Raw genomic sequence first — 57,671 nt, 5'->3', positions numbered from 1 at the left:
AAAACGTCCATGCCTCGCGACCGGCGACAGCTTGGAGCGCCAACAAGATATTCTCGACCACCGGAAGGTCGCGGAAGATATTAGTGAGCTGGAACGATCTCGAAAGCCCCAAATGGACGCGACGATGGGCGGGGACGTTCGTTATCGGACGGTCCCGAAATGTTATCTCGCCCTGTGTGGGAGCGCGTGTTCCGCTCAAGGCATTGAATAACGTGGTTTTGCCTGCTCCGTTGGGCCCGATGACGGAATGGAGGGAGCCGTGATCGATCGACAAGTCGAGATCGGCAACTGCTTGAAACGAGCCGAACCGTACTCCCAGGCCTTTGGCCGTCAATAGAGGATCAGCCATTGGGAGCCTCCTTCCGGTGGCTTCTCAGCACGTTACCCAACCCTAGAAGCCCGTCGCGCAGGAACAGCACAATCACAATCAGAAGCAATGCAACGATCATGGACCAACGCGGCCACACCGGTGAGATAAAGTCGGACATTGCGCTGAGGACCGACGCCCCGACGAGCGCGCCCAGAGGGGATCCAACTCCTCCTATCAGGGAAGCGATCAGCAACCGTTCGCTTGTTTCGACGTCGACGGCACTCAAGGGCACGAAACTGAGCATGAGCGTGTTCATTGCGCCTGCCAGCGCTGCGATCCCGCCGGCGATGGTAACCGCCGCGAACTTGAAGCGGCGCACGTCGTAACCCAATGCTTCTGAACGGCTCTCGTTGTGGCGGATCGAGTTGAGGACGCTACCGAATGGCGACGCGATTATTCTTTGCACGACGGCAAATGCTGTGAAGCAAAGCAGCGCCAGAAACGCATAGAGCAACCTGGGATTCGACAGCGCGAACTGTCCGAACGCGATGGTCGTTCGCGGCACGTTTCCGAGGCCGTTCTCACCCCCGGTCAGCTTCGGAAAGGCGAGTGCGAGAAAAAAGCCCATCTGCGCGAATGCCAATGTCAACATCACGAAATAAACGCCTTGACGCCGCACGATCAGCAGCCCGGCAGCAGCCGCTAGAAGGCATCCCGCGACAGATGCTGCCAAGGCGGCAACCGACGCATTCATGCCGAAGTCACGAATGAGAATGGCGGATACGTAGGCCCCCAAGCCGAAATAAAGCCCTTGACCAAATGAAAGCAGACCGACCGATCCGAGAAGCAACGTGCAACTTAAGGCGCCCGTCGCGACCACCAGGATCTCGCTCGCCAGTGTCAGCGACGGCAAAACCCAAGGCAACGCGACGAGAATTGCCCCGATTGCGACAGTCGTTCCATTCGGAAAGCGCGGGCTTGCATTGGTCATCACGACCGCCCCATGAGCCCGGTCGGGCGGAACGCCAGAATCATCGTCATGACGCCATAGATCATGAGATGAGCTCCTCCTGGCCAGATCATGCTCATGAGCGATTGGGTGATCCCGATGAGCAGTGCCGCCAAAAGCGCTCCGCTGAAGCTTCCAAGCCCGCCGAGGATCACGACGACGAAAGCGATCGCGAGGGCCTCACGACCCATGAGCGGCTCGACGCCGCGTAACGGCGCAGCCAGAGCGCCGGCGAGGCCTGCGAGCGCCCCTCCGAAGGCGAATGCGCCCATGAAGATCTTGCGGGAGTCGAATCCGAGCAGCCCGACCATTTCGGCATTTTCCGCTGCGGCGCGCAGCATGGCGCCGAGACGGGTGCGCTCGATTGCCAACCACATCACTACAGCCACCACCACGGCCACTGCCACGACGAACAGCCGATATGACGGATATACGAAACCTCCGAGGATCACGACGCCGTTGAACATCTCCGGCACCGGCACATTCTTTCCCAAGGTGCCGAAGATCATGGTCACCGTCTCCTGCGCCAGGATCGCGAGCGCGAAGGTCATCAGTATCTGCGCCTCGTGAGGCAAATTGTACGTCCGCTGCAACAGCACTCGCTCGGAGACAAGTGCGAAAATCGCGGCCAGAAGCGGACTAATCAGCAGGGCCGGAAGAACGCTTCCGGTCCATTGAGCTATCGCGAATGCGGCGTAGGCGGAGACCATGTAAAACGCCCCGTGCGCGAAGTTCACAAACTGCATCAGGCCGAAAATCATGGTCAGACCGATCGACAGGATGAAGTAGATCATTCCAATGCCGACGCCGTTTAGCGCTCCGAAAATGAATACCTGAGTGGACATCGAGGCGGCTATAGCTTGCAGCCCGTCTTGTCGGGCGAGAGGAACGCCTTCTCGGCAGATAAGACCTCAACGTAGTCATCTTTGTCACGCATCTTGGCCTTCGGCTTGCCCAACAGGAGATAATAGTCCTTCAAGACTTGATGATCTTCCGCACGAACCGTCTCGAGTCCCGTCGGGCCTTCGTAGCTGAGCGTCTCGAAGGCTTTGATCACCGCCGGCACGTCCGTGCTACCTGCCTTATTCAGAGCTTCTACCGTCGCCTGCGTACAGGCCCAGCCGGCGGTCAGAAGATAGCTGGGCGTCACTTTGAGCTTCTCCTTGATCACTCCCGAGAGCAGCCGATTGCCGGGGGTATCCACGCCATGCCAGTAGTTTGCACCGAAATAGACGCCCTCGCAGATATCCGGGCCCAGAGACTGGAATTGATCGAGGCCCGTAGACCAAACGACGACAATTTTCGTGTTGCGCTTCATCCCGAAGCTGACGGCCTGCCGCAGCACGTCGATCGTCTGGCTGCCGAAATTGCAGATGCAAAGCACGTCGGGCTGCGCCGCGATTGCAGCGGTGATGAAGCCGCTATACTCGCGATCGCTCAGAGAATGATAGCTGTTGCCAATGTGCTGGCCACCGAGCTCGCCTAATACATTCTTCAGGTTCTTCAAGAGACTGTCGCCGAAGACGTATTGACCTGTGATCGTGTACCACTTCTTCGCGTCGGGGAACTGCTTCATGAAGGGGCGCACGGTGGTGTTCACCGCGCTGTAGGTCGCGACCGGCCATCGAAAGGTATTCTTGTTGCAGAGCGAACCGGTCATCTCGTCGGCGCCGGCCTGATTGATGTAGACGCCACCGCTGTTTGCGACTTCCTTCGCGACCGCCAAAGCGATGGCGCTGTTGGTGCAATTCATGAAGAAGCGGATGCCGCGATCACGGATGGCATCCTGCGTCAGCCGCACGGCCCGACCCGGATCGCCCTGGTCGTCCATTTGCACGTACCGAAGAGGCTTGCCCGCAGCGGTCTTGTAGTACTCGAAGGCGACCTTGCTACCGATATCGACTTGTTCGCCGATATTGGCGAATGTACCGGAAAGAGACACGAGACTACCGATTTCGATCGCATCTTGCTGCGCCCAAGCTCGGCGCAGCAACGCCGGTGCCGCAATTCCAACCGCTGCAGCAGCCAAGATCTCCCTACGATTGCGCATTGAACCCTCCAGTAGAAGACAGTCGATGGAACAGCGCACTCGTAGCGCGCACTGAATTACAATGCGATACGGCCGCATCTATTTATATTAGATCGCAGTGGGCGCTCGCATGCAACACAAAAGCTTCACTTAACGTCGTGGAATGCGCGCTTTCGTCGTTTTGCCGCAGGTGCACGCGATCTGGGCGGGCAGCTCAAGTAGTGGACAACGAACCGTGGTTTGCGGAGCAAACGCGCTCCGCAATAGTAAATCTTGTGAACGACTTGCCGACAGCGAATAGAAGCGAGAGAGGACGCGCGCCGAGCGCGCGCCCCCTGACTCAAACGGAGCGCGGCGGAATGGTCTCCGCGATCCAGCGCGCAATACCGGCGAGACGGTCATCCGTGTGCTGCTGGCCGATCACCTGGACGCCGACGGGAAGCCCTTTCACCGCGAGCATCGGTATCGTGATCGTCGGTGCTCCAAGCAGCGACGTAACGGCATTGTAGTTGGGAAGCCCGGTGGTGTGGACCACGCCCGAGTCGACCCCCTTGTTGTCGAGTCGCGGCGCTGGACCGATCGAAGACGGGGAGATGACTGCGTCGGCGATATGTGCAATCGATGCATGCGCGGCTCTTGCGATTTCCCGTCTTGAAATCAGGAGCCGATAGTCATCCTGCGTCATTTGCCGCGCGATATCGAGGCGAGACGTGAGGCTATCGCTGAGGCCTCCGCCGAATTGCTGCACGAGATTCTCGAGCGACCAACGCATTTCATACGCGCAGACGTCCCGTGTTATTTCCAGGCTCTCCCCGATCGCTCGTTCGAATGCCTCAACGAGAGAATGTTCGCTGCGACGAGTGATCTCGACACCGGCGCGACCGAGATCGGATAGCAGGTCCTCGAAGGCGCCTCTCGTATCGTGGTCGAGTTCGGACCACCCCTGCGCCTCCATGACGATAAGTCGCGTGGGTCGCTCAGCCGCGCGGAGTTCCGAGCCGCCGAAGAGACCCGGATATCCCGGATCTCCGCCGGAGCGCTTTGCAATCTCGATCGAGACATGCCACATGTCCGCCAGACTTCCGGCATGGACACCGAGATGGCTTTGACTAAAGCCTTGGCGCTCGCCCCGGTTCAGGGCGCCCATCGTCGGCTTAATGGCGTAATTCGCACAGAAGCTTGCCGGCCGGATGACGGAGCCGACAACTTGGGTTCCGATCGCAGCCGGCACCATACCCGCTCCGATCACCGCCGCGGAGCCGCTCGAGGATCCTCCCGGGGTGTGGATCGGGCTAAAGGGATTCGTCGTGGGCCCAGGATGAGACATCCCCAGCTCAGTGGTCACCGTCTTTCCAAGAACGATCGCACCGGCCGCTCTGAGCGCTTGAATGCAAGCGGAATCTTGCTTCGGAAAGTTGTTCTCGTACAACGGCGAGCCCATGCGGGTGGGCATATCCCTGGTCATCAGGAGATCTTTGATGCCAACGGGCATGCCGTCGATCGACGATAGCGGACGTCCCGATTGATACCTCTTGGTCGACGCATCCGCAGCGGATCTCGCTCCGGGGATGTTCATCTCGACCCAAGCACGTAGGACGGGCTCGCGGGCCTCGATGACCTCCAGACATTTCTCCAGATATTTTCGTGGGTTGCTCCCTCCCTCCTTGAATGCGGGCACCGCATCGTGGAAGGTGAGCGGCCGAAATTCGGCCGGGTTATATTGCTTTGACAATGGATGACCCCTTCAGTTTGTTTCGAACGTATTGCAATACAATACAGTCGGATCGTTATATAATGTCTACTCTGGCGCATGACGTCAACGTCCCGACGTTGCGTTGGAGTTCAAGAAATGAGCAGGGAGACTGTGATAATGGCCAAGCGTGCGACCGGACGGAAGCAGACGGCCCGATCGGATGATCGCGAGGACAAGCTCTACGTAAAATCGGTCGGCAAGGCCTTCAGGATATTGGAGGGGTTTGCGGACTCCACAAACGCTTTATCCTTATCCGAACTGGCGGAAGCGGCCGATCTGGACAAGAGCGCAACTCAGCGGCTCGTCCACACCATGGTCAAATTGGGATATCTTGAGCGGACGAGTCTCGGTCACCGGCCGGGTCGACGCCTCCTGCAGAGATCGTTCGACTATCTGCGCGGACATCCGCTGATCACGCACTCCCTGCCGATCCTGGCCGAACTCCGGCGCGACGCCCAGGAAAGGATCGATCTCAGCTTGTTTGACGATGTCGCGATGTTGTATCTCGTCCGCCTCCAAAGCAAACGCGACAGTCTTTACGGATATCTCAGCGGAAGAAGCGTTCCGACCTTCTGCACGTCGGGAGGGCGCGCCGTATTATCCCAGCTTCCCCTCGAGCAAGTAAAGGACATCCTCAATCGGTCAGAGCTCGTCAAAGTGACGCCCAAGACGGCGATTGCCAAGGAGCATATCCTTGCCCGCGTCCAAGAGGCGCGGGACGCGGGCTACGCGGTGGTCGTCGAGGAAATGATGGTCGGGGAAATCGCGTGCGGCGTCGCCATTCTCGATGATACCGGAAAGCCGATCGGTGCGGTTCACGTCGCTGGCTCCTTGGCCGAATGGTCCCCACCCGACTTCGAGAAACGGTTCGCCCCGCTTGCTGTGCATGCGGCACGCGCCATTTCCGCTGTCTGAATTGCAATGCAATACTCACGCATCACAATTTGACCTATCCTTCGATCCATGGAAAGGTCTTCTCTCGCAAACCCGTTGTGAGAGAGGAAACATGAAGCGTTCTGCGATCGTTACAGGCGCCGCCGGAGCAATTGGCCGCGCCACTGTCGCAAGACTTGCTGCGTCCGGCTTCGGCATCATGCTCGTAGACCGCGATGAGGAGGCTTTGAAGGAAGTCGTCGGTAGCACCGCAGGAACGTCGGTCTATTCGCACGTTGCGGACGTAACCAATCCCGAAGATGTAAGAAGCGCGACAGAACATGCCATCGCGTCCTTCGGGACGGTCGACACGCTCATCAACATCGCAGGTGGCGGCGGCCCCAAAAAGACTCTCGGTATAGAAGACATCGATTTGGATCTCTGGAATCACGTGATGGCTCTAAACGTGACCAGTACGTTCCTGTTCTCCCAGGCCGTGATGGCCGGCATGGGCAAGAAAGGCTTTGGGCGTATCGTCAACTTTTCTTCCATTTTGGCGTTCGGCGAGAAGGGACCACCCACGACGGTGCCTGGCCGCTTGGCTTATGCGACCGCTAAGGCCGCGCTGATCGGACTAACGGCCCAGCTCGCAAAGGATGTCGGCAAGAACGGCATCACGGTCAACTGCATCGTGCCTGGCCTTATTCTCGGTCAGCCGGGGACCCGAGTGAGGGGCCGATTCGATGCGTTGCCGGATAGCGAGCAGGCGCGAATGCTGGAAGGCTATCCATCGGGTCGTGCCGGGACGTCCGAGGACGTGGCCGCTGCCGTCGAGTTCCTCGTGTCCGAGGGAGCCGGCTATATATCGGGCGTCGCCCTTCCCGTCGATGGAGCCTACCTCTGATTTCGCGGTGCGGCCAAAGAGAGATCGCCGACGCGAACGCGAGCGATGGTTCAAGGCGCTGCTTCGGCCCGAAAGGAAGAGGCGGCGCGATGAGCGCCATTTTCGGCCTGCCGATCCGCTGTATGGTCGGCAGGGCGATTTTCGCTTCCCTTTATGCCGCGACTTCGCGATCGAGCTTCGGCTTGAATGGATCCCGCAAACCACGTTGTTCAAGTAGCGGAAGCGCCTGAGAGATGAAGCGGTGAAGTCCGTCGTCGAAGTCGACGAACGAGCAAAGCACTCCGTCCAGGCCCGCATCACACAAGCCCTCCATCTTCTCAGTGATTATGTCCGCGGTTCCGACGAGGATGTTGCCTCCGGCTCCGGCAGCGATTCGCTTTCGGAGCTCCTTCATCTTTTCCGGTGAAGCTATCTGCGACTGCGCACCCACTCCAGCGGACCAGGCATCGACGCTTTCGACATCCTCCATCTCCACCGCGTAATGGTGGAGATACTTCTCGGCGTCCTCCTTGGTGTCCCGCTGGACGACTGGACAATAGGTCCAGACCTGAACTTCGCGTCCGAAGGAACGCGCCGTATTCTTGTACATGTCGATCTGCCGCTTCCATTCGGAAGGATCATCGGATTGCAGGATGACGAAGCACAAATCGGCGTGTTGACAGGCGAACCTCATGCCCCGTGGCGACCCACCGGCGTTCATGATGGGCGGGTGCGGCTGCTGCACCGGCTTCGGCATCGACGCTCCGCCGGATACGCGGTAGAATTTTCCCTCGTAGTCGAACTCCTCCTTCTCCGTCCACATCTTCTTGATGACGGTAAGCCATTCCTCGAGCTGTTCGTATCTCTCGTCATGTTCGCGCATCGGCGCGCCGAACATCTCCAATTCGTGCTTGTTCCAGCCGCCGACAATGTTCAAGCCCAGGCGACCGTTCGAAATGATATCGATGGTCGCACATTGCTTAGCGCAAGTTATCGGGTGGATAGTCGGCGCATGCGAGGTCGGCATGACGGCCGAATAATTGGTGGCCTGCGCGATTCCTGCGGACCAGGTAAACGGGTCCAGAACAATGCCGCTCGTATGATCTGGCTTGCCCGGCATGTAGGCCTTCCATCGCGCGTACGCCACGATCGCCTCGAAACCCGCGGCATCGGCCGTTTGGGCAGTTCGAACGGAGTTCGGCCAAGTCGGCTGATACAGTTCGGGAACCTTGGTTTGCGCACCGCCCTTCCCGTTCGTCCCGAATATGCCGAGCTTGAGTTTGTTGTTGTTTCTGAGAGGATTTGTCATCTGCTTCGACTCCGCTGACCGCGTTGCATTTTATTCCGGCTCTCGATAGGCCGGAATATTGTCCAGCCGACCACCAAACGCTTCAATGATCTCCCGCGTCTTACTGATCTGCGCTGCAGAGAAGCGCATCAGCTTGTTCGCCTCGGCCGCGTGCGCGAGGCGGCCAAGCTTCGCATTTTGCTCTAGACCGAGCACGGTGAGCTGCAACGACCCGTCGGAGCCACGACCGATCCACTCCTTGCGCTCCAGCGACGCGATCCCATCCGTTGCCGTATCCAGATCCAGGAGGGAGACGCGTGCGAGCCCCTCGAGACTGAGCCCCGGACTGAGCTCGAGGTGGTACATCAAGCGGCTCTCGTTCATCGTGAAGCCGACCGAGTGGGCCTCTTCGCGAAATTCCGAAGCCCTCTGCAGAAACGCTCTCCTAAACATGGTAAGGAACGTCGGATACTGATCGCCCCGCTGGTCGGCATTGGTTGGGGCCGCATCCACATTGTCGATCGCCAAGCTGAACCTTCCTTGACTGAACACGAGCGGCCGGCGCTCGTAGCGAGCAAAATAGCTTACCTCGCCGACCACGATGAGGTGATCGCCACCCTCGTATTCCGCTCTTCGGGCGCATTCGAACTGGGCCGTCACTCCAGCCAACAACGGAGCGCCAGTCGCTCCCGGCTCCCAGTCCACGTCTTTGAACTTGTCCGTCCCCGACTTGGCGAATTGGGAAGCCAACTGGGCCTGGTCGGACGCAAGGACGTTGATCGCGAACGACTTCGCCGCCGCAAAGATGGGCCAACTGGTAGACGTTTTCTTGACGGACCAGAGCACCAAGGGTGGATCGAGGGAGACGGAATTGAACGAGTTGGCTGTGATGCCCGCACGCACCCCATCGGATTCGGCGGTGATGATCGTCACGCCGGTTGAGAAGTGGCCTAATGCGCGACGAAAAGCGTCCGAGTTGCCTTGCGGCGCACCGCTCTCCAGAGCGCCAGGCCGATTTGAGTTTGTCACTCCGCCCTCCTTGAGGTTTCGATGAGCCAAGATCTCGTTCTCAGCTCATAAGTTTCGCCAGGCCCACGGATCGCTCGATGGCGAGGACCGCCAGAGCCGATAGAAGAATAAGGATGGTCGATACCGCGCAGATCGTCGGATCAGCGTAGAACTCCGTGTAGTTGAAAAGTTCGATCGGAAGCGTGGTCATGCCCGGGCCGACCACGAAGAACGACACGGCGAATTCATCAAAGGACATGATGAGGCTGAAGATCGCGGCCGCGAGAAGCCCCGGCCGCAGCAACGGAACGAGCACCTCACGCCAAACGAATGCTCGGCGAGCTCCCAGCACGGCAGCCGCTTCCTCAAGGTGCGGGTCGATGCTGTGGAAGGTGCCGATCATCGCCCGTACGGCATATGGGAGCGTCACGATGGTATGCGCAACGATCAATCCGGGAACGGTACGAAGAAGGCCAAGCGAGCCTAGGACCATCGTCAACGCGATAGCCAGGACGATAGAAGGGAAGATCAGCGGCGACAGCAACACCAACTCCAATAGCCCTTTGCCAGGGAACGCGCGTCGCACGATCGCGTAGGCGGCCAGCCCGCCAGCTACGAGTGAGATGAGAGTTGCGAATACGGAAACTGCGACACTCAAAAAGAACGACCTGATGAATTCCGCGCGCGAGATCGCATTTGCGAACCACTTGAACGTAAAGCCGTGGATCGGAAACGTGACGGTCGGATCGGTGTTGAATGCGCTTGGAATGACAATGAGGATCGGCAGCAACAGAAAGACGACCACGATCCCTACGATCCAAAGATTGAGGACCCTCCAGACGGACGGAAGCGACCGAGCGGACTCTATCATTATCAACGCCTCCCCAATCGACGAATTAAGATGCTGTACCCCGCCACAAGAAGCAGCGTGAAGAATGTCAGAAGCATCGCCGAAGCCGCACCTGCCGGCCAATCGCCGGTTTCGAGGATCTGTTGCTGGATCGCCGTGGCCAGAACAGTCACGTTGCCTCTGCCCAACCAGAGCGGCGTGAGGTACACGCCCGTCGTCAGGCAAAACACGATGATGCTGCCTGTGGCCATTCCGTGCGCGGAAAGCGGAAGAACGATCTGCAGGAAGGATCGGACGGGACGTGAACCCAGTGTCGCCGCTGCTTCGCTGAGCGACGGGTCGATCCGGCCGAGCGTGGACGTGAGCGACAAAATCATGAACGGGAGAAACACATGGACCAGGCCGATCGCGACCGTCCAAAAGCTGCGCATCATCTGCACGGGCGCGGCAACCAGTCCAAGCCCGACCATCACTTTGTTGAGCAATCCTTCGTTCCCAAGCAGTATGGTCCAGCCGAACATCCGGACCACGATGCTGACGATCAGCGGCGTCAGCACGGCCAGAAACACGAGATGCGCGATCCTCGAACGACCGAGCACAAGGAACCATGCCACCGGGTAGCCGAACAGCAGGCAAATCAAAGTCACCACTGTCGCCAGCGAGATTGTCCTTAACCCGGCTTGCAAAAGAAATCTGTTCTGGAAGAACTCGCGATAGTGCTCAAACGTGATGGCAGTCCAGCCGGGAAAACTATCGAGAACGGAGATGCCTAACATCAACACGGCAGAGAGCACCATGAGGCAGCCGACCACCGATGCCGGGGTCAGCAAGATCAAAAGAGGGGTGTCCTTGGTCGCTGTGGTCATCCGCCGCATGCTCAGTTAATGAAAGCGCCGCCGTCGACGTCGATGATCTCTCCGGTCAGATAGTTGGGTTGTACCGTCGCGAGAAATTGTACGATCACCGCGATGTCATCAGGAGTTCCGATGCGTCCCAACGGAATCCCGCGGGCGATCATCTCTTTCCCTTGCTCACCGATCATTTTGAGGGTCAGCGCGGTCTCGATGAGACCAGGACATACGGCGTTTACGGAGATGTCGGGCGCCAGCTCCTTAGCCAATCCACGCGTCAGTCCCAAAATCCCGGCCTTGGAGGCGGCGTACGCGAATTTGCTCACAGCGGACGGCGTACCACCCGTGTGAGCGTTAACCGAAGAAATATTGATTATACGTCCGGCGGCGGCTTCGACCATGTGGGAGGCTATGGCCTTGCACCAATTGAATGTCCCTTTGAGATTTACCGCTATTACAAGGTCCCATTCCTGTTCGGTAATGTTGAGCAGTCCCTTTGGCTGGGACACGCCGGCGCTATTGACCAGGACATCGACTCGTCCCCAAGCATCCATGATCCGCTTTGCGTTCGAATGTACGCCATCGAAGGATCGAACGTCGTCCGTCAGGGGCATCAGTTCGCTCCGTTCGGCTCCTAATGATGCCGTCGCGCTCTCCAGGTCGGGCTCGGAGATATCGGTAATAGCGACACGAAATCCGCTGGTGATCAGCCGCGCGGCGCACGCGAAGCCTATTCCTTTTGCTCCTCCGGTCACTACGGCAACGGGCTTTTCGGACTCGGGCTTGATCATCTATTGTTCTCTTACGGCTTGGCCGCACGCGGTTGGAATGAAAAGGCAGCAGTGATTTTCAAAGGACCACAATGTTGCGAGCGTCCCAGTTCACCCAGATGGGCTGGCCAACCCGAGGGCCTTCGTCATCGCGGTTCGACCTGTTCGTGATCAGAACAGTGAGTGGTTTCTGCAAACCGACGTCGACGAAACAATGGGTGACGGAACCGGAATAAGACACGTGCACGATCTTTCCGGGAAGCGAGCTTCCTGCAGCACCGGGCACTTCAGCGAGCGACAATTTTTCAGGCCTGACGAAGATCGAAACGTCCGCCGCAGATATCACGTCGGGAGGCAGCTCCAAGACCGCCTTCTCTGAAATCGCAATCCGCTTCTTCCCATCGGATTCGACGACCTTACCTTGCATAAGGTTCGACATTCCTATGAAGTCCGCCACAAAAGCGTCGCGGGGGCGCTCATAGATCTCCTTCGGACTGTCGTCTTGCAGGATTCGCCCATCGCTCATGACGGCGATTCTGTCAGAAAGCGTGAGCGCTTCTTCTTGGTCGTGCGTTACCATCAGCGTAGTGATACCGATTTCCCGCTGAAGCATCTTCAGTTCGACTTGCATCTGCTCGCGTAGCTTACGGTCAAGCGCACCCAGAGGCTCGTCCAGCAGAAGTAGTCTGGGATCGGTTACGAGCGCTCGGGCCAACGCCACACGCTGTTTTTGGCCGCCCGACAACTTTTCGGTAGATCGCGGACCGAAATCGTCGAGCCGGACGAGCTTAAGCGCATCCTGGACCTTCGCCTCGATCGTGGTTCTGGAGACCTTTCGCGTCCGCAAGCCGAAGGCGATGTTCTCGGCGACCGTCATGTGCGGGAACAACGCGTAATTTTGGAAGACAACGCCAATATTGCGTTCCCAGACGGGAACGCCGGTGATGTCCTTGCCTCCCAGCGCGATCGTACCGGAGTCAGGCATTTCTAGACCGGCGATCATGCGGAGCAAAGTCGTCTTCCCGCAACCGCTGGGACCGAGCAAGCTGATGAACTCCCCGGGTTTGATCGCAAGAGAGACGTCCTTGACCACCCTCGCGCCGCTGAAACTCTTGGCAATCGAGTGAAGGCTGAGCGCCGCTATTGCGATTTGTCCGAGCATCATCGTCTTAAGACTTCAAGGTGCGTTCGATGAGCGCTTTTGTCGCCGCGAATTTTGTAGCGACCTGCCGTGCATCCAACCTGATGAGCCTCTTGCCGGCGTCCCCAGCTGAAATCACCGCGGGATTGGTCTGAAGTTCGGACGGAATCGCCAAGGATCCGACCGCAGGTGAAATGAGAGCGTTCTTCAGCCAAGCCGTCTGGCACTCGTCCGACAGCCAGGCATTGAGATACCTTTGAACAAGCTCTGTGACCTTCGGCGAAAATCCCACGCAGGATTGCAGCTGATTGGACCAGAGGGTCGCTCCCTCCTTTGGAAAGGCGAACGCGACGCGTTTTCCTTGGAGACGCGCCTGCTCGCACCAGGCCCCCCAATGTGGCGCGAGCCACACTTCTCCGCGATGGACCATATCTTCTTCGGCAATGGGTGAGGTCGACCACACTCCGATATTCTTGCGGTAGGGCTCCCACGCCTTGACGCCATCCTCCACCGATGGAGACTTGCCCGTCGCGACGGCCGCCATGGCGTAAGCATCGAAGTAGGTGTCCCACATCGCTACGCGCCCCTCGTACTTGGGATTCCAGAGATCCGTCCAAGACGTCGGCGGTTCGACCCGATCCGGGTTGTACATGATCCCGAACGGTGTCTGCTGGAACGTGACGCCGTCACCTCCGGGCAGCAGCAGATCCTTGGGAACCCGCTTCGCGTTTGGCATGTATTCCGGGTTGATGGCCGCCCACATCTTGTCGATCGACCCTCGCGCCGAGAATAGATCGTTGAACATTCCGCCGCTGATCACCGGATTGTTCCGTTGCGCAAGCATCTTCGGATAGGCGGCGGCGTTGGCGGACACTTCCAGCTGAATGGCGACGCCGGGGTACTGGCTCTTGAAAATCGGAAGGGCAACGTTGTTTATCGTGTCCGCCACCGGTCCGCCCTGAATGAGGATCGTCAGTTGGCTCACATCTTCGGAAGACGATTGCGCCAGTGCCTGTGCGAAGGTCGCAAGATCGCCTCCCGCTGCCCCCAGGGCAACAAGTCCCTTAAGGATTGTGCGCCTGTTGATCGATTCAGACGTGGAATTCAGTCCCAAAACCTTCATCAGATCCTCCTATCGTTGCGCGTCGGAGGAAGGCCTGTTCCTTCTCCGAGATCCCAGTACAGTCCCGCCATTCCTCGTAACCCTTCCCGGACCACCGAGATGGGCACATGCTCGTTGACGCCATGGTTTGCCGCAGCCGGATAGGAGTGCGGTATCCAGATCGTGCGCATGTTCAGCAACTCGCTGAAAATGTCGTTGGGAAGCGATGCGCCGACGTTCGGAAGGACCACGACCGATTTTCCGATCGACCGCTCGAGCGATCCACGAGCCCAGCCCACCCAGGGGTCGTCAGGATCGAGACGTGTGGCGTGAAATACCTCGTCATCCGTCTGCGAGACCTGGATCTTTCCCAAACCGCAGCGGTCGAGATGCTCCCGGAGCGCGGGGAGGATCCGATCTTCATCCACGCCGACAACGAACCTGAGCTGGCACACGGCGAAAGCGGAAGCCGGAACCGCGTTCATCGGCGACCCGGGACGCCCGGCTTCGAACGCCAACACCTCGAACGAGGTCCAGCCGTAGACTTTCTCGGCGGCGCTTAAACCAGGCTCGCCCCAGCCATGGTCGATCTTCGGGCCCTGCTCATCGTCCGAAACGACGCAGTCGCGAAGCGCAGCGCGTACAGCCACCGGAATTTCAGGAGGAAGCCACTCGGGGATTCGTATTTGACCGGTCGCGGATGCGATCGAGCTGAGGCCGTGCGCGAGCTGAAGCGCCGGATTGCTGAGCAATCCACCCCAATTTCCCGAGTGGTAGGTGCCGCTTCTCGCGTCGATACAAAGTTTGAAACTGATGGCGCCTCTCGCGCCGAGATATATGGTCGGCCGATCGGCCGAGATGCGCGGGCCGTCGGAGGCAATGAGTATATCGGAGCGTAGAAGGTCTCTGTTTTCGGCGCACACCTGGCGTAAGCCGGGCGATCCGACCTCTTCGCCGGTCTCGATCAGAAACACCGAATTGAAGCCAAGATACCCGCGGGTCTCAAGCACCGCCCGCATCGCGGCCATGTTCAGGTAGTGCTGGCCCTTGTTGTCAGCGACACCTCGGCCGTACCAGCGCCCCTCCCCAGCCGTAAGCTTCCAAGGCGTCAGATCCTGACGCCAACCGCCCAACCCTTCCACTACATCGCCATGTCCATAACACATGATGGTGGGCAGCGACTCGTGCTCCTGCCTCCGCGCGACTAGGAAAGGGCCCTTTGCTTCCCGATGCTCGATGATGTGGCAGGCGAATCCCAATGCTTCCAGGTACGGGACGACGAGTTCGGTCAGGTACGCGACGAGCCCGCTCCGCGAATCCGCCCGCTGACTCTCGGTCCGGCAAGCTATCGCCCGCGACAACTCCTCGAATAGCGTCCCGTCCTCCAACGCCGCCTCGGCGGCGGCGATGGCAGCTTCCCTGCTCGGCCGCTCTCGCTCCGCTCCGCCGATCGTGCGGTTTGTTAGGGTCATCCTCATGAGTTATCGCGAACCCATCGGGCCACTTCGCCGTGCGATGCGAACCAAACGTCACCGAGCGATCTGGCATACCGAATGATCTCCTCGAGTATCCAGATGCGCGATCGATACGTGATAATGTGAGGATGCATAGTCAGATTAAAGATGCCTCCTTCGTTGTAGGCCGCATCTAGCTCACGCTTGAAGATGTCGAAGACATCGGCCGGCGGAGTGTATGGGCGCAAGCCTTGAAAGCGGTTCATCATGAAATAGACCGCGTCATCCCGCACCCACTCGAAGGGCACCTCTACGATACCCGACGGTTCACCGTTGATCAGAAGCTCGTAGCAATCGTCGTCGGCGCCGAGCGAGGAGTCGTATTCGAGACCGGTCTCCTGCAGCAGGCGCAGAGTGTTCTCGCTAAAATCGGCGGACGGGCTGCGTAGCCCGTAGGGACGCTGCCCCGTGATGGATTCGATGGTGTCGATGGAACGCAGCATCAGATCCCGCTCATCGTTGATGGCGAGAACAGAGTTGAGCTCGTGAATCCAGCCGTGAATTCCGATCTCGTGACCGCCATCCACGATCCGCTTCTGCTCGTCTGGGTACAGCATGGCCGTAACGGCAGGCACGTAAAAGCTTGCAGGCGCCTCGTACTTCTCCAGGAGCGACAATATTCTAGGCACTCCCACGCGGTTGCCGTACTGTCCCCAAGCCAGCCTGCCGATCGATTTGCCGCCTTCGCGTAGTTCGCTCGTGTCATGGTCGGAATCGAACGAAAGAGCGATGGCGCACTTCGCGCCGCCCTTCCAGTGCTGCGGCTTGAGAGACCGCCCTGCGCGAACCCTGGAAACGAGTCCGCGCCAATGCTTCTCAGGCCATTGCCACGGTTCCAATCCGCCGGCGGTCTCGCTCATATTGGCATTCCCGTTCTTTGAGGATGCCCGACGCTAGGGTTTACCGAGTTGCGAATCCAATCCGAAATCCTTTTGTCAGCAGTAAGCGAAACTTTTGGCGAAACCGGATTCACCACAAACAACGCTTGGCGGGCGCAGCGCAAACGCTAAGAGCGACCGCGTCAGACGGCATTTAATCGAGCGCTGTTGCTATTCGATCTCGGTCGCCGTACGCCGCGACTTCGAGCCGGACTGACGTTGTCCAATTGTCTTCCCGGAAAAGTCGATCAGAGGTCGCGCACCTTCATCGAAGGCCATCCCATTTAGCTGGTGCGCGTGTCGATCTGCGACAGCCACCAGGCGCATCACGACCGCGGCGGCTAGTGCACGGCATCTCGCGCCTGTGGATTGCGAATGCCCGGTCAAGTGTCAGGCACTTACGCCCGTCCACCATCCACCGAAATGACTTGCCCGGTAATCCAGCTCGCCTGATCACTAGCGAGAAATAGAGTCGCGTTGGCAATATCCTCGGGTGTGCCCAAGCGTCCGGTATTGATTTGCGCCAGGACCTGAGATCGGCGCTCTGGCGTCCATCCTTCCCATTGGTTTCGAGCATCCGGACTGGAAAGGATGAAGCCAGGGGCGACCGAATTGACGGTTACGCCGCCACCCGCCAATCCGACCGATAGCTGCTTCATCAGTCCGATGACGGCATGCTTGGACGATGTGTACCCGTGAAGACCAGTCAGGCTCGGTCGAAGGCCGGCTCCCGACGAAATAACGATGATCCGGCCCCACTTGGCTTTCGTCATGACCGGAGCTGCAGCCTGCGATAGCCAAAGCGCGCTTTTGACATTCGCACCCATGATGCGATCCCAATTCTCATCGGTGATCCCATCCAGGGACAGACCGGCTAGACCGGCAATCCCCCCCGCTGCGAGAGCCAGGACGTCCAGACGCCCCTCGTCCGCGACCACGGAGCGCACCAGCTCCGCTGACGCTTCACGTTTGGACAGATCCACTACGTGAGCGGCCATTTTTAGATCGCGGCCCACCTCGATGATCCCAGGATCGCGGTCGACCAGATGCACCCGCGCCCCTGAATCGCGAAAAGCGGCTCCGATCGCCTGTCCGATCCCCTGCGCGCCGCCGGTAACGATGGCGACCTTTCCGTCGAATCTGATGTCCATTTTTTGCCCAGTTCACATTTCGTCGTGGACGACTAACGCCGCAAGCGCCTCATCGATGGCGAGCGCGACACGATTGACGGCTCTCCGCCCAGCGACGCTTGCGAAGAGAAACTGGTCGGATCCGACTGTCGCAGTTGCGACGGAACGGAGCGGATCGAGCACGGGGTAAGGGTTCTGGCGCAGGGCCGGATCGGGATCGACGCGGCTTCCCCGAGTGTAGTCGATCGGCACCAAGGCACGGGTAACGGCAACAAGAGCTCGGTTGATGCTCTTGGCATCTCGGCCGGAATCGCCCCTCGCCGCTTCCTGAAAGTGCTCTACTGCGTCGCCCAACATTCCGACGCTTTTAACAATCGACCCGATGTCCATGCGACCGTCGAGCGCTACTGCAAGTGACGACAATTCCCGCTGCAAAGCATCCACCTGCCTCCGAATATCGAGCGGCAAAATCTCGTCCGTCAGGAGCCGCCCGATGGCATGTACATAGATGGCGGTATCCCTTACGAGGAGCGCTGGATCGATCTTGTCGAGGGTATCGTCGGGAGTGTGCCACCACCAGCCGAAGCCGGCCCCCTTGCGAGCACCGCCGCCACCGATGGCAGGCCCCATGACGCTATCGCCTTGCCCGGCCGGCTGCTCGCCCATCGCCATGAAGATCGAAGGAATACCAATGCCCCAGAAGGATTGATCCCCGGCGCGGCTCATTCGGTGACCTTCGATCTCCTGGCCGCCTTGCGCACTCACCGCTTCTGCCGCAAGAGCGTACAGCTCGTTCGACGAAAGCGCGTCAGAGAGCACCGTATTGCCCTTGGCTCCAATGGAATCGATGTTCACGTGCGCGACGCACCGAGCCGAGAGCTCATTGAATTTGACGTCTGCATACCAGGATGAACCCGAATAGCGTCCGTGCGAATGACCCGACCAGAAGCAGAGCCTCAGATGACGACGGAGATCCTTGCGATGTAACGCGAAGATGCGCGCCGCCTCGAGCATGGCAGCGTTAGCACTCCCGTTGTCCATTACACCGTAGTACCAAGTGTCATGATGACCAGAGAACAGGACGAAGCTGTCGTCCAACGGATGGCCAGCTTCGAGATTCGCTTCCAACATCGGCGTCTTTCGCCAGCCGGTATCCACTTCGGCCGTCAAAACCGCCGTGATGTCTTCCCCATTCAGCAATCGCCCCTTGAGGGCTTCGCCGTCGCTATTTCGTATGCTCAGCACGACAGTCTTCGGCAACAGCTCGAGCTGGTCCGGAGTTGGATTTCCCCAGACCGGAGAAATGCACATCTCATAGAGATGCTTTGAAGGAGAAATATGAATCTGCCCTATGGCACCGGCCTGGGATGAGCGCAGGCTCGCCGCTGGATTTGCGATTCCGTCTAACAGAACGATCTTCCCTCGCGCATCAGTTCTCGCGAAGTCATCGGGCCCTCCAACGCCCGCGTAGACCAGCTCGCCGCGTACGCCTTCTGGTCCGGAGGAGCGAGAGAACGAGTGAGTGATGCACTCGGGAGCCCAATCTCCGATCGTGATCTGTGCCTGCCCGGGCAGGCTGATATAGGCATCATGCAGGACAAGATTCGTACTGAGGCCATAGCTTTCGAGTTGATGGCGGAGATACCCGAAACTCTCGAGCTCATCAGGGCTGCCAGACAACTTCACACGTCGAGAAAACTCTTCGAGATGCCGCATCATCGACAAAGCCTGGACGGAACTGCAGAATTGCTTGATTCTTGAATTCGCTTGGCGCTCGCTTGCTGCTGTCATCTACCGTCAGGCCTTGCTCGGTGGGAAATCAATGGTCGACTGCTCTGGTGTGCTACCAAGAATAGCCTCTCGTTTGCGGATGCAGCCGAACTCCCTCGCGTTCCAGAATATCGAAGACGGGATGGAGCCTCAGGACCTCTTGCGGGGACCAGACCGGCAGGCGAAACAGCACGCCGTTGAGACCCCAATTGGATTTCGCCTCGATAAGCTGCTCTGCAACCTCGGTTGCCGTTCCGACGAAATAGGGAAATTTGAAGGGTGTCTTCTTTTCGTTTCTGAGGCGGCCGATTTGACCCGACCATTTCCGGGCCGCTTCGTTCGCCTCGATGCTTGCCATCAGGCTGCCAAACATTTCCTTGGCTTCGCCAGGCTCGTCGCGGATCAGAAGGTCCGCAACGACGAGGACCTCGGGCGATTGAGCGATCCTGGCTTCGGCGGCATGATGAGCCAAATCCTCTTTGATCGGCGGCAGATCCGACAATTGGGTCGGAGAGGCGAACATGTAGTCGCAGTGCTCCGCCGTAAAACGTCTTCCACGCTCCGACGCAGCGGCGCAGACGAATACCGGGCGCTCCGCCGGATACGGCCCCTTCATCTTGCCGTGGCACTTGTAATGCACCCCTGAAAATTCGGTGCGCTTCGACGAGTCCCACAGCGATTCGATGATCCGGACTGCCTCATCGGAAGCGTCGTAGAGAGTGGCGCTATCCGGGAGCGTCTCGAAGCCGAATAGGCTCGCTTCGTAGTCACGATAGCCGTTGACGATGTTCCAACCCCAGCGGCCATCGCTCAGCCAATCCATGTTAGCCCCGAAGCGCGCTATGTGCGTGGGGTGGAAGAACGTGGAATGCAGCGTGGATATGATGCCGAGATGCTCGGTCACCATGATCAGGGGGGCGGCCAGGGTTAAAGCGTGGAGCCCAGGGTCCTGAAATCCGAAGCGGGTTCCTTCTTCCGAACTCGGTGCGTATCCGTCCCCGAGAAGCACCAGATCCAGAGCCACGTGCTCGCAAGCACGCGCGAGATCCAACTGGATGCCGAGGTCGAGCGGATCAGGATTCAGGGCCGCGATCTTTTCTGACGGTAACAATGTGCGTGTTCCTGGCCAAAAAATGCCAAAGCGCATCGTGCCGTCGAAGGCCTTCGGCTTCCGCCTACTCAGGGGAATGCCTCGGGCAGTCGTTTTAAGCATGAAATCTCCCCAGAACTAGATCGCCAACCCTAATTGTGTTATATCATCATTTAAGTTTATGACCAGCTTGTCATACAAAAAACTTGTAATGTAATTTTGTTGCGTGCTGATCACGACCGAGCTATGCGCTGTGCATGGGCGAAGGAGCACGCGAAGATGACCGGGACGAAAGTCGACGATCTTTCTGTGGCTGGTCAGGCGATCAGCCTGCGCAGCTTGGTGGCCGATCGTCTCCGTCAAGCAATCGTCACCGGACGCTTCCCGCCGGGTAGTCAGTTGCGCGAGCGCGAGCTCTGCGAATTGACGGGGGTAAGTCGACCATCACTGCGCGAAGCGTTCAGGATACTGGAAGCGGAAGGCCTTATTGCCACTGCGCCTCACCGCGGACCGGTCGTCACCGCAATGACCGTCGATGAAGTGGGGCACCTTTATGCGTTTAGGCGGCTGCTTGAGACCTTCGCGGCCCGTGAGTTCGCTCGACGACGTCGGCCTGAGGATCTTGTCGCATTGAAACGGGCAGTGAAGCGGCTAGACGAGATCGAGGCGACCGGCTCGCCCTTCGAACTGCTTGAGGCCGGCACGACATACTACAGCGCGATCGCGGCCGGCAGCGGCAACCCGTATCTGGCTGAAGCCTTAGGTACGCTCCACAACCGGATCAAGCTTATTCGCTTCATCTCGCTGCAGAAGGAGGGCCGTGCACAGGGAATAGAGTCGCTTCGTATCTTGAGCGACGCGATCGTCGCCGGCGACGAGGAAGGCGCGGAGCGGATCGTTAGCGAACACCTCGACAGAATAGCCGTGCTGGCCAGGGCAATTGTCGAATCGGGCTACGCTTTGCCGAGCGAGCCGGCTGTCGCCATCTAGCGTCCGCTTTCGGTCTCGCCCCTACAGCGCAAACTCCGACAAGGTTGCACATTCCGGCATGTCCCGGATTTCTTCCGCGACAGCCAGTCGAATCAACTCCCGCACGGCCTTATTCGGGGAAGCCTCCCGGTGGGAGAGCAGATACGCATTCCGAGTAAGGGTCGGGCCCGTGATCTTCCGGACACGCAATGTTCCCTGCTGGCATTCGCGACGAACATTCGCGTACGGCATCACCGTGGCGACGTGTCCCTCCTCGACAAGAGTCTTAACGAGATCCGTTGAGGGGAGCACGTTCTGGATATCCAACGTGATGCCCGCCGTTTCCGCGGCTGCGACGAGCTTGCGGTAGAGCAGCTTCGTCAGCATGGGGTCGGCGATGGCCAATGGAAACGCTGCAAGCTCGCGGAATTCGATCGGCGGTCCAATGAGGGCTTCACCAGCGATCGGCTTTTGAACGAGGTATAGCCATTCGTGGAGCAGTTCTTCTCGTACGATGTTCGGATCGAGCGGCCCCTCGCACGCGATGGCCATATCCACCCGCTTCTCCGAAACCCAGTCGGCCAATATCGGAGTGGGCGCCTCGAGAAACTCAAATCGGACATGCTTCAATTTCTCGTTGGCTTTCCGCGCAAGCGAGATCGCCATCATGGCCGCCATGCTGGGGGCAAGACCGAGTCTGATTTCGCCTTTTTCGAGCGTCCTGCAATCACCGACCGCTCGCACGGCTTGATCGACATTGCCCAGGATGACCTGCGCGCGCTCGAGCAGGATCGTACCCTCGGGCGTCAGCTCGACGCCTCGGGAATGCCGCACCAGTAACGGTACTCGCAGCTCTTCCTCCAGGTTCCGGATTTGCAGTCCGAGAGCGGGCTGCGTAATTCTCAAGGCTTCGGCCGCGCGAGTGAAGCTCCCGTGCTCGACAATCTTGCAAAACGAGCGAAGCTGACGAAATTCCATCACGACCTCCAGCTTGATAAGCATTCCGCGTCGCAAGAAAGATGCCAACCTGTGCTTCAAATCTCAGACTGAGCAGGCTCACTGCGACACAGACATCGTCCTTGCAACGAGTAGAATAGCTAGTACTTCGCGAGATTCACCCGAAAACGGTGTTCTTACGCGTATTCCCAACGATCGGGGGCAGCGAACATCGCTGCGTCAAATCGTACTTCACCGCCATTCGCGGCAATGGCGATGCTCAGCGTTCTACTCGACGTCCCTATCCGTATGATCCTGACCTTTGCCTTGTGGTCTTTGCTGCTCATCGAGAGTGAAGGCGCCACCCCCATCCGCAAATATAGCGAACGAGTTTTTGGATATCGGCTTCCGCAGCACTCTGCCCAACCAATCAGCAATCCATCGGAATGATGTGCGTTCGCCGCGACTACAATTGGGCAACCGAGTCCACTCCCAACGTTCTCTCTGTGCCTGCAAACCAGAAATCGCCGGCTCTCGCTCAGGGACGCAGTGACGCGGAATCCACGCTGCCGATGTCCCACCAGACGCCGGCCATCAGGCCGAGCCCTTCGCGAAACAGCGACGCCAAGCCGTGCTCGTCCGGACCATGCTGATTGCACCCCCCATAGGAGAAAGGTAGCCACAAGACGGGCGTGCCGAGTTCCTGTCGAAACAGCTCGGAAGGACCCGATGCGCCGATATTCGGAACGACGTTGGGAGGCCTGCGTGCTGTCTCTGTCATCGATCTCACGACAAGCCGCACCCAAGGATCGTTGGACGATGTCCTTGATGCCGGAAACGCGTCGCGTTCTTGGACCGCCAAGACCTGCACGTCGCCGAACCCCTCCTTGTCGAGGTGCTTTCGAAGCCCACTCACAAGCCCATCGGCCGGTACATCGACCGTATGCCGCACCTGGATCCGGGCGCGCGCGTTGCCCGATACAGCGTTTACCGGAGCATCAGGTTGCCCGGACACGCTCGCGAGTACGACTGCGCTAGTCCACATGAAGATACGCTCGGCGCGGGAGAGGCCGGGTTCGCCCCACTGGGGATCCGGCGACGGTCCATTCGGCAGCTCATCGACTACGATCTTGGCACAAGCGTTTCGCACATCTGCGGGGATCATGGCCGGCGTCCATCCCTCCACCAGAATTCGGCCGTCTCGCGAAATGATGCTCGCGATTGCATGTGACAAGATGACCGCAGGATCTTTGAGAAGCCCACCCCAATGTCCCGAATGAAACCCGCCCTCGCGGAGATTCACGACTAGATCCATCGCAACGCCTCCTCGAGTCCCGAGGGTTACCTCCGGTATCGAGATCGACTGGCGTAGACCATCGAGAGCTATGAAGACATCCGCTGCGCACGCCTCCCGGTGGCGTTGGAGTATGCCGCGTAAGCCCGGAGAACCGGCCTCTTCGCCCGTCTCGACGAAGATCTTCGCATTGAAGCCCAATCGTCCACGAACCGAGAGCACTGCGCGCAAGGCCTCGATGGCAAGCAGATGTTGGCCCTTGTTGTCGACCACGCCCCGACCGTAGATCTTGTCGCCTTCGACCTTGACGGTCCACGGGTCCAGGTCGGTCCTCCACCTCTCCGGCATAGCTCGCACGACATCTCCGTGCCCATAGATCAGCACGGTCGGCAACGATGCGTCCTCGATACGAGTCCCGAGCATCACCGGCCCATGCTGCTGTTCCGGGTTATCGAGAATCGAGATCGAAAATCCAAGCGACTCGACCAATGGACCAAGCACTTCGCGGCAGTAACGCACCAAATCCTCCTTGCGCTCCGGAGGATGACTTTCGGTTGGTACCGCTACGAGGCTTTCGAGCCGGCGAAGAAAGTCGCCCGCGTCGTAGCTTGCTTTTGCCGCACTGATCGCTGCGTCACGAGAAGGATTCATCCCAAAGCCTCAGATTACTATTTCGAAGATAGAGCCGGCGCCGATCGGGGATCGCTCATCGGATACAAGACTTCCGAACGACGACAGAGTTCGTCGGCAAGCTCTTCCCCCTGATCGCGACGACCGATTTCGATGTCGTTGATCAACCCCACCAGGGCCTGGAAAAGTGGCACCCCGAGATCGTGCCGCCGCGCGATTTGTTCGATCGGCTGGAACTGCGCGGATACCTCGGTTGGCCGCTTTCGAACCGCGAGATCCCGCCAGATTCCGCTGTGGGTCTTACCGGTCCCGCGGTTGAATGCTGCCAACGCATCGAAACATGCGTTCATCGCGATATCGTCGCGCGCTACGAAGGCCGCGGGCTCGAAAGTATCGAATCCAAGCGGAGAAGCACCTTCCGCCAGCGCGACATCCAGCACTTCTTGCGCGAGCTTTGTCAGGAGGACGCGCCGCTTTGGATTACCAATGAAATCGGCGATCGGAGCATGGGTCAGTGCGGAAGCAGTGAGCATTGCACCATAAGCTGCCTTACCCCAGAGATAGCCCATGATGTTCGAGCTTATTACCGCGTTATCTTCGAATAGCCTAAGGCACCGATTGAGATGTTCGAGGCGCGGAGTGATCGTGCCATCGAGCTCTCCAACAGCAACAGTGCCGCGGAGTCCATAGGTGATCCGCCCCGGCTCCAGGTAATCTCCGGCGAAATTGACGAAGCCGCCGATCGTGCGGTCGCGGCCGACGATATCGGCGATTACTGGCTCGTTCAGGCCATTCTGCAGTGAAACCACGTAACCATCCGATGCGAGATGCGGGAGCAACGCCAGACAGGCATCTTTCGTATGCTGCGATTTGACGGCGAGCAGGATGGCGTCGAACTTTCCGTTCAGTCCTTCCGGCTTCGTGGCGGAAATGCCGATCGAGAAGCCTCCCATCGGGCCGTCTATCGTAAGCCCCTTCGAGACGATCCGCTCCACGTGCTCGTCGGCCACGTCAACAAGGATCACATCTTGTCCAGCGCGTGCGAGGTGGGCCCCCACAATGCCTCCGATTGCGCCCGCTCCCCAGATGCAAACCCGATCAATCATCTGCGGCCGCCGTTACGAAAGCTCATCGTGAGCCGTCTCTTTCGACGCTGCGACGGTCGCGGCAGCGATCAGGCCGGTTGCTATCAACAGATATGATGGCGAGATCGGCGATCCTGTTGTGTGGATCAGCCAAGTTGCCACATAGGGCGAGAATCCACCGAATATCGTCACCACCAACGCGAAGGCGAAAGAGTTCAAGAACGAACGGGATTTGGTGGGAAAGATTTCCGTGATGGCGGCGGGCCCCACGCCGGTATGAATGGCCATGACGGCTCCAAGGACGCATTGCACGGCAACGATCCAATACAACCCGGGCGCTGACGAGATGAATGAAAAGATGAAATATCCCATAGCCGAGAAAAACAGATTCACGGCGATGAGCAACGGCTTGCGTCCGACGCTGTCAGAAAGAAAACCCCAAATGGGCGTAAAGACGATTGCGCAAATGAGTCCCGTCGTGTGCGACCAGAGCGCCTGGCTCTCGCTCAAACCTCCTTGCTTGGCGGTAAACGTCGCCATGTAGCTCAAGATCAGATACTGACATGTCGTCCAACAAATTCCGAACCCGACGGCACGCAGGACCATGATGGCCCCCGTCCGAAAAGACATCGGCTCGGCTTTAGACTTTTTCGACTCCAGAAAGGCTGGAGTGTCCTCGAGGTCGCGCCTCATCCAGATGCCGATGGGGAGCAGAACGCCCCCTATGATGAATGGGACACGCCACCCCCATTCGACCATCTGATCCGGAGTCAAGATGCTATTCAACACGGCGGAGACCGCCGAGCCGATCAACAAGCCGACGATGGTGGATGCCTGCTGAAAGCTTCCGTAGAAACCACGCAGATGACGCGGCGCCCACTCGATGATGAACGCCAAAGAACCACCGAGTTCGCCCCCTGTGGAGATGCCTTGCAGCAAGCGAGCGGATACAAGCAGGACAGGCGCCCAGACGCCGATAGTATTGAAGCTCGGGATAAGGGCCGTGCCAACCGTTCCGATCGCCATCACGTAGATCGTCGTCATGAGCGCCGTTTTGCGGCCAAACCGGTCGCCTATCCAGCCAATCAATAAAGCGCCAGCGGGTCGGGCCACGAAGCCAGCACCGAAAGTCGCGAAGGTCGATAGCAACGCAGCGGTAGGATCCTGCGATGGAAAGAAATTTCGCGCGATGTAGGTGACGACGAAGGCGAAGACGCCCCAGTCATACCATTCGAAGATGTTGCCGACGGTCGCGGCGGCGATGAACTTCCTGAAGGCTGGCCGTGGCTCGGACCGATCGATAGTCGCGCCGGCTAGATGCATATCGGTGGCACTTGTCTGATCGACCATGGTCTCCCCTATTTCTTTGAACTCGGACCATCTGCGGAGAAGCCGCAGCTCGTTACCAAGAATAGTCCCTTGCCTTTGGATTCTTGCGAACGCCGGCGCGCTCCAGGATTTCCATGACTGGCGCCAGGCGAAGCACTTCTTCGGCCGAGCAAATTAGAGGCCGGAACAAGACGCCGTTCAGCCCCCATTGTTCATGAGCGGCGATGATCTGATCCGCCACCTCGCGTGACGTTCCGACAAAAGCCGGGAATTTGAACGGGTTCTTTTGCTCGTTGCGCAGTCGTCCAATCTGTCCCGACCACTTCCGACCGGCCTCATTGGTTTCCATGCTGCCCATCAGATCGTCGAAGACCCGCCTGGCCTCACCTTGCCGCTCTCGAATGTGGAGGTCGATCACCACGAGGATCTCAGGCGCCGGCCGACCGGCTTCGTGCGCATAGCGACTGACGTCCTGCTTGATGGCCGGAAGGTCGGATAACTCGGTTGGAGATGCGAACAAATAGTCGCAGTGAGTGGCGGTGAATCGACGCCCTCGGTCGGAGGCCGCTGCGCAGACGAAAACGGGGCGCTCCGACGGATACGGTCCCTTCATCTTGCCGTGGCTTCTGTAATGGCGACCATCATATTCGGTCCGGCGCGCGCCGTCCCAGAGAGACTCGATGACCGCGATTGCTTCGGCGGCCGCGTCGTAGAGCGCAGCGCTGTCTGGCAGCGTTTCGAAGCCGAACAGACTTGCTTCGTAGTCTCGATAACCGTTGACGATGTTCCATCCCCAACGACCGTTACTCAACCAATCCAAATTGGCGGCGAACCTCGCGATGTGAGCCGGGTGGAAAAACGTCGTGTGAAGTGTGGAAATCACGCCCAGATGGCGCGTGGCCATAATGATCGGCGCCGCAAGAATGAGGGCGTGCAACCCCGGATCCTGAAATCCGATGCGCGTGCCTTCTTCGGAGCTCGGCGCGTATCCGTCGCCTAAGAGCACGAGATCGAGTGAAACTTGCTCGCAGGCTCGCGCCAAAGAAAGGTGGTTCTCGATGTCAAGAGGATCCGGGTTGAGCTCCGCGATGCGCTCGGAAGGAAGCTTTGTTCTTGTCCCAGGCCAGAAAATGCCAAAGCGCATACTGCCGTCCCAGCGCTTCGGCTTCCGAGAGCTTCCTGTCCTGGGAAATTCAATCTCTTGCATCGTTCCTCTCGGTGCCCCCGAAATCCACGGCCGCCCTCAGGCATTATACTTCCGCAATTCTAACATGATTGACAACATGATCGTCAAATCATCTTACAACATTACATTGCATATTTTTTGTGCAGGCCCTCGGAAAATATAGGCAAAACAGCACGATACGAGACCAGGAACCACCATGCGGAAACGGATCCGCGGGAGAGTAAGTCGATAACTGGTATTATCTAACCTCTTTGTTCCTCAAGCTGCGGGGCGTCCCTTGGGTTCAAGACGGCGCGAATAGCATCTGCGATCGCCTACTGCGGGCAATGCCCTCCTCGGCTTCATCACATCGGCAAGCGCTGTTGATGGTCGCGGCCCTAGGCCAGGCGTCCTCCGTCGATCGGTAGGGCGACCCCGGTGGTGAACGAGGCTTCGTCGCTGAGGAGATAGAGAACGGCTCCGACGACTTCCGACGGAAGGCCAAAACGCCGCATCGGATGCATGGACTTTTGCAGATCTTCTCGTGCCGATTGAGCGGTTGCATCTCCGGCTTCCGCGATAGACAGACGAACCATCGGAGACTCGATCGTTCCGAGACAGACGCAGTTGACGCGGATGTTTTCGGTCGCGTGATTGAGCGCTAGGCTCTTAGTTAAAAGCGTTACGGCCCCCTTCGTGGCCGAATAAACCGACAATACGGGTGAGCCACGAAGACCGGCCGCCGAAGAAAACAGCACGACCGAGCCGCGGCCGAGCTCGCGCATTTGCGGAATCAAGTACTTCGCGGCGAGCCAACTCCCCTTAACGTTCACGTCGAAGAGCAGGTCGAACTCGTCTTCCTCCACTTCGATGGCCTTTTTTGATGGACCTGCGATACCGGCCGCCGCGACCAGTGATTCAACAGGGCCAAACCGCTCGCGCGCCGCTTCTGCTGCCCGCTTCACGTCCGCCGCGTATCTTACGTCACCCACGACTGTTTCTGAGTCCGGGCAGATTGTGGCTGTTTCCGCCAATCCGTTTGGATCGCGATCGAACAAGACCAATTTTGCTCCTTCATTGGCCAGCGACGCCGCGCAAGCGCGCCCCAGTGCGCCGGCGGCACCTGTAACGACAGTGACTCGTCCCTCGAACCGCCGTTGCGTTCCTGCGTTCATGCCAGCTCCTTTCGAGGGCCGTAGTCGTAGCAAGCGAGTCAATGCCGCTCGCCGCCGAGATAGAACTCTTGAAGTTCCTCCATCGCGATGCCACTTCCGACTTCTCGTTCATAGGCGATGCGTCCGCCTCGGATGACATAGATGTAGTCGGCGATGTCGAGCGCCATGCCGACGTTCTGCTCGACAAGAAGCAACGTGAGGCCCAAAGATCGCAGGTTCAGAATCGCCTCCGCGATTTCCTCCACTACGCGGGGTGCGAGAGCCGCAGATGGCTCGTCGAGCAAGAGCACGCTAGGACGCGCCATGAGCGACCGCCCAATCGAAAGCATCTGCCGCTCGCCTCCGGAGAGGAGGCCAGCATTGACGCGGCGGCGCTCCTTCAAGCGCCTGAATCGGCCATAGATCCCCTCGAGGTCTTCGGCGATCATTTTCCGGTCCCTCCTCCGGTGGAAGGCGCCCATAAGGAGATTTTCTTCGACGCTCATTGCGCTGAAGACTTCCTTTCCTTGCGGCACGAGCGACAGGCCATGCGCGACCCGCTCCTCCGCCGGAACGGCGTTTATCGTATTCCCGTTCAACTCGACCTCGCCTTGCTGCACGGCAACCAACCCGACGATCGACTTCAGGGTCGTCGATTTGCCGGTACCGTTTCCTCCAAGCAGCGCAACCAACCCACCCGACGGAACGTTCATGCTGACGCCATTCAGAATGCGTGTGCGACCATATCCCGCGACAACGTTCTCAAGCTTGAGCACGGCGCTTCCATCCCGAGCCGATGTAGGCTTCTATGACAAGAGGATCGTTCACGATCTGCTCCGGCGTTCCCTCTGCGATCTTCCGGCCGGCGTCCAGAACCACCACGTGGTCGCAGAGCTCGCGCACCACGCGCATCACATGTTCGACCAGGAGGATCGAGATGCCGAACTCGTCCCTCAGTCTTCGAACGAGCAGTATCAAACGGTCGACATTCGGCGGGGAGAGCCCCGCAGCCGGCTCGTCGAGAACGAGCATGCTAGGTTCGCTCATCAATCCTCGCGCGATCTCCACCATGCGCTGCTGGCCGATAGAAAGCCCTGTGACCGACCGCGACGCGAATTCCTCAAGCTCGAACCACGAGAGCAGTTCGCGGGCTCGCGCTCTGGCTGCGGCCTCCTCGGAGCGCGCACTCTCCCGATTCAAGGCGGACCCGATAACCCCGGCGCTCATCCGGATATGGCTGGCAAGGACCAGATTGTCTTCAACGGTCAAAGAACCGAACAATCGCAACATCTGGAAAGATCGCGCCATGCCGAGCCGCGCCCGCCTGTAGGATGGCAGCCGCGTTACGACTTCTCCGGCGAACACGATCTCTCCTTCATCCGGCACCGCCTCGCCCGTCAGCAGATTGACCATGGTCGACTTTCCGGAACCGTTCGGCCCGATCAAACCCACGATCTGTCCCTCCCCTACGGCGAGCGTTGCGTCATTTACCGCAATCACGCCACCGAACCGCTTGACCAGACGCCGTGCCTCCAGCAATGCCGTCTTCATCTTGCGGCGCTCCGACGTAACCGACCGATCACGCCCTCGGGCACCAAAGTCATGCCGATCACCAGGATAGTTCCGTAGATCAGCATCTTGTATTCGGCGTATCTTCCTAGAAATTCCGGGAGGACTGCGAGCACGACGGCTCCGATGATCGGGCCGATGAACGTACCGCGTCCGCCAAGCATCATCATCGCCACGACCGTCGCCGAGATCCAGATCGTGAAATCGTCCGGCGTCACTCCTCGCAAGGAATGCGCCGTCAGCACCCCCGCTATGCCGGCCAACGCCGCATAGGCGACGAATGCCGTGAGCTTGCCGCGCGTCGTGTTAAGCCCGATCGCGCTCGCCAGCGTCTCGTCGTCGCGTATCGCGACCCATTCCTTTCCCAGCCGAGAGTTGACGAGACTCCAGGCTGCGAGGACGCATATGGTCGTCACGCCAAGCGTCAACCAATAGTACGATCTAAGACTTCCCAGTTCGAAGAGTGTCGTCCCGAAAACCGCCACTTTGCCCGCGCTCTCAACGTGCAATCCGACCTGCCCCCCGGTGAAGGAGGTCCATTGCGATATGGCCAGGTACATAATCGTCTGAAAGGCGATCGTGACGATCGCAAGAAAATGTCCCGTCAGACGAAGAGCGGGAATTCCGAGCAGAAGGCCGAACGAGCCGGCGACGAAAGCTCCGGCGGGCAGGTGCCACCAAATTGACGTGCCGAGATCACGACTCATGATGGCCGCCGTATATGCGCCGATGCCGTAAAACGCGCCCGTCGCGAACGAGAATTGGCCGCAATAGCCGGTGACGAGATCGAGCCCGAGCGTCAGAATGACATAGAACAGGATCGTCATCAGCACGCTGAGTTCGTATCCTCCCAGGCCCAGCGGGGCGATCGCCAGGGCGGCGATCACAGGCAACGCGCAAATGGACATCTTCATGATCGGCCGACCGATTTGCCGAACAATCCATTCGGGAGGAACAATAGCACCCCGATGACGATGACGAAGCCGACGATGTCCCGCATCGAATTCGAGACATAAGCGGACGTAAGCGACTCGATCAGGCCGAGAAGCAGGCCCGCGACCGCCGCTCCGATGACATTTCCCATTCCCCCGAGGATGACGACCGTAAACGCCTTCAGGGCGATCATGCTGCCGACGATCGGATAGACCAGAAACACGGAAGACATCAACATCCCAGCGATTCCCGCCAACGCCGCGCCGGTCGCGAACGTCACGAGTGCGACGCGACCGACCCGGACGCCGCAGAGTCTGGCCACGGTCGAATGTTGGGCCATGGCCCGAAGGCTGCGGCCGGTCCAAGTGTACCGGAGAACGGCGTAGAGAGCCCCGATCAGGGCCACCATCGTCAACGGAATCAACATACGTTGATGAGGAAGAAAGACGGGCCCGAACTCCGTCGGAAGCTCCGAGAGAAGGGGCATCTTCGAAGCGTCGAGGTTCAGGCGCTGCGGCTGCGGTCCCATGACGATCAACGCGGCATTCTGCAGCGCGACCGCTAAGCCGAAAGACGATACGATGGAGCTCGTCGCATCACGGTCTTTCATGGGCCGATGAAGGATCGCCTCGGCTGCGAGGCCCACGCTCGCTGCCACGGCGAGAACGAAGACGATGGCCGGCAGGACCGGCAGGTTCATCACTGTGATGGCGAATATTCCGGCATAGCCCCCGATCATGTAGAACTCGCCGTGAGCGAAATTCACCACTCCCAAAATGCCAAAGATCAACGTCAAGCCCACGGCGACGAGCACGTAGGTACTGCCTGTCACGACGCCGTTGACAAGATACTGCAGGAAAAGGTCCATCTGATTCGCCGGCTCACACTTCAAGCCGTCGTTTGCCGTCCTTGATCACAGCTATGAAATCGGGAAAGTCGACGCTACCCTTTTCATTGAAGGCGGCTGTGGTGCCGGCCGGGCCCTGCGCGAGCGCGAAATCCTTCATGCCACCTTTGATCATCTTCTGGATCTCCAGCCCGTCCGGCTTTCCGACGCGCCGCATTGCTTCCAAGCCGATCGACGTGGAGTCGAACCCGATCGAGGAGAACGTGTTGGCATCCTGATTGAACCGCGCGCGAAAGCGGTCGGCGAAGGCGCGTCCGACGGGATTTGGAGTCGAAGGCTCGAAGACTGTGGCGACGGCGAACCCCTCCGATGCCGGTCCGGCGAGCTTGATAAAGTCGTCGGACAGCATGGATCCAGAGCCGACGAATTGAGCGCGAAGGCCGATCTCGGCCGCCTGACGGACGATGTTGGCCCCATCGCCGGCCCAACCTCCGATATAGACCGCCTCGGGGCGCAGGGTGCGGACTTTTGTGAGCATCGAAGAGAAATCTTGCTCACCGGCGTTGTAACTGTCCCGCGAAACAATTGCCCCGCCGACCCCGGTGACTACCCGCGTGACTTGATCGGCGAGCGTCACGCCATAATTGGTGTTGTCGTGAATAATCGCGACCTTCGTCTTCTTGAATTTCTCCACGATGGCTTTCGCCGTATCTTCACCCTGCCTGTTGCTATCTGGCCAAGAGCGGAAAAACCAGGGATCTCCTGGAGAGTTCTGATCCGTCGCGGCGGCAGCAGTCGAGCCGCCCGACAGCATCGGGACTTTGTATTCGGCCGCCACCTTGACAGCTGCGACCACGACGGCGGAGGCGTATGTGCCGACGATGAACGGAACCTGGTCGCGCTCGATCAATCTGCGTACTGCAGTCACGCCCTTCGTCGAATTGCTTTCGTCGTCCTCGATGACGAGCTCGATCTTCCTGTCCAGCAGCCCGCCTTTCGCGTTGATTTCCTCGACCGCGAACTGAAGACCCAAAAGTACCTGCCGACCTTCGATGCTGGCCGCGCCGGACATCGGCAGCATCCCGCCCACTTTGATGGGGGCGTTCGATTGGGCGCGTGCGATGTACGGCGTCGCCAACGAAACGCCGGCAGCTGTCAGAAAACTTCTGCGAGAAAGTCTCGTCATAGACAGTCCTTTCATATCCGATGTTGTGCCAATAGCTCGGCTCCGGGTGCCCATGCTCATCAACCGTTCGTGCTCTCGTATTCCTTGACCCAGTGTTGGGCGACCTCGGTCCCTGTGGCGAACCAGACGTTCGGGAACGTACGGATGAACGCGATCAACTCCCTTATGAGGGCCACGCGACTCGGCCGACCGCTCACCTGCGGGTGGAAAATAATGTCGTAGAGCCCTCCCCAACGGTAGATCTCTCGGAATTCGTCCTTGAAGACCGAGAGCATGTGCTCGTTGGTGAAGATCGGCCTCGGAGACTTGATCGAGAATAGCGCGAATGGCGCATCATCCAGACTCCAGTGCCAAGGGAGCTCCACCGGGCCCTTCGAACCATCGGGCAGCCGATGACGATAGGGATTGACGTCGTCCATCAGCGAGGAGTCGTAAAGAAAGTCGTGCTTCTGAAGCAGCCTGAAGAGTCCTTCTGATACTTCCCCGGCCGGCGATCGATACCCTTTCGGTACGACATCGACCCGCCGCTTCAATGCTTCGAGACCCCGCTCCATTTCCTCGATCTCGGCCTGCGGATCGTTGGCGATCCATCGATGCGAGTACGAATGATGTCCTATCTCGTGCCCATCCTTGACGATCATCTCCACCCGGCCGGGGTGGTTGTCGACTACCCAGCCAGGCACGAAGAACGTCGCCTTCAGGTCCTCGTCGCGCAGCGTATCCAGGATCTTCGGAACACCCACCTTCGCGCCGTAACGGCCCTGGCTCAGCACGCCAGGGCGGCCGGCGTTGTCCGGGTCGCGCCCGGTCCATAGAGTCTCAGCGTCAAAATCGAAGGTCAGCATGACGGCGCACTGCGCGCCATTTGGCCAACGAACGCTCATGTCGTGCATCTGCGACCTCTTTCGTTCGTCAAATCTTGCCGTGCCGCGCCGCCAGGATTCCTCCGTCGACCGGCAGCACCGTGCCCGTGATGAAGGCGGCGTCTTCGGAGGCAAGAAACGCGACGGGGCCTGCGATATCCTCAGGTTGCCCTACTCGCTCCAAGGGCGTTCCTTCGATCATGAGCCTCTGGTAGAGAGCGTTCTGCTGGCGTCCCGTGGTCATCGGAGTCGCGATAACGCCCGGTGCGATCGCATTCACCAGTATGCCCTCCGGACCGAGTTCGCCGGCCAGTTGCCTGGTGAATTGAGCGACGCCCGCCTTGGCGACGGCGTACGCCGTGGTGCCGGGGTAACCGGTCAGGCCGAAGATCGACGATATGTTGATGATGCGCCCGCCGGGGCGAGTGAGGCGAGGAAGGACCGACCTCGTTATTCTGAGAAGGGATGCCAAATTGGTCTGAAGAAATCGGTCGATCAGTTCGTCGTCGGTATCCTGCAGCCGCTTAGAACCTCCGATGCCTGCGTTGTTCACCAGGATGTCTATCTTCCCGAGCGCCTCCATCGCGGTGGCGACGATCCGAGCCCCCGCGTCGGCATCAGTCACGCTCTTGATCAACGCGGTTTGCCCCAAGCGACGTGCAGTCGCCTCCACGTCAGGATTGAGGTCCACCAGAAGGACCCTCGCGCCTTCGGAGACGAACCTGTCGGCGATGCTTTCGCCGATACCGCGTGCCGCTCCGGTCACGATCGCGGTCTTTCCGGCAAACCGCTCGTTGGAGAAGCCGACTTTTTCTTTCATCTCGGTCACCGTTGGTCCTAAGCCACGTCAGCTTTAGACGTATTGCTATACGATACGAATGCATCGTAATTGTCTTGCATCGGATGGCTCGCGGTCAAGCGCAATTTTCGCTCACTACAGGCTGTTCTGAAATCAAACTGCACTTTTCGGTACCACGACTTACGCGACCGTTCGCGTTACCAGCATTCTCGCGATGCGTAGAATGCGTTCTGCTCGCCACGATCAACGCCGAGGCCTGATCGTCAGCTGCACAAGGAGTCGGCGTGGTAGCGAAGCGACGGCTCGGCGGCGCACTGAACGACATCAGTCCAGCCACAGGAATCTGAGATAATCGCAGGTGACGTACCGGCATCTCGGTACGCCAACGAAGGCTGCAAGGCTGCGTGCGGCGTTCGATTTCGATTATCGCAGAATGGCCGGAGCGAGATCCGCCGCCCCTATGATCGCTCGTTCGACTCGTGGGGCTTGCGCAATCCCCGGCCTTCCAGGATCGGAAAGACATCGCGGGCAAATCGCTCGATCCCGTCGTGAAAATCGACCCATGTACAGAGAACGCCGTCGAGGCCGGCTTGATTGAAGACCTGAAGTTGGTCCGCGATGTCGTCGGCGGTGCCGAGCAGGATGTTTCCGCCGGCACCCGCCGCAAAGCGGATGCGGAAGTCGCTCATCTGCTCGGGCGAGACGATCTTGGTTTCGGCGGCAAGCCCCTTAGACCACGCGTCGACACTTTCCTTATCTTCGAGTTCGACGGCATAGTACCGCAGATATGCCTCAGCTTCTTTGCGTGTGTCGCGCTGGACCACCGGGCAATAGGTCCAAACCTGGATTTCCCGCCCAAATTCATCCTTGGCCATTTGCTTATACTCGTCGATTTGCTTGCGGCAAATTTCGGGGTCGTTCGAACGCAAGATCACGAAAGCCATATCGGCGTGCTCGCAAGCAAAACGCATTCCGCGCGGCGAGCCCCCCGCGTTCATGATCGGCGGACGCGGGCGCTGCAGAGGTTTAGGCATCGAGGCACCTCGGACGACCTTGTAGAATTCGCCCGTGAAGTCGAACTCCTCTTCCTCGTTCCACATTCGTTGAATGACTTCGAGCCATTCTCCGAGGTGATCGTATCGGGCATCGTGCTCCTTCAGTGGAGCTCCGAACATTTCGAGTTCCGGGCGATTCCATCCGCCGACGACATTCAACCCGAACCGTCCGCCTGATATGATATCGATGGTGGCGCACTGCTTGGCGCACGTGATCGGATGGACAGTCGGAGCATGTGAAGTCGCGAATATCGCCGAGTAGCTCGTCGCCTGGGCGACGCCCGCGGCCCAAGTGAAGGGATCGAGGACGATGCCGCTCGCATGGTTGGGACGTCCGGGGATGTAACCCTTCCATCTCGCATACGCGACAATCGCCTCGAAACCAGCGCGATCAGCCATTGTTGCGGTGTCGACCGAGTTTTTCCACGTCGGCTTATATTGCTCGGGAGCAAGGGTCTGCGCGCCACCCTTACCGTTCGTTCCAAAGATCCCAAGCTTGAGCTTATTGGAGTTGAAAAGCGGATTGTTCGACATGGCGCCCCCTAAACAAACACTCGGCTGTATTACAATACGATACGATCGAATTGAATTGAATTGAATACTATTTTTGATAATGGCGTCTTGTCAACGGCAAAGGTGGACGCGTTCACGCGCCCTTTTGGCTTGACGTCGATTACGACCTCCCTCCCCTGGCCACGCGACGGAAAGCCCCTGTCGCTCAGGCCGAGGGCACGCCAAATCTTGATGCATCGGAAGCGCGACGACTACTGAGCCTTTTCGCGCCGCAACTTGGCCCCTAAGGCCGGCTTGAGGGACGCGTCAGCGCCCGGTCGTTACCTATGCGGGGCCTTCAACCCGCCTGAATCATAGTATCGCGGCTGGCGCGTGCGGCAGGAGCTTGCTTTCAGCGGTGTCGTGATTGATCCACATAGTCGCTCTTTCAGCGCGCAAGAGCGCGTCCACTTTCTCCATGGAAGCAACAGACGCACTCTTGTCGGCGTTGAAGGCCGGAACCCGGCGAAGACGAAAGTTTTCCCGATTGTGAGCGACATCGCCACTGAGCAAGACCGAGCCGGTTTCGGGCAACCTTATCAATAATGAGCAGTGACCAAGCGTGTGCCCTGGCGTGAAGATCAAGCGAACAGCTCCATCTCCGAAAACGTCGTGATCCCCTTCGACCAGCTCGACCTCGTTCTGCCTCATGGTCTCGTAGAGTTCAGGTGAATATCCGAACTCTTCGGGGTTTGGTCCGAACATCGCTTCGTATTCGGCCTTTTGTGCGATCCACTTCGCCTTGCGAAACAGGCGACAATTGCCGACGTGGTCGTAGTGCGCGTGAGAGATTGCGATGGTCCCTATTTGGCCAGGCGCGACGCCCAACTCGGCCAGTTGCGCTTCCAAAGTCCTTCTCACCGTCCCCCGGATGCCGTGTGCAATAATACGCCCAATCGGCTCCGAAACTAGATCGTCCTGCGTTCCCGTATCCCACAAGAACCATCCCTCGCGATGTCGGACGAGATAGGCGTTACAGCTCAACGTCATCGGCACGCCCACGTTCAGGCCCGGCGAGTAGATCGAACCGTCATCAACATGCGCTTCACCGCCGTCGAGAATGAATATCTTTTCTATCGATGCATAATTGCTCATCGTACAATGGTGTCCGTAACTAAATAAGTTTGACGCGCAATTCGCCGAGGCCTTCGACTGAAGATACGACCTCGTCTCCCGCTTTGAGCCACTGACGCTCCTCTCGAGGAGCCTTCTCTCCGAGAATCACGCCCTGCGGCGTCCCTGTGAACATTATGTCGCCGGCCTTTATGCTCATGACGCTCGATGCATAGGCGATCAGCTTGCGGCAGTCGAAGATCATGTCCCGCGTGTTCCAGTCCTGGCGAATTGTGCCGTTAACCCATGTCTGGAGCTTCAGGGCGTTAGGATCCGGTACCATACCGCGAGGCACAAGCCACGGCCCGACCGGACCGAAGCCATCCGAAGTCTTGCCGGCCAGAAATTGTGAAGTCGCGGTCTGCAGCTCGCGCGCGCTGACATCATTTCCGATAGTGTAACCGGCAACAACATCAAGTGCATCGTCTTCCGACACGTCCCGGCAATTTCGTCCGAATACGATGACCAGCTCGGTCTCATAATCGAACTGCCGGGCTACTCGCGTGGGCAGATGCACAACTCCACCGTGGCTATTGAGAGCGTTATTGAATTTGTTGAAAAGCGGCGGTGCCTTGGGGACCGGTGTATTGGTTTCGATGGCGTGTTCCCGGTAGTTGAAACCGACACAGATGATCTTTTCGGGACGGGTCACCAGAGGCGCGAACGAGATGTCCGAGATCGGCGTGACAACGAAGGCTGATCCCCGACTTTTTATCGCCTCAAGCACAGCACGCACTTCGGGAGCTCGCCCGTTTTGCAGGAGATCGTCGATATCGCGCGGGGCCGATAGACCTATAGCCGCCGCGAGGGTGGTCAAGTTTACGACACCGCCCTCGACCTCTGCGCCAAGGGCGTATCCGTCGTCGACACGCAGATTGGCAAGGCGCGCGTCAAGATCGGAGACCTGAATGTTCAGTTCGTTGCGAGAGTTCATCTTTGCTTATCTTCCAGAGCACCGTCGGAGTTCACGCCGTGCGAACCCGATCCGTAAGCTTACATCACCAAAAAAAGAAAGGGCCCGCCGCCGCCGTTTGGCGGCGGCGGGTGCCACGGCCAAGGGGGCCACGGCAGTCTCAGGAGGATGTCCCAACAGGGACCACGGAGTGCGCAGAACCATGCTGCGGCACAATTCAGAAAAGCGCGTTTGGCCGTCGGCAAGAAAAGCCTCCCACCGCCTCTACTCGTAAAACAAACCCTTGCATCGATGGAAATCGCGAGGCGCATCACGATGCGAGGCTCCCAGTGCATTTCACTCCACATCGGATTTGGGCTCGCGATAGAACAATCCAGTCACAATCAGTCCCACGATAAGCCAACCGACGGTGTACCAAAGGCCCGCGAAGATGTTTCCTTGCGCGACGGCGATGGCGAACGCGAATGTCGGTAGCAGACCGCCGATCCAGCCACTGGAAAAATGATAAGGAAAAGACATCGCTGTATAGCGGATGCGCGCAGGGAACATCTCCGCCATCGCCACGCCCACGGGGGCGTAACCCAGTGCCATAGCAAGAAGCAGCACCAGCAGCAGTGCAATAATCTTCATTTGATCGGTCGCGGTCGGGTTCCCGGGTGCACCGAAACCCGCTTGCTTGATTCCTTCCTTGATCTCGCGCGCGAAGGTCGCCTGATCGAATGCTCCGGACGAATTTACAATCAGCACGAGATCGCCGATCCGCACCTCGGTCGTGCCGGCACCAGGTTGATCGACACTCGTGTAATTGACGGACGATGCGGCCAGAACTTGGCGCGCGATATCGCACGGCGACGTGAACTTGCGATTTCCGAGTGGGTTGAACATGAAAGAGCAACCCGATGCGTCGGTGCGAACCGAGACAGCGGTCTCTGCCTGAGCCTTGGCGAGGGCAGGATTGGCCACTGCGGCGATCTGATGAAAGATCGGAAACGTCGCCGCTAGGCCGAGAGCAAACCCTGCAAGCATCACGGGCTTCCGACCCACGCGATCGGACAGCCATCCTGAGAACCAGATCATAGGTATCGACAAAAGCGCCGCGATCGTGGTGACCAGATTGGCGACGGGCATCGAGACATTCAATGTCCGCGTCAGAAAGAAGAGGGGATAGAGAACCGCATTGTAGTATACGACAGACATACCGCCCCCGATGCCGATCAAGGCGACGCAAAGTAGTCGGATGTTTCTCCAGCTTCCAAACGTTTCGCGGATCGGCCCACTGGATAGCCGTTTTTCTTCAGCCATCTTCTGGAAGACCGGCGATTCGTGCATCTGCAGACGCACTCGAATCGATAGACCCAGGAGGACGATCGAAATAAGAAACGGAATTCGCCAGGCCCAGGCGTCGAATGCAGCCGTCGACGCAAATGCCTGCACTGTTTGTATGGAGATCAGAGCCAACAGGAAGCCGAGGGTGCCCGTCATCTGAATGAATGAGGTGCTCAAACCTCTCTTGTTTCTCTCGACGTGCTCGGTCACGTAGATGACCGCCCCACCGTACTCGCCCCCAAGCGCCAAGCCTTGCAGGATACGCAGGGCGACCAACATGATCGGCGCAAGGATTCCCACCGTCTCGTAAATCGGAAGAAGACCTACGGCGAAGGTGGCCAACCCCATGATAACGATGGTTATCATGAAGGTGCGCTTGCGGCCGATTAGGTCGCCTAATCGTCCGAATACGATCGCACCAAACGGCCTGACCACGAAGCCGACGCCGAAAGTCAGCAATGCAAAGATGAAACTTATAGACGGATCAAGACCGCTGAAGAATTTGGCCGCGAGCACTCCCGCCATCGCCGCATAGAGCGTGAATTCGTACCACTCAAAAACGGTGCCCATCGCGGCGGCCGTGATCGTGCGGACTTGCAAGCCTGTCGAGCCGGCGGAATCCGAGGACGGAAGTGTGCTCCCGGTGATCTGCGATGCGATCGGCTCGTTCGGTAGACTGACTCTGTATGTCGGCATGTTTCGCTCCCCTTATTCAAAATTGACAGCAATCCGGGTCCGCGCGTTACAGACGATGGCTCTGCGCGCAGCTTCCTGACGGACGTTGGTTACTTCTTAGCTCTCGCCCCCTTCTGTAGTCGGACTGCGGACAATTCGTCGAAACGAGAAGCACCTGCCTTCTCGTTCGGCGTCATTCCCGCCATGAAGCCACATGAGAAAGCTGGATGCGCCTCCGGACGGCTTCGTCGACATCCTCCGAGGTCACGCGGCATGCGATGCGATCGCGGTTTACCGAACGATCCCGTTAAAGAACGGGCAGCTGAGCGATGGCCGCCAAGGAACGTCGATGGACGAAGCGATCGTCTCGACTCCCAATTGCGACCCAAAATCACCGCGCGATCTCCTAAAGTTTATCTCTCATAGCAGAACTGGTATTCTTTGGAAGAATTATTTTCTTATAGCAGAATTCGTATTCTATAGAAGATTTTTGCATGGCACTTCCGTCTTCTGCAACTCGCTATGTCTGGGCCGGATGTGACATTAGAGGTGCTGCCGCTTAGGATTAAGGCGATGAGCAGCGACGGCTGAAGAGTGATTCGGAATGGCTAGGACGGCGGTAAAGAAGATTGGCAGACAGGATCCGGTAAGCCAGGCATTTGGCGACCGGGTTCGGCTACTGCGTGAGCAGGCCGACCTCACTCTCGATCAAGTCTCGAAGCTTTCGGGCGTAAGCAGAGCAATGCTTTCGAAGGTCGAGCGAGGCGAAAAAAGCCCGACCATCGGTGTCGCGAAGCGCATCGCTCATGCACTGGATACTTCGTTCTCTACACTGGTCGGTGACGAAGGAGCCTCGCGCCGTGCGTTCGCGCTAGTGCGGAAGAATCAAAGACAGGTCTTTCGTGATGCCGAAACAGGCTTCGAGCGCTATCTGCTTTCGCCGGTCATGGCCGGGATGCCGGTCGAAGTCGTCCTTCACCACCTGCCGCCTAAGGTGTCGACCGGCAAGCTGCCACCCTACCCTGCCGGAGTGACCAAGCACGTGCTCGCCTCGCAAGGCCGCATCGTGGTCGGTATCGACAATGTGGAGACCGTTCTCGAGGAGGGAGACTCGCTCTATTTCGAGGCCGATGTAGAGCATTGGTTCGAGAACAAAAGCTCCCGGTCTGTCGAATACTACCTCGTCATTTCCGCCGCACAGCTATTTCCCCGCCGCAACGACACGGCTTCCTGACTTTTCGGCGACCGCTTCTCAATCGCTCCGCTCGTTCACGGCGGCTGGACGCCCGTCGCCGATCCCTCGGCACGCGCCCCAGGACAGCGTGCGAACTTGCGGACAGATCAAATCTTCTATAGAAGATAATTTCTTCCATCAATTGATGCAAAGCCGACGGCGAGCCGCACGGCGCTGAGCATGCTTGCGCGAAAAGGGGAACGTTATGACGATCGAATTCCCGTTGGTGATCAACGGTAGGTGGCGCGAGGGCGCCGCAAAGCAGGGCCAGGATGTGCTCAATCCGGCGACGGGCGAGAGCATCGGCAAGGTCGCGCATGCCAATTCGACGGATCTCGACGAAGCACTCGATGCCGCCGCTCGCGGCCTCGTCGAGTGGCAAGGGGTTTCACCTTGGCAACGCGGAGCCATACTGAAGAGTGCTGCGGACCACTTGAGATCTGACATCGATTCCATCGCCCGGCTCATCACCGCTGAGCAAGGCAAGCCGCTCGCCGAAGCCAAAGCCGAGGTCACGCGTTCTGCGGAATTCCTGGAATGGGGCGGCGAGCAGGCCCGGCGCATCGCCGGTCGTACCCTTCGCGGTCGGGTCGCCGCCAACCGGATCGAGATAGAAACGCATCCGATCGGCGTCGTAGCCGCCTTCACGCCGTGGAACTTTCCGATGGCTCTGGCGGCCAAAAAATTCGCCGGCGCGCTCGGCGCGGGATGCTCTATCATCTGCAAGCCGTCCGAGGAAACTCCCGGTTCCGTTCTGGCCCTGGCCAAGGCATTGCTGTCTGCCGGCGTACCACCCGCCGCGATTTCGATAGTCTTCGGCAGACCCGAAGAAATTTCGAACTACCTCATCCCTGCGGCCGCTGTCGCCAAGATAACATTCACTGGGTCCATTCCTGTCGGCAAGCAACTAGCAGCCGCGGCCGGGAGGGTCATGAAGCCTGTCACGATGGAATTGGGCGGCCACGCCCCGACTATCGTTTGCGGTGACGTCGATCCGGAGAGAGCCGCGGACATTCTAGCAAGAGCGAAATTCGCCAATTCGGGACAGATATGCCTGTCTCCGACACGCTTTTTCGTGGAGGAGAGCGTCTTCAAACGCTTTACGGCGCGCATGACCGAGCACGCCAAAGCTTGGCGAGTGGGCGACGGATTGGATCCCAAGACACAGATGGGCCCTCTTGCGAACGAGCGGCGGGTCCAAGCGATCTCGCATCTCGTGGAGGACGCCCGCCAACGTGGCGCGAAGATAGCTGCCGGAGGAAATCGTATCGGCAACAGAGGATTCTTCTACGCGCCAACGGTTATGACGGACGTTCCCGAGAACGCCGAAATTCTCCATTCGGAACCTTTTGGCCCAATTGTACCGGTCCTGCCCTTCAAAGATGAGAATGAGATGCTCAAACAAGCCAACGGACTGGAGTTTGGTCTTTCGGCATATCTTTTCTCGAACGACGCCGCACGGCAGCGTCGCTTGACCGATGCACTTCACTTCGGAACGGTGGGCGTGAACGAGTTCGTGACGCACCTGCCCGAGGTCCCTCTGGGAGGTTGGAAAGAAAGTGGATTCGGCACCGAAGGAGGTATCGAGATCTTGTCTCCTTATCAAAAGACAAAGTTCGTCAGCGTCTGGTAAACGACATTGCCTCGACGGGCTTGGCGGCACGTACCGCCGAGCCCGCGATCGGAGAGCGGGGGCCCATTGATGGCCTTTCGACGAGCGTCAGGGCCCGTCGCCGCCACTCGGCAACCATGGCTTACTCGGCATGACGACGGTACTTCCCCCGTCGACGAAAAGCACCTGGCCGGTGATGAACCGCGCTTCGTCCGATGCGAGGAATGCGGCAGCTTCTCCGACATCCCAGCCTTCCCCTTGCCAAAGCATGGGCACCGAGTCATCGCGAGACCTCATCATGTCCTGGATGCCGGCGTGATTCCTTTTGTGAGCGGACTGCACCATCGGCGTCGATAGCAAGCCCGGCGCAATCGCATTGCAACGAACGCCTTTGGCGGCGTACTGAGCCGCCACGCTCATCGTCAGCGCATTCACTCCGCCTTTCGATGCAGCATACGCGATCCAAGGCACGGTAAATCTCACCGCCGCGAAAGACGAGATGTTGACGATCGCGCCCTTCCGCTGTCGCTCCATCACCGGCAGCGCCCATTTGCATGTCAAATACATGCTCTTCAAATTCACCGAGATGATCCGATCGAAGTCATCCTCAGAGCACTCCACCGGCCCTCCCATTTTCGCGATGCCGATGTTGTTATGAAGCACGTCGATCCGCCCGTTAAACGCCAACGACCTTTCGATCGTGCCCTTCACTTCCTCGGATCGAGTTGCGTCGCAAGCAAAAGCGAATGCGGCTCCGCCCTCGCTGCGGATGAGTTCGGCCGTCGCAGTGGCGGCCGCGAAGTCCACGTCTACGCAGGTGACGACAGCGCCATGTCGGGCATAGACCAGGGCGGTAGCCTCCCCGACGCCATAGACCCTGTCGCTCACTTCTCGCAAGCTCCAGCCTTGTCCAGCCTCGTTGGCAGTCCCGGCTCCGAATAGCAGAACATGGCGTCCATCGAGACGAGATCTGCTCCTCGGTGCCGCGAGCGACGGAATATCCATGTTTACGGTCAGACTGTTCGTCCTCCGTCGATCGGGAATTCCACGCCGGTAATGAACTCCGCCTCATCGGAGGCCAGGTAGACAGCAGCAGCCGCGACGTCCGAGGGACGACACAGCCGGCCGAGTGGAATGCTCGCGATAAACTTCTGCCGGTTCTCTGGGGTGTCCGGCATTCCAAGCAAAGGCTCAAGCAAAGGTGTTTCCGCGGCTACCGGGCACAAAGCATTCACGCGAATCTTCCAGGGAGCGAGCTCGACGGCCAGGGAACGGGACATCAAGTTCACCGCACCTTTCGAAGCGTTGTACCAGGTCAATCCTGGTCGTGGACGGATGCCGGCGGTCGAACCTACGTTCAGTATCACGCCGCCTCCGGCGTCCCGCATTTTCGGCACGACGCCCTGCACGAAATGGTAAATCGACTTCACGTTGACGTTGAAAACGCGGTCGAAGGACGCTTCATCCGTCTCCAGCAATGGTTGATTGCGATGCGTGGTGCCGGCATTGTTGATCAGGATCCGGGGCACACCCAATCTTTTCTCCGTCTCTGCGACGACCTCAGCTACGTCCTCGGCTCGGGCGACGTCCGCCGTCACCGCAATTGCCCTCTCGCCGATCTCCGCCGCAACTCTCGTCGCCGCGTCACCGCGAAGATCAGCGACAACGACCAGTGCACCTTCCGCCGCAAATCGCTTTGCAATCGCCTCGCCGAAGCCGCTTCCGCCACCCGTGACGATTGCGATCTTGTCCTTTAGTCTCATCTGGCTTCTCCTACTTGGTCGCCGCTCTACTGCGGCGAAAGAACTCGCGGAAGCACTTTCAAACCTGGGGAACCCGAGCCGATCAGGCTTCCGCTACTTCGCCGCGCTCGATGATGAAGGTCGTCTCAATCAACGATTTCAGGAGATTGGGGCTCGATTCCGTGACAAGGATAGCAACGTCCGGAAGAGCGGAACGTAAGCGCTTGAGTGCATCGACATATCGAAGCGCCAAAGCCGGAGCCAGCCCCTGGAGCGGTTCATCCAGAATGATCGCACGCGTTCCGACCATGAGCGCTCGGCCGAGCGCCACCATCTTTCCTTGGCCACCAGACAGCCCGGCAGCTTTGCGACCGGCCAGATCGCGGAGCTCCGGAAGGAGTTCAAAAGCCGCTTCTAGCCGTCGCTGGCACTCGCGACCTGAAAGACCAAGAACCTGCGCCGGCAACAGCATGTTGTCACGTACCGTAAAGCTACCGAACAAATTGCGCTCCTCCGGAGCGTAGCCAACGCCCAGCGCGCACCTGCGGTGAGCCGGCACGGCGCCGCAATCTATGCCGTCGATAGAGACTTTTCCTTCGCGCAAGGGCGCGAGACCCATCAGCGCCCGCAACGTGGTCGTCTTTCCTGCACCATTCCGACCGATGAGCGCGACCCGCCCGCCGGGCGGTACCGTAAGCGAAACGTGACGTAAGACCCGTGCTCCGCCGATTTCCGCACATATGCCCTCAAGCTGCAGCATGTCCGGCCTCTGTTTCAATCCCGATCACGTCGCGGAGCACGTTGGGATCAGTCAACACAGCGCCGGGCGGCCCGAGCGCCTCGATCTTTCCCTGACTCCAGACAGCGACCCGATCGGCAAAGCGGGAAACGACATCCATGTCATGTTCGACGAACACCGCCGTGACACCCGCGGTCCGCAGAACGCGGACCAGCGTCTCGACGATGCTTATCTTCTCCGACGCCGCGACACCGCTGGTCGGCTCGTCCATCAAGATGAGCCGAGGCTTCAGCGCGACCGCCATGGCGATGTCTGTGAGCTTCCTCGCCCCCTCGTTCAGCGTGTCGGCCCGCCGCTCCGCGATGTCCGAAAGATCGAATTGCGCTAGAATATTGTCGGCCTCTGCGTGCCAAGCGGATCGCATCAACGGTCGGAGCGGAGACCAAAGGCCCTCGCGGGCGGCAATCGCAAGCGCAACGTTCTCCGCCACGGTGTGCTCCAGAAAGAGCTGGGGCAGTTGAAAGGACCGCGCAATACCGAGGCGAACGAGACGGCGTGGCGCTAGGCCGAGAAGCGGCTGCCCGTCATAGTGGATTTCGCCTGCTTGCGGCGTGAGATAGCCGGTCACCATGTTGATGAACGTCGTTTTTCCGGCACCATTTGGGCCGATGATGGCGAGAAACTCGCCGTTCCGAACGTCCAGGTCGATGCCGTCAGCGGCTTTGACGCCGCCGAAGGCAAGTTTCAAACCTTTTGCAGAGAGCAGAATCATGCTTGGCGCCCCCGTACGACGAGCGCCCGACCGATTCCCCAAAGACCGCCCGGCGCAAAAAGTATGACGAGCAGGAGCACCGTCCCGAGAATCATCTGCCAGGCGTCCGCCATCAGGGCCGCCGCATAGGTCCGCGTCAGTTCGTAGGCTAGTGCCCCGAGAAACGGTCCGAAGACACTCCCTGCTCCGCCAAGAATGGCGATGAAAACCAATTCTCCCGATGCCGTCCAATAAGCCAACGCCGGCGTGACGTGGCGCGTCGACAACGCGATCAGGGCACCACCGCAACCTGCCATAAGCGCCGAAAGAACATAGGCGGACAAAAGTACGCGTCGCGCAGGAACACCCATGAACTCCAGACGGGCCTCGCGTGTCTTCAGCGCCGATAGAGCGCTCCCCATTGGAGACAGGAGGTAGAGCCGCACGAAGGCGCCGAAGCCAATCGCGAGCACCAAAGCGATGATCAGAAGCGCCCACGACTGCTGATCCGGAGAAAGTACGGCTCCCGCAAAGCTGGTGACGGGCACACGGATTCCGTCGCCGCCGCGCGTCACCTCGTAGAACTTGTCGAGCATCGAGTAGAAGACCATGCTGAGTGCCAAGTTCAGCATTCCGAAGAAGATCGCGCGGTAACGAGAGACGAAGAGCCCGACCAACAGTCCGATTGATGCGGCTACGATTGCGGCCAGCGGAAGAAGAAGGAGCAGCTCCGGAATGCGGCCTGCCATAAACGCCACGACATAAGCGGCGAGCGAAAGATAAAGCGCATGGCCGAAGCTCACCTGTCCCGCACGCAGGAGCAGCAGAATACCAAGGACGGCCAGGCCTTTCGCAATCGCGATCGTCATCACAAACCTTAGCCAAGGCACAGCCCAGGACAGCGCCAGGACGAACGCCGTCGCGAGGAGCGTAAGAACGAGATCAGCGTAACGGCTCATATGCGTCGGGTCTCCGGGACGGCGAACAAGCCCTGCGGACGAACCAACAGCACCGACACCATGATGAAGTAAGGCACGACCACTTCGAATTCAGGGGCGAAATAAACGGCAAGCGAGCGGCCGAGCCCGATCATAAGCGCGGTAAGAGCCGCGCCCTCGATCTGCCCAAGACCTGCGGTCGCAACCACCGCGAATGACAGGACGATGGTCGATGCACCGATGCCGGGCACGAGCGAGGTGGTAGGCGACGCGAGCGCCCCGCCCAAGGCAGCGAGCGCGGCCCCTGCCGTGAAGGTCAAAAGCATCACCCTCCCGGCATTGATGCCCATCGCCCGCGCGGCTTCCCGATCGACCGTTACGGCAACGATCATTCGACCCGCGAGCGTGCGACGCAGGAACCAAGCGAGGCCGATTAGCGTCACGAGAGCCACGCCGGGCAATAGAAAAAGTTGATAGGCCGTGAAAGGTATCGCGTCTCCGCCAAAGGGGACGTCGATCGTGCCCAGCAATTTGACTGGTGCGTCGGAGACGACCGGCTGCACCCCCCAGACAAGCTTCTGAAGATCTTCGAGGATCATGAAGAGGGCGAAGGTGACGAGAAGTTGAAGGACCTCCTCTTGTCCCGACACGCTCCGCAGCAAGCGTTCTATGGGAGGCCCAAGTATCGCGCCGACGATCGCGGACGAAACCACGAGCGACGGTATCGAGAGCCAAGGCGGCATACCCCGAGCGATCAGAAATAGGCTCAGAGACGCCGCAGCATAGCCCCCGATCGCATATAGGCTTCCATGCGCGACGTTGAGCACGCGCATGACCCCGAAGACGAGATTCAGTCCGACCGCGACCATAAATACCGCCGCCGCGTAGGATAATCCGTCCAGCATCGCCAGACCGAGCAACATCCCGTTGTCACCGAACCAACCCATGATCGAGTCAGCCCCTCGATGTCACGGGCTGCGGGACCCGAGAAAGAATTTCCGGCTCGAGCGTTTTCAACCATTCGAAGCTCGACTTTCCGACGGGCGTCGTGACCATCTCGCCCGGAAAAACGACCATGTCGGCCAGGGTCGGGAACGAGTATTTTGGATCCGAGACCGTCGTTCCGACCAACATGTTCGCGAGGCCCTGACCATCCTCGCGTATCTTCACCGGGCTTGTCAGCGAGGGAAACTGAAGGCCCTTGAATGCCGCGGCAAGTTCGGCATCCGTCGGCCAGACGCCGCCCTTGGTCGCCAGCGCCTTTTCGTAAGCGGCCTTCATCGCGAACACGGCCTGGGCCATGTGGAAGCACGGATAGATCGGGTAGACGCCAGTTCGCTTCCGGAAGCTCTCCGTGAACGCAGCCAAGCGTTTCGGATCTTCGGGCGAGGGATGTAGAAACCAGTGATCGCCTCGGGCGCCGATGATGTGGCCCGGCGGCAGGCTTTTGCCGACGCGCTCGAGCGACGATTCCCCCAGGGGCAGTACGAAGAGGGATCGCTCGAGAAGCTTTCGATCGGCCGCTTGGCGGATGAATGTGTCGAGATCCCCCCCCCATGAGGCGTTGAACACCACATCCGGCTTGGTCGCGAGGAGACGGGTCACTTCGCTAGAATAATCCGTCGCGCCAAAACGGGGAAACATCTCGGCGACCACGCGAACGCCCGGCTTCAGCCTCTCGACGACCGTTTTGAACATCGTCCAGCTGTCCCGGCCCCACACGTAGTCTTGATTGACTACCGCGACGGTCGAGAAATTCGGCTTGTACTTGAGAAGATAGAGAACGGGCGCCAGCACCTCGGGGGTACTGTTGCCGATGGTTCGGAACACGTAATCGTAGTGCGCTTCTTCGAAAATGCGTTGAGTGCTGCAATCCCAAAGAAGCGTGGGGCGCTTCATCTCTTCCGCAATCGGCGCGCAGGCAAGACAGTCCGCGGACGAGATCGCCGCGAACATCAGATCGACTTTTTCGCTTTGCACGAGACGACGATACTCGGCGACGAAATGATCGACGCCAGGCCCCTCGTCGAAAAAGATCGGGCGGAGCTTTACACCGGCAATGCCTCCCGCTGCGTTCAGCTCTTCGATAAGCAGTTCCGCGGCTTGCCTCGCCGGGACGCCGAAGACGCTCGCTGGTCCGGACAAATACGTTGCTATGCCGACCTTGATCTCGTCCGGCTTCGCAGCTTGCGCCTGCACACGGCGCCCGGACAACGCCAGCGCCCCGACTCCAAGTGCGGCGAGCGCGGCTCGCCGGGTCAGGATGTCAGATCTCGTTTCATCCTTGGTCGACATTTTATTTCCTCCCTTTCGTGAGCTTCCGCGGACGTCTTCAGCGTCCTTGATCAGACCCCCCATCTCAAACGGCCGAGATGCGTATTCTAAAAGAGAATATTTCTTCTAAAGAAGACTTAGCAGGAATGAATGGCCGAGGGAAGCTTAAATTTGTCGGCCGGGATGCGGCGAGGATCGCCTGTCGTCGCCGCCGGTGAATGCATCAGACCTTTGAAGAAGGCGCGCTTCGCACGCCTGTCATCCGAACCGGATCGACGATCCGGTCGTACTCGTCGCCCGACAGAAACTCCAAGGAGATTGCCGCCTGCCGAGGCGTGACGCCATCCGCCAACGCTCGTGCGGTGATTTCGGCAACCTTGTCGTATCCCAAGACAGGGTTCAGACTCGTTGCCAGGAGGAGCGCATTGGACACATTGGCTGCGAGACGCTCTCGATCGACCGTCAATCCGCGCACTAGGCGGATAGCCAGCATGCGCGAGCTATCGGACAATACGCGAATCGATTGCAGCAAATTATAGATAAGCACAGGCTTTGCGACGTTCAGCTCAAAATTGCCCGACGCACCCGCTGCGGTGATGGTGGCATGATTGCCCATCGCTTGGAAGGCCGTCTGCACGACCACCTCGCCGATCGTGGGGTTCCGTTTTCCCGGCATGATCGACGACGTCAGGCCATCGTGCGGCACGATAAGCTCTCCAAGACCGCAGCGAGGGCCAGACCCCAGAAACCTGATGTCGTTTGCGATCTTGACCAGAGTGACGGCAAGCGTGTTCAACGTACCGGAAACTTCGACCAAGGTGTCGTGCGCGCCCATACCTTCGAACTTGCTCGGATTGGGAGCAAACGTTAGCCCGCACAACGAGTTCAGTTCATCGCAAAACACGACATCGAAATCGGCCGGTGCATTTAGACCGGACCCGACCGCCGTGCCGCCCTGCGACAGCCTATGCAGACGCGGTCTGGCATCCTCAATTCGCGCCAGGCAGTTGTCCACTTGTCGCCAGAACGCCTCGAAGGCCTGGCCCATCGTCATCGGCACGGCATCCATGAGATGGGTACGACCTATCTTCACGACATCCGAAAACATCTCGGCCTTCGACGCAAGTTCATCGCGCAATGCCCAGACGGCCGGGAGCAGGCGATCGCGTATCTCCAAGGCGACGGCGATATGCATGACGGTGGGGAAGCTGTCGTTGGACGATTGCGAGCAATTGACGTGATCGTTGGGATGAACCGGTTTCTTCCCCCCAAGCGGTTGCCCGAGCATCTCATTGGCTCGATTGGAGATGACCTCATTGACGTTCATATTGGTCTGCGTCCCGGAACCCGTTTGCCAGACCGTCAGAGGAAAATGATCATCGAACCTCCCCTCCCGGATCTCCAACGCAGCCAGTTCGATCGTCTTTGCCAATTCTTCATCTAGTGCCCCGAGCCGACTATTCGCCCGGGCGGCCGCGATCTTTTGGAGTGCGAAGGCGTGGAAAAGGCAGGCCGGAAAGCGCTCTTCTCCGACGTCGAATACCGCGAGCGCCCGCTGCGTCTGGGCGCCCCAATAGCGGTTGGACGGGACCTCGACCGCGCCGAATGCGTCCTGCTCGAGCCTTGACTTGTTCACCTCAGTCGCCTCCAACGAGCTCATTGCCACCATTGCTTCGGCCTAGGCCGCCGGACCGCTTCTCATTTGCACCGGCGCCCTTCCAAGCGGTCTCGTCGAATTCTCCAGCCAATTTGGCGACCACCACAGTCGCCACCGTGTTGCCGATGACGTTGCAGGTCGACAGCGCGATGGAGAGAAAGCGATAGACGCCGAAGATCAGCGCGAGACCGTCCACCGGGAGAATTCCGGATGCCGTCACCGTCGCGGCGAAGACGACAAAGGAGCCGCCAGAGACCGTGGCTGCGCCCTTCGACGTCAGCAGCATAATTGCAAGAATGCCGATCTCCTGTTCCCACGAGAGCGACACGCCATAGGCGTTGGCGAGAAAGATCACGCCCGTCGACATAAAAAGCGAAGTGCCGTCGAGGTTGAAGGCATATCCGGTCGGCAGCACCAGCCCGACGGTCTGCTTCGAAGCGCCATAGGCGGGCAGTTTTTCCAAGAGGCGCGGCAGCACGCTTTCGGAGGAAGCGGTACCGAGCATGATGATGATCTCTTCCCGGATATAACGCAGCAGATGGAAGATATTGATGCGGAACAGGGCGCAGACGGCGCCGAGCACGACGACGATGAACAGGATCACCAGCGCGTAGAACGTCAGCACGAAGTAAGCGAGCGAAATCAGCACGGCCGTCCCGTTCGAGCCGACCGCATAGGCGACGGCGCCGAACGTTCCGATCGGTGCCAACGCCATGATGATGTGAATGAACTCGAAGAACGCGGTAGACATCGTGTTCAATCCGCTCTCGACCGGCGCGCGCTTCTGCGGCGAAAGCGCCATCAGACCGAAGCCGAAGATCAGGGCGATGACGAGCACCTGAAGCAATTCGCCGCGCGCGAAGGCGCCGATGAAATTGTCCGGAAAGACGTTGATCAGAAATTGGTCGAACGTGGTGTGCGAGGCGGCCGCTGCCTTGGTCGCGGCTTCCGCGCCCTTGGTGGCGGCAGCCGGAGCTGCAATATGATCCAGATTCCTGCCGACACCGACGAGGTTGCCGAACAGCAGGCCAAGCGCCAGCGCAATCGTCGAGACGACCTCGAAATAGACCATGGCGATGAGCCCGACCTTGCCGACCCGCTTGATGTCGCCGGCCGCAACGATACCGACGGCGACCGTCAGGAATACCAGCGGTGCGACCGCTGTCTTGATCAGCCGCAGGAAGATATCGCCGAGGATCTTCAGCGACGCGCCGAACTCGGGCCAAACGAGGCCCACGGCAATTCCCAGAACCATGCTGACCGCAACTTGCAGGCCGAGGTTCTTCCATAGGGCTTTCCGCGCCGGCTTGGCGGACCGTTGGAGCACAACGTCGTCGCGCGGTGTTGTCGCTATCGTGGCCATTATTTCCTCCGAGGATCGTCAATCGTTGTTGACTGCGCTCTCCGGCGCATTTGGGGAGTTCGCGTGCCGTGCACCTGCGCCGGTCACCGGGCTCCGGCGGCTGAAATCTGGAGAACGCGATCGACCATCGGACCGCAGAGGCCGAGATAGTTGGCGGGATCACAGTGACGCCGAATCATGTCCTCGCCTCCAAGGGCTTCGGTGATCTCGGGCACGCCGGCGAGAATGTCGGCAAGCTGGCCGCCGCCTTCGATCGCCTTGCGACAGGCGTCGTACACGACATCGTGGGCCCTCTGCCGGCCGAGCTTCGGCGCCGCCGCCATCATCACCGCCTCCGCCACGATCAGACCGCGGGTGAGATCGAGGTTTTGCAGCATCCGATGCTCGTGCACGACGAGCCCGGCCAGCATGAATTTGGCGTTGGCCAGTGACGCGGCGGTCAGCAGGAAGCTTTCCGGCAGCGACACCCATTCCAGATGCCATGGGCCGGTGGCGCGTTCGAAATCGTGGATCATGCCGTCGAGCATAGCGGCGACGTGCTGGCGCACGGACTTTGCCGCGGCGAGCATCAGCTCGCTGGAGATCGGATTGCGCTTCTGCGGCATTGTCGACGATGCACCACGCCCATGCACAAACGGTTCTGAGACCTCGCCGAACTCCGACGCCGACATCAGCATCACGTCGGTCGCGATCTTGCCCAAGGTACCGGTGATCAGACCGAGCAATGTCACCGACTCTGCGATGCCGTCGCGAGCGACATGCCAGGTGATCGACGGCTGATGCAGTCCGAGTTCTTCGCAGAACAGCTTTTGCATCTCGAGGCCGCCGTCGCCGACGGAAGCGAGCGTGCCTGCGGCGCCTGAGAATTCGCCGACGAGGATGCGCGGAAGCGCTTGATCGACGCGCTCGATATGACGGTCGATCGAGGATAGCCAGACCGCGGCCTTGTAACCGAACGTTACCGGGAGCGCCTGCTGCAAATGGGTACGCCCGGCCATCGGCGTGTTGCGATACTTGTGCGCCATCACAGCCAGGATGTCGCGGACCTCTCGCAGGTCGCGCGCCACGACCTGCAATGCCGCGCGGATCTGTAGGACGTTGGCGGTATCCATGATGTCTTGGGTCGTCGCGCCCCAATGCACGAAGCGACCGGCTTCGCCCGCAGCTTCCGCCAGCTGATGCACGAGCGGGAGGATCGGATAGCCGACGATCTCGGTCTCGCGGCGCAGCTTTTCGAAGTCGATCTGGATGGAACGCGCTGCGGCTGCAATCGCCTCGGCTGCAGCTTTGGGTACCATCCCGATGCGCGCCTGAGCACGGGCCAGTGCGACTTCAGCCTCGATATAGCGACCCACTAACCCGTCATCGGCGAAGATCGCACGCATTTCGGATGTTCCGAACATGTCGCGAAATAGGCCCGAGTCAAACACCGTACTTCCCATCCCACTACCCTACTCAGTTATGTTCGTACATATTAATATGTCCGAACATAATTCGGGGGTCAATCCCTTGACGCCGGCCAGCCAGGCTTCCATGAGGACTCTTTAAGGAGGATTTCGGTGGTAACCCGTTACGCCTACGTGGCTCGCGCTCTAATGCAGGCGATCGCCGACGGGCGCCATCCCGTCGGTTCGTTGCTGCCCAACGAGTTCGAGCTCGCCGAGCAGTTCACCGTCAGCCGATCAACGATCCGGGCGGCGATGCGGGAGTTGCAGGCATCGGGGATCGTGAGCCGAAAAAGAAACGCCGGCACTAGGGTCGAAGCGGTTGCGCCCTTGCAGAGCGGTGGCGGCTTTTCGCAATCGCTCGGTTCTATCGAAGCGGTCCAGCAATTCGGCGTCGAGACCGAACGCCACGTTCAGCGGGTCGCCGAGGTCGTGACCGATGAACAGCTCGCTCGCGCTCTGGGCTGCCAGCCCGGGCGTCGCTGGTTGCGGATTTCAAGCTTGCGCATGATTCCGGGAGATGCAACGAAGACGCCCATCTGCTGGACCGATGTCTATGTCGACGGTACTTTCGCCGGCGAGGTCCGGACGCGAATGGACAGCCATCGCGATATCTTCGGAACACTGGTAGAAAAGATATCAGGACGCCGCTTTGTCGAGATCCGTCAGGACATCAGCGCGGTCGGCGTATCGGCGGATCTAGCTTCGCCCTTGAAGGCATTGCCGGGCGCCTACGCTCTTTCGATTCGACGCCAGTATCTTTTCAGTTCGAACGAGATGGCAGAAGTCTCGCTCAGCATACATCCGGCGGATCGCTACAGCTATTCTATGCGACTCACGCGGCAGCAAGTGGAAATCACCTAGGCATTCTCGATCAGGAATCCAACCGTCGGGGCCCGAGCATCGGAGGCCATCGGATCTGGATTTTCAGCTTCAGGACGCATTTCGCAAGCCGCTGACGAAACTGTTTATCTTCCCGGACAGCGCAGACGACTGGTGCGTTAGATCGCGCGAAATGTCGAAGACCGAGCGTGCTGCTGCCCCGGTTTCCCTGGCTCCCTCCGTCACATCGACGATACTCCTCGTGACGGCCTCGGTCCGGCCTGCTGCTTCCATGATATTGCGCCCGATCTCGCTCGTTGCCGCGGTCTGCTCTTCCACCGCAGCACTAATCGAGATCGCGACCTCGTTCACTTCGTTGATCACGTCGCGCAATTCATGAAGCGCGCCAGCCGTATCCGAAGCCGCGCCCTGCATGGTCGAGATCTGATCCGAAATCCGTTGCGTGGCCTGAGCGGTCTGGGTCGCTAGTCCTTTCACTTCCGACGCGACAATCGCAAATCCCCTCCCCGCCTCGCCAGCACGCGCGGCCTCGATAGTGGCGTTCAAGGCCAACAGGTTCGTCTGACTGGCGATCGTCGCGATCAGTTTGACGACTTCGCCGATCTCGAGTCCAGCCGCCTCCAGCGTCTGCACCGTGGCGCCCGAACGTTCCGACGCGAGGACCGCGCGTCCCACGACGGTTTGCGCAAGATTGGCCTGGCGCGAGATCTCCTGGATGGAAGTTCTCAGTTCCTCCGAGGCGGATGCGACGATCGTTACGTTCGTCGAAGCCTCTCTCATATCGGAAGCGACAGTCGTCGTTTTGGCTTCGGTAACTTCGGCTATCGCCGTCATCTTCTCCGACGAGCCTCCCATCTGCAGAATTCCGGCGGCCACAGCGTCGACGACGGCCTTAACGTCAGCCTCGAAAGCACCCGCCAGTCGCATTAGTTCTTGCCGCCTTTCATCGGCGAAGGCCGCTCTCTCGGTTTCCTTGGATTCGTGAAGAGACCTGTTCTCGATGGCGTTCCTTCGAAACACTTCGACGGCTGAGGCCATTTCTCCGATCTCGTCGCGGCGATCGGTTTCGACCAATTCGACGTCGGTCTCGCCAGCCGCGATGGTCCGCATGGTCTTCGAAAGCGACGACAGTGCGTTACCGATATTACGGCTGATCAGGTAGGTGAGGACAAGGCTGACCGCGAGCAAACTGGCAACCGTTATCGCCAGCGTCTTTCCAGTCTCCCAGAAGGCCGCCTTGATATCGTCGATGTAGTCACCCGTCCCTATGAAGATATCCCAGGGCGCGAACGCCTTGACGTAAGTCAGCTTGCTTACGACACCGTCGACGCCAGGCTTTGGCCACATGTACTCCACGATGGCCTCACCCTTGTCGCGCACCCCATCGCGCATCAAACGAACGGGTCGCACGCCGTTCTCATCCACCACGTCCAGGATATTTTTGCCCACGAGCGCCGGATTTCCTCCGTTCGCCACGGAAACTCCCTCCATCGAGGACGCGAACGTATAGACCTGCCCGTCGCGATACATCATCGTATGAAGGCGTTTTCGCAGATCCTCGATGGCTTGTTCCTTGGACAACTTGCCGTCCGCCACATCCCGATCGAGAGACCTCGCCAGACCGATGCCCATATCTGTAGCAGCCTTGATCTCCGCTATGCGGTCGCTTCGCATCCTCAAGTAAGAAAGTTGGAGCGCGATACCGATCGAAACGCCAAGCGACAAGATCATCACCGAGATGAGGCAAAGCAGCTTCGCACGAATGGACAACCTATCGAGAAGCATGCATCCCCCGGTAATTCGTGATTTGAAGATCATCACTGCGATAAAATTAGTAGAGCGATTCTCCTAAAGAAGAATAAATATGTAGCCGGTTAGCCGTTTTCGGGCGACCTTCCAATTAATCCGGCAAAGCGCCCGATCGATAGCAAGGTGTTCGGCAACTTCTTCAAAACCCGGTCTTCCTGCCGAGGTCGTGTACATGCGGTGCTGCACCGCCCGGTAGGCGCCGACGGAGCAGGAGGCACGGTCCCGAACGACCGCGAACCAGCCGTCGGCATAGATCTCCGAAGCGGCGGGCGATCCTTCTCTCCGACGAGAGCATGCGCCGTCCCCGTCTTCGTTCAATACTACCGACACAAACGTCCTTCTGGACTCGATCATGCTGCCGCTTCGACTCGCCCCTTCGCCTTGGTGGCCTTCATGTCCTTTGCAGGCGGCAGACCGAACAATCGACCGTACTCGCGCGTGAACTGCTGTACGCTCTCGTATCCGACGGCGTGAGCCGCGGTACTGATCATCGCCCCCTCCGAGAGCATCATGCGTCTCGCCTCGATGAGACGTAGCTGCTTCTGAAACTGCAAAGGCGTCAGCGACGTGATCGACCGGAAGTGTTCATGGAATGAAGATGGACTCATGCCGGCAGCATCCG

The 57,671-nt window shown here is 59.2% G+C and carries 52 protein-coding genes (1 of these 52 running past the window's edge); 6 read left to right on the top strand and 46 right to left on the bottom strand.

The annotated features are described in order from the left end of the window. The 5 genes from UNPF46_RS04695 to UNPF46_RS04675 all read right to left on the bottom strand — a co-directional run. Positions 1-349 carry the start of an ABC transporter ATP-binding protein gene (locus UNPF46_RS04695; protein WP_142249218.1) on the bottom strand. Its footprint begins 404 nt before the window's first position, so only the first 349 of its 753 coding nucleotides appear in the window; its start codon is at positions 347-349; its stop codon lies beyond the left edge, outside the window. Continuing rightward, positions 342-1,301: a branched-chain amino acid ABC transporter permease gene (locus tag UNPF46_RS04690; protein WP_142249217.1), complete on the bottom strand. Its 960-nt coding sequence runs from the start codon at positions 1,299-1,301 to the stop codon at positions 342-344. The genes UNPF46_RS04695 and UNPF46_RS04690 overlap by 8 nt, the downstream gene beginning before the upstream one ends. Then, a complete protein-coding gene (locus UNPF46_RS04685; RefSeq protein ID WP_142249216.1) occupies positions 1,301-2,164 on the bottom strand; it encodes a branched-chain amino acid ABC transporter permease in 864 nt (287 codons plus the stop codon). Before UNPF46_RS04685 ends, UNPF46_RS04690 begins: the two co-directional genes overlap by 1 nt. 8 nt (positions 2,165-2,172) lie before the next feature. Beyond that, positions 2,173-3,369 (bottom strand): ABC transporter substrate-binding protein, encoded by a 1,197-nt coding sequence (locus UNPF46_RS04680; RefSeq protein WP_142249215.1) that lies wholly within the window; start codon positions 3,367-3,369, stop codon positions 2,173-2,175. A 319-nt stretch (positions 3,370-3,688) separates the two neighbouring features. Beyond that, positions 3,689-5,080 (bottom strand): amidase, encoded by a 1,392-nt coding sequence (locus tag UNPF46_RS04675; protein WP_142249214.1) that lies wholly within the window; start codon positions 5,078-5,080, stop codon positions 3,689-3,691. Positions 5,081-5,218: 138 nt separating this feature from the next. Here UNPF46_RS04675 and UNPF46_RS04670 point away from each other — a divergent pair, with 138 nt between their 5' ends. Then, positions 5,219-6,016 carry an IclR family transcriptional regulator gene (locus UNPF46_RS04670; RefSeq protein ID WP_142249213.1) on the top strand — a complete coding sequence of 266 codons (798 nt, stop codon included), beginning with the start codon at positions 5,219-5,221 and terminating at the stop codon, positions 6,014-6,016. Between the two features lie 91 nt (positions 6,017-6,107). Further along, positions 6,108-6,878: an SDR family NAD(P)-dependent oxidoreductase gene (locus tag UNPF46_RS04665; protein WP_181769781.1), complete on the top strand. Its 771-nt coding sequence runs from the start codon at positions 6,108-6,110 to the stop codon at positions 6,876-6,878. A gap of 151 nt (positions 6,879-7,029) precedes the next feature. Here the strand turns inward: UNPF46_RS04665 and UNPF46_RS04660 are convergent, their stop codons facing one another. The 12 genes from UNPF46_RS04660 to UNPF46_RS04610 all read right to left on the bottom strand — a co-directional run bounded on the left by UNPF46_RS04660 (position 7,030) and on the right by UNPF46_RS04610 (position 20,372). After that, positions 7,030-8,166: an LLM class flavin-dependent oxidoreductase gene (locus UNPF46_RS04660; RefSeq protein ID WP_142249211.1), complete on the bottom strand. Its 1,137-nt coding sequence runs from the start codon at positions 8,164-8,166 to the stop codon at positions 7,030-7,032. Between the two features lie 30 nt (positions 8,167-8,196). Beyond that, positions 8,197-9,174, bottom strand: coding sequence for a flavin reductase family protein (locus UNPF46_RS04655; protein ID WP_181769780.1), 978 nt, complete (start codon positions 9,172-9,174; stop codon positions 8,197-8,199). 40 nt (positions 9,175-9,214) lie between these two features. Then, a complete protein-coding gene (locus UNPF46_RS37295; RefSeq protein ID WP_181769779.1) occupies positions 9,215-9,958 on the bottom strand; it encodes an ABC transporter permease in 744 nt (247 codons plus the stop codon). 68 nt (positions 9,959-10,026) lie between these two features. Further along, positions 10,027-10,869, bottom strand: a complete 843-nt coding sequence (locus UNPF46_RS37290) for an ABC transporter permease (protein ID WP_181769778.1) — start codon at positions 10,867-10,869, stop codon at positions 10,027-10,029. An 11-nt stretch (positions 10,870-10,880) separates the two neighbouring features. After that, positions 10,881-11,645, bottom strand: coding sequence for an SDR family NAD(P)-dependent oxidoreductase (locus tag UNPF46_RS04645; RefSeq protein ID WP_142249208.1), 765 nt, complete (start codon positions 11,643-11,645; stop codon positions 10,881-10,883). Between the two features lie 58 nt (positions 11,646-11,703). After that, positions 11,704-12,789, bottom strand: a complete 1,086-nt coding sequence (locus tag UNPF46_RS04640) for an ABC transporter ATP-binding protein (protein WP_246668594.1) — start codon at positions 12,787-12,789, stop codon at positions 11,704-11,706. Between the two features lie 4 nt (positions 12,790-12,793). Then, positions 12,794-13,888, bottom strand: a complete 1,095-nt coding sequence (locus UNPF46_RS04635; RefSeq protein WP_142249207.1) for an ABC transporter substrate-binding protein — start codon at positions 13,886-13,888, stop codon at positions 12,794-12,796. After that, on the bottom strand, positions 13,888-15,345 hold the full coding sequence (locus UNPF46_RS04630; protein ID WP_246668593.1) for a M20 family metallopeptidase: 1,458 nt from the start codon (positions 15,343-15,345) through the stop codon (positions 13,888-13,890). Before UNPF46_RS04630 ends, UNPF46_RS04635 begins: the two co-directional genes overlap by 1 nt. Further along, a complete protein-coding gene (locus UNPF46_RS04625; RefSeq protein ID WP_142249206.1) occupies positions 15,342-16,241 on the bottom strand; it encodes a polysaccharide deacetylase family protein in 900 nt (299 codons plus the stop codon). Before UNPF46_RS04625 ends, UNPF46_RS04630 begins: the two co-directional genes overlap by 4 nt. Positions 16,242-16,657: 416 nt before the next feature. Continuing rightward, positions 16,658-17,410 carry an SDR family NAD(P)-dependent oxidoreductase gene (locus UNPF46_RS04620; protein ID WP_142249205.1) on the bottom strand — a complete coding sequence of 251 codons (753 nt, stop codon included), beginning with the start codon at positions 17,408-17,410 and terminating at the stop codon, positions 16,658-16,660. Between the two features lie 12 nt (positions 17,411-17,422). Next, positions 17,423-19,108 (bottom strand): M28 family peptidase, encoded by a 1,686-nt coding sequence (locus UNPF46_RS04615; RefSeq protein ID WP_142249204.1) that lies wholly within the window; start codon positions 19,106-19,108, stop codon positions 17,423-17,425. A 124-nt stretch (positions 19,109-19,232) separates the two neighbouring features. Beyond that, the gene (locus tag UNPF46_RS04610) at positions 19,233-20,372 is read right to left on the bottom strand and encodes an LLM class flavin-dependent oxidoreductase (protein ID WP_142249203.1); all 1,140 of its coding nucleotides are present in this window, start codon (positions 20,370-20,372) and stop codon (positions 19,233-19,235) included. Positions 20,373-20,528: 156 nt separating this feature from the next. On the opposite strand from UNPF46_RS04610, the gene UNPF46_RS04605 reads away from it, so the two are divergent. Beyond that, positions 20,529-21,239, top strand: a complete 711-nt coding sequence (locus UNPF46_RS04605; protein WP_181769777.1) for a GntR family transcriptional regulator — start codon at positions 20,529-20,531, stop codon at positions 21,237-21,239. 21 nt (positions 21,240-21,260) lie between these two features. Here UNPF46_RS04605 and UNPF46_RS04600 read toward each other — a convergent pair whose 3' ends face one another. From UNPF46_RS04600 to UNPF46_RS04520, 17 genes are all read right to left on the bottom strand, one after another. Beyond that, positions 21,261-22,220: a LysR family transcriptional regulator gene (locus UNPF46_RS04600; RefSeq protein WP_142249201.1), complete on the bottom strand. Its 960-nt coding sequence runs from the start codon at positions 22,218-22,220 to the stop codon at positions 21,261-21,263. A gap of 472 nt (positions 22,221-22,692) precedes the next feature. After that, on the bottom strand, positions 22,693-24,099 hold the full coding sequence (locus UNPF46_RS04595; protein WP_142249200.1) for a M20/M25/M40 family metallo-hydrolase: 1,407 nt from the start codon (positions 24,097-24,099) through the stop codon (positions 22,693-22,695). 17 nt (positions 24,100-24,116) lie between these two features. Then, positions 24,117-25,184 carry a ketopantoate reductase family protein gene (locus tag UNPF46_RS04590; protein ID WP_142249199.1) on the bottom strand — a complete coding sequence of 356 codons (1,068 nt, stop codon included), beginning with the start codon at positions 25,182-25,184 and terminating at the stop codon, positions 24,117-24,119. 12 nt (positions 25,185-25,196) lie between these two features. Next, positions 25,197-26,513 (bottom strand): MFS transporter, encoded by a 1,317-nt coding sequence (locus UNPF46_RS04585; RefSeq protein ID WP_142249198.1) that lies wholly within the window; start codon positions 26,511-26,513, stop codon positions 25,197-25,199. A gap of 52 nt (positions 26,514-26,565) precedes the next feature. Then, positions 26,566-27,699 (bottom strand): LLM class flavin-dependent oxidoreductase, encoded by a 1,134-nt coding sequence (locus UNPF46_RS04580; protein ID WP_142249197.1) that lies wholly within the window; start codon positions 27,697-27,699, stop codon positions 26,566-26,568. Between the two features lie 356 nt (positions 27,700-28,055). Continuing rightward, positions 28,056-28,832: an SDR family NAD(P)-dependent oxidoreductase gene (locus UNPF46_RS04575; protein ID WP_142249196.1), complete on the bottom strand. Its 777-nt coding sequence runs from the start codon at positions 28,830-28,832 to the stop codon at positions 28,056-28,058. 38 nt (positions 28,833-28,870) lie between these two features. Next, entirely contained in the window at positions 28,871-29,587 is a 717-nt protein-coding gene (locus tag UNPF46_RS04570) for an ABC transporter ATP-binding protein (protein WP_142249195.1), read from the bottom strand. After that, positions 29,574-30,362, bottom strand: a complete 789-nt coding sequence (locus UNPF46_RS04565; RefSeq protein WP_142249194.1) for an ABC transporter ATP-binding protein — start codon at positions 30,360-30,362, stop codon at positions 29,574-29,576. Before UNPF46_RS04565 ends, UNPF46_RS04570 begins: the two co-directional genes overlap by 14 nt. After that, positions 30,359-31,294, bottom strand: coding sequence for a branched-chain amino acid ABC transporter permease (locus UNPF46_RS04560; protein ID WP_210248326.1), 936 nt, complete (start codon positions 31,292-31,294; stop codon positions 30,359-30,361). The genes UNPF46_RS04565 and UNPF46_RS04560 overlap by 4 nt, the downstream gene beginning before the upstream one ends. Then, positions 31,291-32,181 carry a branched-chain amino acid ABC transporter permease gene (locus UNPF46_RS04555; protein WP_142249193.1) on the bottom strand — a complete coding sequence of 297 codons (891 nt, stop codon included), beginning with the start codon at positions 32,179-32,181 and terminating at the stop codon, positions 31,291-31,293. Before UNPF46_RS04555 ends, UNPF46_RS04560 begins: the two co-directional genes overlap by 4 nt. Before the next feature lie 13 nt (positions 32,182-32,194). Further along, complete coding sequence (locus UNPF46_RS04550) at positions 32,195-33,346, bottom strand: branched-chain amino acid ABC transporter substrate-binding protein (protein WP_181769776.1); 1,152 nt, start codon at positions 33,344-33,346, stop codon at positions 32,195-32,197. Positions 33,347-33,405: 59 nt separating this feature from the next. Then, positions 33,406-34,239, bottom strand: coding sequence for a polysaccharide deacetylase family protein (locus tag UNPF46_RS04545; protein WP_100177115.1), 834 nt, complete (start codon positions 34,237-34,239; stop codon positions 33,406-33,408). A 19-nt stretch (positions 34,240-34,258) separates the two neighbouring features. After that, positions 34,259-35,029, bottom strand: a complete 771-nt coding sequence (locus UNPF46_RS04540) for an SDR family NAD(P)-dependent oxidoreductase (RefSeq protein ID WP_100177114.1) — start codon at positions 35,027-35,029, stop codon at positions 34,259-34,261. Positions 35,030-35,466: 437 nt separating this feature from the next. Next, complete coding sequence (locus UNPF46_RS04535) at positions 35,467-36,597, bottom strand: LLM class flavin-dependent oxidoreductase (RefSeq protein WP_100177113.1); 1,131 nt, start codon at positions 36,595-36,597, stop codon at positions 35,467-35,469. A gap of 330 nt (positions 36,598-36,927) precedes the next feature. After that, the gene (locus UNPF46_RS04530; protein WP_100177112.1) at positions 36,928-37,710 is read right to left on the bottom strand and encodes an N-acyl homoserine lactonase family protein; all 783 of its coding nucleotides are present in this window, start codon (positions 37,708-37,710) and stop codon (positions 36,928-36,930) included. Between the two features lie 19 nt (positions 37,711-37,729). Next, positions 37,730-38,662 carry a fumarylacetoacetate hydrolase family protein gene (locus UNPF46_RS04525; RefSeq protein WP_100177111.1) on the bottom strand — a complete coding sequence of 311 codons (933 nt, stop codon included), beginning with the start codon at positions 38,660-38,662 and terminating at the stop codon, positions 37,730-37,732. Between the two features lie 315 nt (positions 38,663-38,977). Next, positions 38,978-40,663: an MFS transporter gene (locus UNPF46_RS04520; protein WP_142249191.1), complete on the bottom strand. Its 1,686-nt coding sequence runs from the start codon at positions 40,661-40,663 to the stop codon at positions 38,978-38,980. Between the two features lie 583 nt (positions 40,664-41,246). On the opposite strand from UNPF46_RS04520, the gene UNPF46_RS04515 reads away from it, so the two are divergent. After that, positions 41,247-41,876 (top strand): helix-turn-helix domain-containing protein, encoded by a 630-nt coding sequence (locus tag UNPF46_RS04515; RefSeq protein WP_100177109.1) that lies wholly within the window; start codon positions 41,247-41,249, stop codon positions 41,874-41,876. Between the two features lie 205 nt (positions 41,877-42,081). Next, a complete protein-coding gene (locus tag UNPF46_RS04510) occupies positions 42,082-43,509 on the top strand; it encodes an NAD-dependent succinate-semialdehyde dehydrogenase (protein WP_142249190.1) in 1,428 nt (475 codons plus the stop codon). Between the two features lie 87 nt (positions 43,510-43,596). Here UNPF46_RS04510 and UNPF46_RS04505 read toward each other — a convergent pair whose 3' ends face one another. The 10 genes from UNPF46_RS04505 to UNPF46_RS04460 form a co-directional block, all read right to left on the bottom strand. Beyond that, positions 43,597-44,376 (bottom strand): SDR family NAD(P)-dependent oxidoreductase, encoded by a 780-nt coding sequence (locus tag UNPF46_RS04505; RefSeq protein WP_246668592.1) that lies wholly within the window; start codon positions 44,374-44,376, stop codon positions 43,597-43,599. A 125-nt stretch (positions 44,377-44,501) separates the two neighbouring features. Continuing rightward, on the bottom strand, positions 44,502-45,251 hold the full coding sequence (locus UNPF46_RS04500; RefSeq protein ID WP_142249188.1) for an SDR family oxidoreductase: 750 nt from the start codon (positions 45,249-45,251) through the stop codon (positions 44,502-44,504). A gap of 82 nt (positions 45,252-45,333) precedes the next feature. Continuing rightward, the gene (locus tag UNPF46_RS04495; protein WP_142249187.1) at positions 45,334-45,990 is read right to left on the bottom strand and encodes an ABC transporter ATP-binding protein; all 657 of its coding nucleotides are present in this window, start codon (positions 45,988-45,990) and stop codon (positions 45,334-45,336) included. Then, the gene (locus UNPF46_RS04490) at positions 45,977-46,741 is read right to left on the bottom strand and encodes an ABC transporter ATP-binding protein (RefSeq protein ID WP_142249186.1); all 765 of its coding nucleotides are present in this window, start codon (positions 46,739-46,741) and stop codon (positions 45,977-45,979) included. The genes UNPF46_RS04495 and UNPF46_RS04490 overlap by 14 nt, the downstream gene beginning before the upstream one ends. After that, the gene (locus tag UNPF46_RS04485) at positions 46,738-47,679 is read right to left on the bottom strand and encodes a branched-chain amino acid ABC transporter permease (protein ID WP_142249185.1); all 942 of its coding nucleotides are present in this window, start codon (positions 47,677-47,679) and stop codon (positions 46,738-46,740) included. Before UNPF46_RS04485 ends, UNPF46_RS04490 begins: the two co-directional genes overlap by 4 nt. After that, on the bottom strand, positions 47,676-48,605 hold the full coding sequence (locus UNPF46_RS04480) for a branched-chain amino acid ABC transporter permease (RefSeq protein ID WP_142249184.1): 930 nt from the start codon (positions 48,603-48,605) through the stop codon (positions 47,676-47,678). The genes UNPF46_RS04485 and UNPF46_RS04480 overlap by 4 nt, the downstream gene beginning before the upstream one ends. Before the next feature lie 7 nt (positions 48,606-48,612). Then, on the bottom strand, positions 48,613-49,953 hold the full coding sequence (locus tag UNPF46_RS04475) for an ABC transporter substrate-binding protein (protein ID WP_142249183.1): 1,341 nt from the start codon (positions 49,951-49,953) through the stop codon (positions 48,613-48,615). A gap of 202 nt (positions 49,954-50,155) precedes the next feature. Then, positions 50,156-51,568 (bottom strand): class II fumarate hydratase, encoded by a 1,413-nt coding sequence (locus UNPF46_RS04470; RefSeq protein ID WP_142249182.1) that lies wholly within the window; start codon positions 51,566-51,568, stop codon positions 50,156-50,158. A 1-nt stretch (position 51,569) separates the two neighbouring features. Next, a complete protein-coding gene (locus UNPF46_RS04465; RefSeq protein WP_142249181.1) occupies positions 51,570-52,952 on the bottom strand; it encodes a cation:dicarboxylate symporter family transporter in 1,383 nt (460 codons plus the stop codon). A gap of 83 nt (positions 52,953-53,035) precedes the next feature. Continuing rightward, complete coding sequence (locus UNPF46_RS04460) at positions 53,036-54,394, bottom strand: class-II fumarase/aspartase family protein (RefSeq protein WP_142249180.1); 1,359 nt, start codon at positions 54,392-54,394, stop codon at positions 53,036-53,038. A 117-nt stretch (positions 54,395-54,511) separates the two neighbouring features. Here UNPF46_RS04460 and UNPF46_RS04455 point away from each other — a divergent pair, with 117 nt between their 5' ends. Further along, positions 54,512-55,261: a GntR family transcriptional regulator gene (locus tag UNPF46_RS04455; RefSeq protein ID WP_100177097.1), complete on the top strand. Its 750-nt coding sequence runs from the start codon at positions 54,512-54,514 to the stop codon at positions 55,259-55,261. Between the two features lie 69 nt (positions 55,262-55,330). Here the strand turns inward: UNPF46_RS04455 and UNPF46_RS04450 are convergent, their stop codons facing one another. Both UNPF46_RS04450 and UNPF46_RS04445 read right to left on the bottom strand, forming a co-directional pair. Continuing rightward, the gene (locus UNPF46_RS04450; protein WP_181769774.1) at positions 55,331-57,025 is read right to left on the bottom strand and encodes a methyl-accepting chemotaxis protein; all 1,695 of its coding nucleotides are present in this window, start codon (positions 57,023-57,025) and stop codon (positions 55,331-55,333) included. A gap of 374 nt (positions 57,026-57,399) precedes the next feature. Further along, positions 57,400-57,671: helix-turn-helix domain-containing protein (locus tag UNPF46_RS04445; protein WP_142249178.1), on the bottom strand; the 272-nt coding region annotated here is incomplete at its 5' end.

It is taken from the genome of Bradyrhizobium sp. UNPF46, from assembly GCF_006658625.1.
GTDB classification, from domain to species: domain Bacteria; phylum Pseudomonadota; class Alphaproteobacteria; order Rhizobiales; family Xanthobacteraceae; genus Bradyrhizobium; species Bradyrhizobium nitroreducens.
This window is presented reverse-complemented; position numbering and strand designations above follow the sequence as displayed.

Bases quoted from the DNA above. Each gene is read 5' to 3' on its own strand.
- UNPF46_RS04610 (WP_142249203.1), bottom strand. From the start codon at position 20,372: ATGCTTAAAACGACTGCCCGAGGCATTCCCCTGAGTAGGCGGAAGCCG.
- UNPF46_RS04525 (WP_100177111.1), bottom strand. From the start codon at position 38,662: ATGAACTCTCGCAACGAACTGAACATTCAGGTCTCCGATCTTGACGCG.
- UNPF46_RS04545 (WP_100177115.1), bottom strand. From the start codon at position 34,239: ATGCACGACATGAGCGTTCGTTGGCCAAATGGCGCGCAGTGCGCCGTC.
- UNPF46_RS04540 (WP_100177114.1), bottom strand. From the start codon at position 35,029: ATGAAAGAAAAAGTCGGCTTCTCCAACGAGCGGTTTGCCGGAAAGACC.
- UNPF46_RS04615 (WP_142249204.1), bottom strand. From the start codon at position 19,108: ATGATGCGGCATCTCGAAGAGTTTTCTCGACGTGTGAAGTTGTCTGGC.
- UNPF46_RS04510 (WP_142249190.1), top strand. From the start codon at position 42,082: ATGACGATCGAATTCCCGTTGGTGATCAACGGTAGGTGGCGCGAGGGC.
- UNPF46_RS04450 (WP_181769774.1), bottom strand. From the start codon at position 57,025: ATGCTTCTCGATAGGTTGTCCATTCGTGCGAAGCTGCTTTGCCTCATC.
- UNPF46_RS04485 (WP_142249185.1), bottom strand. From the start codon at position 47,679: ATGAGCCGTTACGCTGATCTCGTTCTTACGCTCCTCGCGACGGCGTTC.
- UNPF46_RS04665 (WP_181769781.1), top strand. From the start codon at position 6,108: ATGAAGCGTTCTGCGATCGTTACAGGCGCCGCCGGAGCAATTGGCCGC.
- UNPF46_RS04585 (WP_142249198.1), bottom strand. From the start codon at position 26,513: ATGGTCGATCAGACAAGTGCCACCGATATGCATCTAGCCGGCGCGACT.
- UNPF46_RS37290 (WP_181769778.1), bottom strand. From the start codon at position 10,869: ATGACCACAGCGACCAAGGACACCCCTCTTTTGATCTTGCTGACCCCG.
- UNPF46_RS04550 (WP_181769776.1), bottom strand. From the start codon at position 33,346: ATGACGAGACTTTCTCGCAGAAGTTTTCTGACAGCTGCCGGCGTTTCG.
- UNPF46_RS04640 (WP_246668594.1), bottom strand. From the start codon at position 12,789: ATGATGCTCGGACAAATCGCAATAGCGGCGCTCAGCCTTCACTCGATT.
- UNPF46_RS04625 (WP_142249206.1), bottom strand. From the start codon at position 16,241: ATGAGCGAGACCGCCGGCGGATTGGAACCGTGGCAATGGCCTGAGAAG.
- UNPF46_RS04620 (WP_142249205.1), bottom strand. From the start codon at position 17,410: ATGGACATCAGATTCGACGGAAAGGTCGCCATCGTTACCGGCGGCGCG.
- UNPF46_RS04500 (WP_142249188.1), bottom strand. From the start codon at position 45,251: ATGAGACTAAAGGACAAGATCGCAATCGTCACGGGTGGCGGAAGCGGC.
- UNPF46_RS04605 (WP_181769777.1), top strand. From the start codon at position 20,529: ATGACCGGGACGAAAGTCGACGATCTTTCTGTGGCTGGTCAGGCGATC.
- UNPF46_RS04595 (WP_142249200.1), bottom strand. From the start codon at position 24,099: ATGAATCCTTCTCGTGACGCAGCGATCAGTGCGGCAAAAGCAAGCTAC.
- UNPF46_RS04460 (WP_142249180.1), bottom strand. From the start codon at position 54,394: ATGGGAAGTACGGTGTTTGACTCGGGCCTATTTCGCGACATGTTCGGA.
- UNPF46_RS04475 (WP_142249183.1), bottom strand. From the start codon at position 49,953: ATGTCGACCAAGGATGAAACGAGATCTGACATCCTGACCCGGCGAGCC.
- UNPF46_RS04600 (WP_142249201.1), bottom strand. From the start codon at position 22,220: ATGCTTATCAAGCTGGAGGTCGTGATGGAATTTCGTCAGCTTCGCTCG.
- UNPF46_RS04630 (WP_246668593.1), bottom strand. From the start codon at position 15,345: ATGAGGATGACCCTAACAAACCGCACGATCGGCGGAGCGGAGCGAGAG.
- UNPF46_RS04515 (WP_100177109.1), top strand. From the start codon at position 41,247: ATGGCTAGGACGGCGGTAAAGAAGATTGGCAGACAGGATCCGGTAAGC.
- UNPF46_RS04580 (WP_142249197.1), bottom strand. From the start codon at position 27,699: ATGCAAGAGATTGAATTTCCCAGGACAGGAAGCTCTCGGAAGCCGAAG.
- UNPF46_RS04575 (WP_142249196.1), bottom strand. From the start codon at position 28,832: ATGAACGCAGGAACGCAACGGCGGTTCGAGGGACGAGTCACTGTCGTT.
- UNPF46_RS04555 (WP_142249193.1), bottom strand. From the start codon at position 32,181: ATGGACCTTTTCCTGCAGTATCTTGTCAACGGCGTCGTGACAGGCAGT.
- UNPF46_RS04530 (WP_100177112.1), bottom strand. From the start codon at position 37,710: ATGAGCAATTATGCATCGATAGAAAAGATATTCATTCTCGACGGCGGT.
- UNPF46_RS04670 (WP_142249213.1), top strand. From the start codon at position 5,219: ATGGCCAAGCGTGCGACCGGACGGAAGCAGACGGCCCGATCGGATGAT.
- UNPF46_RS04590 (WP_142249199.1), bottom strand. From the start codon at position 25,184: ATGATTGATCGGGTTTGCATCTGGGGAGCGGGCGCAATCGGAGGCATT.
- UNPF46_RS04660 (WP_142249211.1), bottom strand. From the start codon at position 8,166: ATGACAAATCCTCTCAGAAACAACAACAAACTCAAGCTCGGCATATTC.
- UNPF46_RS04635 (WP_142249207.1), bottom strand. From the start codon at position 13,888: ATGAAGGTTTTGGGACTGAATTCCACGTCTGAATCGATCAACAGGCGC.
- UNPF46_RS04465 (WP_142249181.1), bottom strand. From the start codon at position 52,952: ATGGCCACGATAGCGACAACACCGCGCGACGACGTTGTGCTCCAACGG.
- UNPF46_RS04690 (WP_142249217.1), bottom strand. From the start codon at position 1,301: ATGACCAATGCAAGCCCGCGCTTTCCGAATGGAACGACTGTCGCAATC.
- UNPF46_RS04490 (WP_142249186.1), bottom strand. From the start codon at position 46,741: ATGATTCTGCTCTCTGCAAAAGGTTTGAAACTTGCCTTCGGCGGCGTC.
- UNPF46_RS04565 (WP_142249194.1), bottom strand. From the start codon at position 30,362: ATGAAGACGGCATTGCTGGAGGCACGGCGTCTGGTCAAGCGGTTCGGT.
- UNPF46_RS04520 (WP_142249191.1), bottom strand. From the start codon at position 40,663: ATGCCGACATACAGAGTCAGTCTACCGAACGAGCCGATCGCATCGCAG.
- UNPF46_RS04680 (WP_142249215.1), bottom strand. From the start codon at position 3,369: ATGCGCAATCGTAGGGAGATCTTGGCTGCTGCAGCGGTTGGAATTGCG.
- UNPF46_RS04645 (WP_142249208.1), bottom strand. From the start codon at position 11,645: ATGATCAAGCCCGAGTCCGAAAAGCCCGTTGCCGTAGTGACCGGAGGA.
- UNPF46_RS04535 (WP_100177113.1), bottom strand. From the start codon at position 36,597: ATGTCGAACAATCCGCTTTTCAACTCCAATAAGCTCAAGCTTGGGATC.
- UNPF46_RS04685 (WP_142249216.1), bottom strand. From the start codon at position 2,164: ATGTCCACTCAGGTATTCATTTTCGGAGCGCTAAACGGCGTCGGCATT.
- UNPF46_RS04480 (WP_142249184.1), bottom strand. From the start codon at position 48,605: ATGGGTTGGTTCGGTGACAACGGGATGTTGCTCGGTCTGGCGATGCTG.
- UNPF46_RS04495 (WP_142249187.1), bottom strand. From the start codon at position 45,990: ATGCTGCAGCTTGAGGGCATATGTGCGGAAATCGGCGGAGCACGGGTC.
- UNPF46_RS04560 (WP_210248326.1), bottom strand. From the start codon at position 31,294: ATGAAGATGTCCATTTGCGCGTTGCCTGTGATCGCCGCCCTGGCGATC.